The sequence below is a fragment of the Terrabacter sp. RAF57 genome, from assembly GCF_052113925.1.
In the GTDB taxonomy this organism is placed as follows: domain Bacteria; phylum Actinomycetota; class Actinomycetes; order Actinomycetales; family Dermatophilaceae; genus Terrabacter.
Window position 1 is genome coordinate 1 of record NZ_JBFRDT010000001.1, and the last position, 54,879, is coordinate 54,879.

Genomic DNA, 54,879 nt, shown 5'->3' on the forward strand with positions numbered 1-54,879 from the left:
TGCGACGCTCCTATGCTTCGTCAAGCACCTGTCGTGGTGTTTTCGAGTAGGCGATAGAGGTCGCGGGCGACGTAGCGGGCTAGGCAGCGTTTGATCTCTCGGCCGGTCTTGCCTTCGGCAGTACGGCGAGCGACGTAGTCGCGGGTGGCTGACTGGTACTGGATCCGGCTCTGGACCACGGTGTGCAGTGCGTTGTTGAGCTGGCGATCGCCGTACCGGTTGAGCCGATATCGGGTGGTGACTTGGCCACTGTTCGCCGGGATCGGTGCGACGCCGGCGAGCATCGCGAACGCCGCCTCGGAGTGAACACGGCCGGGGTGGGACCAGGCGCACAACACCGTGGCAGCCACAATCGGACCGACGCCGAACTGCTCGAGCAGGTCAGGACGCCAGCTGCGGATGATGGCCACGATCGCCTTCTGCAGCGCCCGTGCCTCCTTCAGCATCGCGTGCGCGCGACGAGCCAAGGTCCGCAGCGCCACCACGGTGCTGGCCGTCTCGGTGTCCCAGGAGGCGTGCACTCGCAGGTTGGCGGCGGTGTTGAGCATCGCGGCAAGCTTCTGGCCGCGGAACCTAACGCGGATGGGTTCGGGTGCTGCGATGACCAGGGCGAAGACCTGCTGCTGCGCCTCGGTGGACGCATTGATCGCGGAGCGGCGAGCAGCCAAAAGCACTGACAGTGCTTGGCGTTCGCCCCCGGTGCGAGGAGTTCCCAACCGCGGTCGAGCCATCGCTTCACGCGCAGCGCGGATCGCATCGAGCGGATCGGTCTTCGCGCCGTTGCGACGCGCAGCACGCTTCGGACGATCCAACTCGATGACGATCTCCGACATTTCCAGCAGGTGACGACTCAGACCGGCGCCATGACCGCCGGTCCCCTCGATCGCCCAAGCCCGCAACGTCGCGTGGTTGTTGGCGAACTCCACCAGCTCGGCATAGCCCTCCGCTGTCGCCTCGACGGTGATCTCGTCGAGGACACCACCAGTCGCAGCATCAACCACCGCCGCGGAGTGGGTGTGGACGTGGGTATCGACGCCGATGACGACATCGACCACCTCGCGCAGATCGGTCAGACTGTTCATGCGTTCTCTCCTTCGCCGGACGGGACGTGGTTCCGGTCCGGGACGGAGGCTCGGCAGGACTGTGATGAGACACATCCGGCGCCTCTAACGCCAGATGGTCAAGCTCCTGATCAGGCCAGCTCCTCCAACCGGGCCGGGACCGGTGACCACGAGCGGACAGGTCGCAACAAGGCACGAAGCCAGTCTTTCCGGGGGTCACACTCGCGGTCACCAACCACAGCCCAGCACCTTCAGGCTGCCTTGGCGATCCTCACAGTCTTACCGCCGAGGGCTCGCCGGTAGCGCACGCGACGGACTCATCAGAAGTCGCCAGAGCGGGTTGTCTGCAGCACGTAGTCGGCCACCGACCGAGGCTGTACGAGTGGCAGCAAGTGCCCACCCGGAAGGACGTCGACCTCGACGCCCAGACGGTCGCGAGCGATCCGGCGCTGCAAGCCAACCGGGAAGAAACGGTCGTCAGCGCCCACGAGGACACGGATCTTGACCGCTGGCCAGGCCGTGAAGTCACACACCGATTCAAACCCGACGTCGGCCTCGGCGCGCTGATACGGCTCACCTTCGGCGGCGACCTCGGGATCGACATCGTGCAGAAAGTACGTCGCTACGTCGAAGGGACCGTAGCCACCAGCGCGGGCTGCCTCCTCTTGGGCTTCGAACGCCCCGGTGTGCGCCCACCAGTCGAGCGCCGTATCGCCCGGATCAGGGATCATCGCGTTGACCAGCACCACCTCACGGACGGGCACCCGCTCGCAGACGAGCGGCACGGTGAAGCCTCCGAGCGACCCCGCGACGAGCACGACGTCCGAGCGTGAACCGACCGCGTCCACCACCAGCTCTGCGTAGCGGTGCAGGCCGGCGGCTTCGTCGTCGCCGGGCAGATCGACCGCGATCACTTCGTGCCCGGCCTCGAACAGGAACCTCGCGACTCGACTCCAGACCCACGCCGACCCGCCTGCTCCCGGAATGAGAACGAAGGTAGGCACACCTGACTGTAACTAGACCCATAGGTCTTCGCGTGACCGTCGCACGACTGCGTCCAACCGCCGCCTGTGGCGGGCATGCCGCAATGAGTGGCAGTTGAACGCTGGCGCTTGATCCCCGGGTGGTGCAACTGTTTCCTGGACGCTCCACCATGATTCGCGCGTCGGGAAGGAGCAGATGAGTGTTCGCACATGTGAAGCAGGTCGGATTCGTCGGCGTCAGCGACCTGGATGCCGCCGAGCGGTTCTACGGTGGCGTTCTCGGCCTCGATCTCGTCGACGCGCGACCGTTTGCGTTGGTCCACGACACGCCCACCGGCCAGCTTCGCATCACAGCGGTGGAGGAGGTCCGCACGGCGCCCTACACGGTTCTGGGGTGGATCGTCGCCGACCTGGACGGCGAGATAGACCGGCTCACCGCGGCCGGCGTCACCTTCAACCGCTACGACGGCATGGCCCAAGACGACCGCGCTATCTGGACCGCACCCGACGGCGCCCGGATCGCCTGGTTCCACGACCCCGACGGCAACAACCTCTCCCTGCAGTCCTGAGCATTCTGCGACCCGAGCGCCGCGCCGACGCCGGTGTGATCGGGGCGAGACCCTGACGCGCCTGGACACGGTCGGTCCACGACTTCCGGGTGCACCGGAAGCACCGGAAGCACCGGAACGTGGGCTCGTCACTGGCTCGGCGTCGGCACGAGCAGCGCTGCCACCGCAGGCGAAGCTCCGCGGCGCAGGGCCGCCAGGCAGCCGTCGTAGGGTCGGAGCGTGGAACCGGGACAACCGAGTCGGACGGCGGTCTTCGTCTGTCAGGGCCGTGCTGTGGCCGACGGGCGAGCCGGGGTCGAGCCGTTCGCCGACCCCGTCGCCGAGCGGCTGTTGTCTGATGCGGAGCTCAAGCCCGTCCGGCTGGCCCGGAGCGGTGAGCTCCCCGACGACGGTCGCGAACGGCTGGCGGTGCAGTCGGTCAGCGCCTGCGCCGCGGTGATGGCGCCGCGCACCGTGCTCATCGACGCCGCGGTGAGCAGGACGCTCGCGCAGAGCGGGAACTGGCAGGTCGTCCTTCTGGGGGCCGGGCTCGACGGCCGGCCGTGGCGCCTGGCCGCCTTGCGGGGGATCACGGTGTTCTCAGTGGACCACCCGGCATCCCAGGCCGACCTGCGCCGGCGTGCCGAGCCCCTTTCCTCGCCGCTCTGCGACCTGCGCTTCGCCGCCGTCGATCTGACCCACGAGCCGCTCGGTCCGCGGTTGGCCGCCGCCGGGCACGACCCGCTCCGGCCTACGGTGTGGATCTGGGAAGGCGTCATTCCCTACCTCTCGCGCGCGCAGGTCACGGCCACCGTCGACGCCCTCACCGAAGTCTCCGCCACGGGCAGCGTCCTTGTCGCGCAGTACCAGTCACGCTCGGTGTCGGCACAGGTCGGGCGGCGCGTGGCCGGACTGGCCTCCCGCCTGTCGGGTGCCTCGTCACCCTTGGCCGGCGAGCCCTGGCGGTCCCTGTGGTCCGAGCGACAGATCGCCCGGCTCCTGTCCGAGCGCGGCTGGGCCGTCAACAGCGATGTCAACCTCCTCGCGAGCACGGCTCGCTACGACACCCCGTACGGCAGTGCCGGGTCGCTCGCCAACGGTCGAGTCGCCGTTGCTCGTGCCAGAACGCGAGCCATCTGACAAAGCGGCGAGTCCGCCGGGAGGTCGCTGGGCGGACCCCCAAGGCCCGGTTTGTCGGCCCCTCCTGCCGTGGAGGCCACGCCGGTCCCGAGCCCTCGTCAGCTGACCTTGATCGTCAGGATCTTCGACGTGCCGGACGCGCTGGCGGTGGTCGCATCAGCGACGACGCGCACCTGCCACGTGCCGCGTGCATACTTCACGCCGGCCGAGACCTGACCGAGCGTGTTCGTGGCAGGTCTCGTGACGGTTCGCCACGTCGCTGTGCCCGAGGCCCTGACCTGTACCGAGACCCGTCGACCGGCACTCACCGGGTAGAGAGTCGCCTTGACAGGGTAGATCCGGCCGGCGACCCCCGTCGTGGGTACGCCTGCTGCGGTGACCTTCGCCGCGACCTTGCTGTAGAGCTGCGCAGACGTGGCCGAGCCGTTCCAGCCTGGCCGGGCCGCGACCACCGTGCGCCAGTAGGCGTTGTACTTCAGCACCACCGGGACTCGCACGCTGCCCGTGGACGTCGTCCGCGTCGACGTGACGGTCCGCCAGGTCGTGGACCCGGCCGTCCGCGTCTGCAGGGCGACGGGCACCCCCGGGAGCATCTCGTTGTTCAGCTGCTGCACGCTCATCGTCACGTATGCCGTCGCACCCGACGTTCCTGTCGTGGGCACACTCAGGGCTGTCCGGACAGCGGGGTCGACCCCGATGTTCACCGTCTTGGTGCGGGTCACCCCGTCGCTGTCGGTGAAGGTCAGCGTCACGGGGACGACGTGGAAGTCCGGGACCAGTCCCGGGTAGCTCCCGGGCAGGGACTTCAGCTGGATCGTCCCGGTCACGGCGAGGCACGAAGAGCTGCAGGTGCCCGATGCGAGAGTCGCGGCACCGGTGGGGGCAGCCTTCCACGACCGGATCTGCGGAGCCGGCGTGGCCGCTCCGGCGCGAGAGGTCAGCGTGAACGCGAGCGTCCCGGACGCGTTCTGCACGACCGGCCCGTTGACCGTCGTCGTCGCCGTCACACCGGCCGCCGCGACGGAGGTGGTCGACGTGGCAGTTGCGGTCCGCGAGTTTCCCTGCCAGTCCTGCGGTCCGGTCGTCTCCGTGTAGACGACCGACACCGCGTGAGCACCCGCCGCGAGCGGCTGTTCGTAGTCCCAGATGCCGCCGGTGACGGTCGGAGTAATGAGCGGCACCTTGACCTTGATCGTCGACGGGCAGACCGAGTAGCCCTCCGGGCTGACGGAGCAGTAGTCGGCCCAGGGGAAGGACTTGACGGTGCCGGCCGGCGACGCGGTGTTCCCGTCGAGGTACACGTCGACTCGCTTCGGTGCGAACGGCGACCAGTCCGGACCCACACTCACGGTGACCTCGGCCACCCCACCGGTCCAGCCGTTGGCCTGGGTGGGCGTTCGGGGGACGAGCCTGTCCGTGCGCGCCTCCGGCCCGGAGTAGTAGGTGACCTCGCGGGTGACGATGTCCGACGGCTTGCCCGCACTGTCGAACGCCACGAAGCGCAGCGTGTAGTGCCCGGTCGTGAGTCCGGTCGTCGGGATGCTCCCGGTGACGAGGGACTGGTGCTGGGCGTCCAGAAGCGTGCCCGGGAAGGAACCGCGCCAGCGCACGTCGGGGCCGAACAGGGTGGCCTCGAGCCGGTCGACGCCGGCCCCGTACGGGCTCACGTAGGCGGAGACCTGAATCGGGTCGGTGCCGACGACCGGCAGGCGCGTGTACTGGTCCTGCATGCCGGGCCACAGCTGCGGGCGCGCGTTGCCGACCTGCATCAGCTCGCTGGACGAGGAGGCACGCACGGTCGATCCGGACTCCGTGGTCCCGTCGACCGTGGCCTCCATCGTCGCGTAGCCGTCGGGCAGGCTCGTCTCGCCGGCGAGGGGGTCCGAGCCCGGGTCGATCCACGAGACCGTGTCGACCACGACGGTGACGTCACACTCGGGGGCGCAGGTCGTGGGGACGTCGCTGGTGCCCGTGCGTGACCGTGTCGCGTCGTTGAGGGCGGTGACAGCAACCGTCGCAGCGGTGGGAGTCACGCCCGATGCTGCGGTGACATGGACGACGACCGACTGCTGGCCGGACAGGACGTCGACGCCGGGGACCGGCGACGTGATCTGCGCCGACAGCTCCGCGGGCACCGGATCGGCGGTTGCCGGTGTGACGGCGAGCGTCGCGGACATCGTCAGAGTCGCCGCGACGGCGGTGGCGCGCGCAAGAAGGCGCATGGCGGTGGGTCCTGTTCGGCGAAGGGCGCCACCGGCACGACCGCCGCGGCGGGCTCATGCTAACCGCGCCGGCCGGCGCGGACGGACAAACCGCCACACGTTCCAGCGGCACCGTAGCCCCAACGGTCGAGGCGCCGTGGCTCGACTCGGAGCGCGATCGAGCTGACGTGCGGTGAGTCCGCTGGGAAGTCGCTGGGCAGAGCCCGCAGACGCCCCGGTTCGTCCACCGCACCTGCGTACCGTGGAGGCACCGCTCCTCCCTCCCGTGAAGGGGTCCGCACCATGACGGCACCGACCGCGGCTGCCACCGGCACCGCACGCACCGCCCGACCGGGCTGGCTGCCGCCCCGATGGCTCGTCGTCGCCGCCGTGCTCGTCCTCGCGGTCGTGCTGACCGACGCCGTGTCCCAGGCCGTCGTGCCCTTCATCCGCCGCGACGACTGGCCATTCCTTCTGCCGCCGCACACCCCCTTCGCGTCGAACGTCTACGCCAAGAACCTCTCCGAGGGCCGCTGGCTCAACTGGGCCTGGTGGGTCGGCATCGGCCAGCACAGCGCCCCGCTCACGGCGTCGCTGACGTACGTGACGGCATACGTCGTCTTCGTCGCGGGCCTGTGGCGCGTGCTGCGTCCGGTCGATCGCGAGCTGCACTGGGCGGTCGACGCGCTCCTCGGCCTCACGGTCTTCGCGTCGGCGCTCTGGGTGCAGCTGCTCTACTGGCCCGGGACCCTGACGCCGTCCGTCCTCATCGCGGCCACCGCGGTGTGGACGCTGCCGTGGGCCTCGCGCACGCGACCGAGGTTCGCGCTGTGGCTCCTGCTCGCCACCGTCCTGACGACTCTGACCTACCCGCCGGTGGGCGTCGTCCTCTTCCTCGCTGCCGTCGTCCAGATGCGCGCCCGCCCGTGGAAGGACGTGCTGCTGCTCGCCGGTGGCTACGTCGTGGCGTACGCCGTGGGCGTCGCCGTCATCTACGGCCTCAACGGCATCTTCTTCGGGCACCTCGGACTCAAGATCGCCGCGTGGCGACACCCCAACCCGCTCCACGACCTGCACACCCTGCGGGTCAACGCCGGCCGGTTCGCGCGCGAGGTGCTCCGCCTCGGGTCGGCGCTGTGGATCGCCGCCCTCGTCGGGATCGTCGCCGTCGTCGCCGCGTGGCTCGACCGCACGGTCCGGCCGTTGCTGCTGCGTCTGGTGGTCGGGCTCGCCGTCGTCGTCGCGCTGAGCGCAGCGCAGACCGTGGTCACCGGCGTCGTCACCGACCCGCGCGGCGAGCTCTGGGCGTGGATGGCCGTCCTCGTCCCGGCGGCCCTGCTGCTCGGTGGCGTCGGGTGGTCGCCCCGCATCGGGATCGCCTGCCTCGCCGCGCTCACGGTCTTCGGCGTCCTGACGTGGCGGGCCGACATCGGCGCCCACCAACAGACCCGGAGCGAGTATGCCGCCCTCGTCGACCGCGCGACCGCGCCGGGGCCGTCGGGCACCCGCCGCCCCGTCGTGCTCTACCAGGACCCGGCGCAGCGAGCCACGAGCAAGGGCTCGATCATGGCCGGCACGCTGCGGATGATGGTGCGCCAGGCCCAGGGCGGGGTCGTGCCGCGGTGGTGCGCGCCCGCGGAGTGCGTGCGCATCAAGGCAGCCGGGACCCAGGTCGCCGACCTCGGGACGGTCGTCGGCGTCGTCGTCCCGCCCCCACCGGCCTGGATCTGAGACCGGCCGGCGGGGACGCGTCGACTACTTGACGGACCCCGCCGTGAGGCCGCCGACGAGGTGCTTCTCGATGATCGCGAAGAGGATGACGACCGGCACGACGGCGATGACCGACGCCGCGAAGAGCTGGTCCCAGTGCTGCTCGTAGCCGGTGATGTAGGCCCGCATGCCGACGGTCAGCGGCTTCTTGTCGTCGTCGATCATGAGCGTCAGGGCCACGACGTACTCGTTCCACGCCGCGATGAACGTGAAGATCGTCGCGGTGACGAGGCCCGGCAGCGTCAGCGGCAGCATGACCCGGCGCAGGATCTGCCACCGGCTCGCGCCGTCGAGGGCCGCCGCCTCCTCGACCTCGAGCGGGATCGAGGAGAAGAAGCCGTGCAGGATCCAGATCGCGAAGGCGAGGTTGAACGCCGCGTTCGTGAGGATGAGGGCGCCGTAGGTGTTGATCATGTTGAGCTCGAAGAACTGCCGGTAGAGGCCGACGACGAGCGAGGTGGGCGCGAACATCTGGGTCACGAGCACGAGCAGCAGGAAGAGACCGCGCCCCGGGAAACGGTGCCGGGCCGTCATGAAGGCCGCGGGGATCGCGACGAGGATGACGATCACCGTCGAGCCGGTCGCGACGATGAGCGAGGTCTTGAGCCAGTTGAGGAACCGCTCGTCGCCGAGGATCTGGGCGTAGGTGTCCCACTGCCAGACCTTCGGCAGGATGCTCGGCGGCGTGCTCTTGACGTCGCTGCTCGTGCGCAGCGAGTCGAGCACCATGACGAGGTAGGGCGCGATGAAGACGAACGCGACCAGCGCGCCACCGATCGCCATGAGGATCCGCTTGCGCCGCTTGGGATCCCGGTTGTATGCCGTGGGCTCGCCTTGCGGCGCAGGCGTGCCCGCAGCGCTCGGCGCGGGGGCCGTCGTCGTGCTCATCGGCTCGTCTCCTCGCGCCAGTTGATGATCTTGAGGTAGATGCCGACGACGACGAGGATCAGCAGGACGTTGAAGATGCCCGCGGCTGCCGACATGCCCACGTCGTGCTCCTGGCTCTTGAAGGCCAGCTTGTACACGAACGTGATCGTCGTGTCGTGCAGGTAGCCGGGGTTGCGGTCGTTGAGGGTGTAGATGATCGGGAAGCTGTTGAAGACGTAGATGACGTTGAGCACCGTCGCGATCATGAGCGCCGGGCGCATCAGCGGGAGCGTGATGTTCCAGTAGCGCTGCCACGGGCTCGCGCCGTCGACGGTGGCCGCCTCCATGACGTCGTCCGGGATCGCACCGAGGCCGGCGATGAAGACGAAGATCGTGAAGGGCAGCGACACGAAGACGCCGACGACCACCATCGAGAACATCGTCCAGCTGTCGTCACCGAGGAAGTCGATGGGCGTGCCGATGACGTGCAGGCTCAGGAGGATGTGGTTGATGATCCCGTAGTTGTAGTCGTAGAGCAGGACGAAGAGCTGGCTCGTGATGACGAGCGAGGCGGCCCACGGGATGATGACGGCCCACCGGACGAAGCGTCGTCCCGGGAAGCTCTTCACGAGGAACTGCGCGAGCGCGAGGCTCAGGACGATCGTGATCGCCACGACCGCGACGACCCATACGACGGTGTTGCGCAGCACGGTGCCGAGGTCGGGGTGCTCGAGCACCTTGACGTAGTTGTCCCAGCCCGCGTCACCCTTGCGCAGCCCGGTGATGGAGTACTCGCCGCGCGAGGCGTCGAAGAGCTTGATCGCCGGGTAGAGCACGACGCCGAGGATGAGCGCGAGAGCCGGCGCGAGCCACAGCAGCGCGACGAGGGGGTGGACCTGGCCGATGCGTCCCGCACGGCGCCGACGACCGGCGCGGGACGGCATACGCGAACGACGGTCCCCCGACCCCGCCACGGGGGCGGGATCGGGGGACACCGTGGTGCTGTCGCTCATCGGGGCTGGTGCCTCAGCCGCCGCTCTCGGCGGTCCGCTGCAGACCGTCGAGGGTGGCCTTCGGGGAGCCGTTCATGGCGCCACCGAGGTTCTGCTGGACGGCGAGCTTGACCTTGTCCCACGTGGGGTCGTCGGTCGGCGTGAGCTTCGCGTTGGGCAGCGTGTTGAGGTAGACCTGCAGCGCCTTCTCGTTGGAGAAGTACGCGACGCCCGACTTCGTGACCGGGAGGAAGCCCTCGGCCTTGATGAAGGTGTTGACCTGGTCGGGGGTGTAGTAGAGGTTGTAGAAGGCCTTGACCGCCTTCTCGTTGCCCGGCTTCTTGAAGGCCATGAGGTAGTCGGTGACACCGAAGGTCTTGCTCTCGGTCCCGTCGTTGGACGGGAACGGCGCGACGGCGTAGTCGACCTTCTTGTCCTTGTCGAGGTCGGCCGCGAGCGGGCTGAAGCCGATGACCATGCCGGCGGTGCCGGACTTGAACAGGTCGAAGGCGTCGGCGCGGTTGGTGCGGGCCGGGTTGTTCTGCGTGACCTTCTCGTCGGCGAGCTTCTTGAGGAAGTCGAGGGTCGCGACGTTCTTGTCGGAGTTGATGACCCAGTTGCCGTCGGTCTTCCAGTCACCGCCGTTGTTGAACAGCCACATGGAGAACTCGCCCTGAGCCTCCTCGGGGCCGAGCGGGAGGGCGTAGCCGACCTTGCCGCCACCGAGGGCGGTGATCTTCTTGGCGTCGGCCTCGAGCTCGGTCCACGTCTTCGGCGGCGCGGCGATGCCGGCCTGCTGGAAGAGCGTCTTGTTGTAGAAGAAGGCGCGGGCCGAGGACAGGTCGGGGAAGCCGTAGAACTTGCCCTGGTAGGTGCCGTACTTGACGAACGTGTCGAGGATGTCGTCCTTGACGACGGCCGGGAGCACCGCGTCGGAGTCGTAGAGCAGGCCGTCCTTCGCGTAGCTGGCGTACGCGTTGAGGTTGAGGATGTCGGGGGCCTGGTTGTTCTGGATCATCGTCGATGACTGCTGGTCGATGTTGTCCCAGCTGACGACCTGCACCTCGAGGGTGTATCCGGTCTTCTCGTGGTACGTCTTGGCGAAGGCGTCCCAGAACGCCTTCGTGTGGTCCTTGGAGTACTCGGCCGCGACGAGCTTGATCGTCTTGGCCTCCTCGGCGGTGCCGCCGGCCGTGCCCCCCGGTGCCGTACCGGCACCTGTCCCTCCGCCGCATGCGCCGAGGGCGAGGCCTGCGATGGCCAGCCCCGCGACGACCACAGACTGCTTCGTCGACCTCATGTCTCTCCTTGGTTCGGTGCCGGACGTGGTGGCAACGTGATCACGCGCCGACCCGGTCACACAATTAGGCCAACCTAGAGGGGCGTCTTTGCCATCCGCAAGAGCAATTCTGACTGGATGTTCATCAATTCGATCACAATCACGCAAGGGGGCGTCGCTCGGTCAGACCTGGTGAATCTCGACACCGGCCTCGCGCAGCGCGTCCACCTCGTCGCGGTCAGCGCCCACCGTAGTGACGAGGTGGTCGATGCGCTCGGCGGGACAGATCGAGGCGAAGGTCCGCACTCCGAGTTTGTCACCCGTGGCGACGCAGATGACCTGTTTCGACCGTTCGATCATCGTGCGGATGATGGCGGCCTCCTCCTCGTGCCGGCACGTGGCGCCCTCGCGGGCCGACAGCCCGTTGACGCCGACGATGGCGACGTCGAGCCACAGCTGCTGGAGCACGAGGGTCGCGAGTGGGCCGGTCACCTCGTAGGACTCGGGCCGCGCGACCCCGCCGAGCGAGACGCACTGGACGTGCGGCCGGAGCACCGCCTCGGTCGCGATGTTGAGGGCGTTGGTGACGATCGTGATCTCGCCGTCGGCCGCGAGGTCCTCTCGCGCCGTGATGGCCCGTGACGTCGCGGTCGTCGTCGTGCCGCCGTTGAGGCCGATGACCTGGCCGGGCAGGACGAGCGCGGCCGCCGCCTCGGCGATCCGCGTCCGGTCGTCGTCGGCCATGCTGCTGCGGTAGCGGTAGGGCAGCTCGTAGGCGACCGACGTCGCGACGACGCCACCGTGGTTGCGGGCCACGAGCTGTCGCTTGGCGAGCTCGGAGAAGTCTCGCCGGATGGTGGCCTCGCTGACGCCGAGCAGCTCGGCAGCCTCGCCGACGCCGAGGCGGCCGGTCGTGGCGAGGCGGTCGAGCATGATCGACCAACGACTGGCGCGGTTGCGGGCGAGATCGCTCTCTTCGGTCACGCGCTGACGATACCGCGCAGTTCGAGCAATGGACATGTGCATCTCTGCGCGTTTACGCTGTGTTTCGCGCAAACACAATCACCATCGTCACGGCGAGAGCCGTGTGACCGTCGAACCGTCGGGAGCCACCATGCCGCAGACCACGCACCTCGCCCAGGAGATCGCCACGCAGCCGGACGACTGGGAGCGCGTCGTCACGCGCCTCGACGACGTCGCGCGGCACCTCCCGCGCCCCGGTGAGCGGGTCGCGACGATCGGGTGCGGCACCTCGTGGTTCATGGGACAGGCGTATGCCGCCCGCCGCGAGGCGCTCGGCCAGGGCCCCACCGACGCGTATGCCGCCTCCGAGCACCAGCTCGCGCGCGGCTACGACCGTGTCGTCCTCATCAGCCGCTCCGGCACGACGACCGAGGTCATGGCCGTCGTCGAGGAGCTGCGCGCCTCGGGCACGCCGCACGTGTCGATCGTCGCGACGGCCGGCACCCCGGTGGCCGAGCGCTCCGACGCGACGGTGCTGCTCGACGACGTCGACGAGCAGAGCGTCGTGCAGACCCGCTTCGCCACGACGACCCTCGCGCTGCTGCGCGCCTCGCTCGGCGACGACCTGGGTCCGGTGGCCGAGCAGGCCCGAGCCGTCCTCGCGGAGGACGCGTCGGCGGCATACGGCCACCTCGCGCTGGCGGAGCAGGTCACCTTCCTCGGGCGCGGCTGGTCCAACGGCATCGCCAACGAGGCCGCGCTCAAGCTGCGCGAGTCGGCACAGTTCTGGTCGGAGTCCTACCCGGCGATGGAGTACCGCCACGGACCGATCAGCATCGCGGCGCCGGGGCGGGCCGTGTGGGCCTTCGGTGAGGTGCCGGAGGGGCTGCCCGAGCAGGTGCGCGCGACCGGGGCCCACTTCGAGCACCGCGACATCGACCCGCTCGCCGACCTCGTGCGCCTGCACCGGCTGTGCCTCGGCAAGGCCGACGCCGCCGGCCTCGACCCCGACGCGCCCCGCAACCTCACGAGAAGCATCGTCCTCACCTGACACGTCGAGAGGCCAAAGTCTGCGGGTCTCGGCGACTCGAGAGGCCAAAGTTCGCGACGCACTTTGGCCTTTCGACGTGCGCCCACCCGCGAGCTTTGGCCTCTCGACGGTTTGACGAGCGGCCAGACGTGGCCTTTCGACGGTTAGTGGAGGGCTAGGAGCTGCATCAGGCGGGCGGCCTCGTCGGTGACGGCGTCGCGGGCGGCGCCGAGGTACTTCCTCGTGTCGACCGTCGGCGACGCCTCGAGCCGCTCGGTCATCGCCCGCGTGAAGACCTGGTTGAGGTGCGTCGCGATGTTGACCTTGGTCATCCCGGCCCGCACCGCGGCCACGAGCCCCTCGTCGGGCACCCCGGACGAGCCGTGCAGCACGAGCGGCACCGGCACCGAGCGGCGCAGTGCCGCAATGAGATCCGTGTCGAGCTGCGCCGTGCGGTCGGTCATCGCGTGGCTGCTGCCCACGGCCACCGCGAGCGCATTGACGCCCGTGTCGGCGACGAACCGGGCCGCGTCGTCCGGGTCGGTGCGCACGCCCGGCGCATGGACGCCGTCCTTGCCGCCGACCTCCCCGAGCTCGGCCTCGACGCTGACCCCGGCCGCGCGGCAGAGCTCGACGACACGACGGGTCACGGCGCGGTTCTCGTCGTCGGGCAGCGTCGAGCCGTCGAACATCACCGACGTCAGCCCGAGCCGGACCGCCTCCTCGACGAGCGAGACGTCCTCCGCGTGGTCGAGGTGGACGACGACGGGCTGCGCACACGCGTCCGCGATGGCGAGCGTCGCCGCCGCGATCGGTGCGAGCGCGCCGTGGTAGCGCACGCAGTTCTCGGAGATCTGCATGACGACGGGTAGCCCGACGCGCTCGGCCGCCGCGGCGTAGGCCTCGGCGTGCTCGAGCTGGATGACGTTGAAGGCCGCCACGGCACGGCCGGCGGCTGACGCCTCGGCGAGCAGGGGCGTCAGGGCTGAGCGGGTCACAGACGGATCTCCTCGATCTCGACGGTGGGGAGCAGACGGGTGACGTCGGCCGGGTCGACGGCGCCGGCGACGGGTTGGAGCACCGCCGCGGCCGACCAGGCGACGCCGCGACGCAGGACCGAGGCCCACGCCTCGGGACCCTCCGGCAGGTCGCCGTCGCCGTCGAGGTCGGCCGCGAGCGAGGCCGTCAGGGCGTCACCCGCGCCGGTCGGGTTGCCCGAGAGCGGGCGTGGCAGGTGGGCCCGGAGGGCGACGTCGTCGTGGACGAGGACGAGGCCGTTCGTGCCGTCGCTGATGATCGCGGCACGGGCGCCGGCCGCCACGAGCGCGCGGGCGGCCCCGGGCACGGACGGCACCTCGCCGCGGCCCAGCCCGGTGAGGGTCTGGGCTGCCTCGACCCGATTGGGCTTGACGAGGTCAGGCCGCATGGCGAGGGCGCGCGACAGGGGAGCGCCGCTGACGTCGAGGACGACGCGGAGACCGGCCTCGTGGGCCAGGCGGGTGACCCGGCGGACGAGGTCGGGGGCGGTGCCCGGCGGGAAGCTGCCCGACACCGTCAGTGTCGACGCCTCAGGGGCGAGCGCTTCGATCTCGTCGGCGACGCGGTCCCACACCCGCTGCGACTGCCCGATGCCGGGCTCGTTGAGCAGGGTCACCCGGCCGCTCGCCTCGACGACAGCGACCGACCGGCGCGTGGGGCAGGGTGACGGGACGAGCCGGTGCGGCACCCGGCGGGCCCCGAGGTCGGAGGCGAAGAGGTCGAGGTCCATCTCGCCGACGGGCGCCACCGCGACGGACCGGCAGCCCATCGACGTCAGCACCGCAGCGACGTTGAGCCCCTTGCCGCCGGCACGCTCGCTGACAGAGGCGACGCGGTGGGTCTCGCCGAGCGCGACGAAGGGGACGGCATACGTGATGTCGAGCGCCGGGTTGGGCGTGAAGGTGACGATCATCGACCGACGAGGTCCAGGGCGATGGTCGCGGCGCCGAGCGAGCCGGCGCGGTCGCCGAGGGCGGCGCCGCGGACGGCGACGTCGTCGCGACCACCGAGGCGGGCCGTGAGGGCTGTGCGCAAGGGCTGGAGCAGGGTGTCGCCGGCGTGGACGAGCCCGCCGCCGATGAGGACGAGCTCGGTGCCGGCGGCTGCCACGACAGGGGCGACCATGATGGCGAGCGCGTCGATGGCCTCCTGCCAGATGCGTCGGGCCTCGGGCTCCCCGGCCTCGGCGCGGCGGGCGACCTCCTCGGCGTCACCGACGAGCCCGGTCGCCTCGGACCAGCGGCGCCCGATGGCGCCGGCGCTCGAGAGCGCCTCGAGGCAGCCGCGCTGTCCGCACGCGCAGAGCGGGCCGTCGGGCACGACGACGATGTGGCCGATCTCGCCGGTCCACAGCGAGCCGGTGACGAGCTGGCCCCGGCAGAGGATGGCACTCGCGAGACCCGTGCCGAGCGGCACGAAGAGCACGTTGTCGGCCTCGCGCGCGGCTCCGAGGCGGTGCTCGGCGAGCAGCCCCGAGCGCACGTCGTGGCCGATGGCGACGGGCACGTCGACGTGGGCGGCGACGCTGCCGCGCAGGTCGAGGTCGCGCCAGCCGAGGTTGGCCGACCACACCCCGATGCCGGTCACGTCGTCGACGAGCCCGGGCACGGCCACCCCGACGGCGAGCAGGTCGACGGCCTCGTCGACGCGGGCCGTCAGCTCGACGACGGCCTCGGCGGCGACCTCGCCGAGCTGGTCGCCGACCTTGTCCGGCGTCGGGCGGACGGCCTCGGCGAGCACCTGGCCGTCGGGGGTCACGAGGGCCGACTTGATCCGGGTGCCGCCGACGTCGATCCCGACCACTGCTTCGCGCATCACGACGCGCATTCTATGAGCATTACTGCACGGTTGAACACCTGATCGAGCACATTTGGACACTTGAGTCGCAGCGCGGGCACGCCGCACAGCCTGCCACTCGCAGCCCTGCGCCGCTCGCGAAGTCGCTCACCGCAGGTAGAGGGCCCGGGCCGGGCACAGCTTCACCGCCGTGTCGGCCGCCGCCCTGCCGTCGTCGCCGACGACGCGGTCGCCCGCGACGACCGGGTAGCCCCACTCGTCGAGGGTCACCCCCGCGAGCAGCTGCGCGCAGACGCCGTGCCCCGAGCAGGCGACACGGTCGACGGCCAGGCGCCGCTCGCGGACGAGCCCGAGGCGTCGGCGCGTGTGGTCGGCTCCGTCCTGGGTCGCGCGCTCTGCGGGCACGTCAGTGAGCGTGGACATCGGTCCTCTTCGGGGGTCCGCGCGCGTCCGCGGCCTACCGGATCGGCTGACCGCGCGGGGCCTCAGGCGTCAGGGGCTGCGTCTGGTGCTGCGTCCGGTGCTGCGTCCGGTGCTGCTTCCGGGGCTGCTTCCGGGGCTGCGTCGGGCCCGGCGCCGTGGCGGGCGAGGAAGGCGGCGGCGGCGTCGGCGACCTCTCGCCAGCCGCTGTCGACGACGAGCGAGTGCCCACGCCCCGGGATCTCGATGATCTCGGTGGGGGCGGGGTTCTTCAGCTGACGCTTGTAGGAGGCGTGCGCGATGGCCCACGGCACGATGTGGTCCTTCTCGCCGCTGATGACGAGGAGCGGGCCGCGGTCGGGGTTGTCGGTGTCGACGCTGGCCTCGGTGCGCGGGTTGAGGTTCGCCGTGGCGGCCTGGAAGAGCGGGCGGCCCGGCGCCGCGACGGGATACGTGCGATAGAGGTCGGCGGCCTCCTCGGCGCTGACGGCGTTGGCGAAGGCGTAGCGGTACTGGTCGAAGGTCAACGAGACGTGCCGGTTGTAGTTGGCCGGGTTGGTGAGCACGGGAGAGCTCGCGCGCAGCGCCGAGACGGGGAGGGGCAGCACGCCGCGGAAGGGCGCGGGGTCGACGGCGACGGAGGCTCGGGCGAGACCCTGACCGGCGAGCTTCTGGGTGATGAGGCCACCGAAGGAGTGACCGATGACGACCGGCTCGCGGTCGAGCAGGCGGATGACGTCGGCGACGTGGTCAGTGACCTGGCCGACGGTCTTGCCGGCGAAGACCTCTGGGTGGGCGCGGGCCTCCTCGACGGTCTCGGGGTCGTCGGGCCAGCCGGGGGCGAGCGTGGCGTAGCCGAGGGACTCGAAGTGCTCGCGCCACGCGTCCCAGCTGCTCGGGAGCAGCCACAGGCCGTGGACGAAGACGACGGGCTGGCGGCCGCTCGCGTTGGCGGCCTCGACCTGGGCGCGCTCGGTGGCGGTGATGACGGAGGTGGCGGCGGGCGTGGCGGGTGGCGTGGTGCTCATGGTGTTCTCCCGTGCGGTGAGGGGGCGGATGGGTCCAGCAGGCAGAACGATCGTTCTACAGTAGCCATTCCCGTCGGTGTGCGCCAGAGGTCGGGCGCACCGGTTTCGCCCCGGCTCACGGACCGCACTAGCCGGTCGAGCACCTGCGTTAGCGTGGCGACGTGGACGAGCCGACGACGACGCGGACCCCCGGCCGCGAGCGCCTGCTCGCCGCCGCCTCCCGGCTCTTCTACCGCGAGGGCATCAAGGGCGTCGGCGTCGATCGCATCCTCGAGGAGGCCGGCGTCACCCGCGCCACGATGTACCGCCACTTCGCCGGCAAGGAGGCGCTCGTCGTGGCCTACCTCGAGTCCGAGGACGCCACGCTGCGCGGCTACTTCGCCGACGCCGAGGCCGACGGCGGCACCCCGACGGAGCTGCTCGGCCGGATCATCGACACCATCGCGCTCGACATCACGAGCTATCACACGCGCGGCTGCCCCTTCGTCAACGCGGCGGCGGAGTTCCCCGACGCCGACAGCGCGGTGCGGCGCATCGTCACCGCACACCGGACCTGGCTCCGACAGTCCCTGTCCGAGCTGGCCCGCGCCGCAGGGCTGCCCGACCCCGAGGCCTCGGCGGCGGCGCTCGTCCTGCTCCGCGACGCCGCGCTCGTCGGGGGTTATCTCGACGGGGTCGAGGTCACGGCCCCGGCGTTCGTCGCGACGGCGCGTCAGGTCGCCGGGCTCGACGCCTGAGGGTCCGGCTCAGTCGCCGGCGCGGGCGAGCGCCACGGTCTTGGGCACGACGAGACGCCAGGCGTCGATGACGATCTCGCGCATCCGGTCGACGTCGAGCGCGTCGAGGCGCACCTCGACCCAGTTGAAGCGGAGGTCGGACCGGCGCGGCATGAGGAAGACGTCGGGCTCGCTCGCGACGAGCACGTCGCGCTCCTCCTTGGGGAAGGCGAACCCCATCTGCGTCTCGTCGGCGGAGAACGCGAGCCACACGATCTTGCCGACACGGAACTTCACGCGGTCGCGGACGAGCACCTCGTACGAACGGGGGAGCCGCTCGGCCACGCGCCGCACGTCGTCGATGGTCACGGGCACCCCTCCACCCTGCCATGCACGCCGGAGCGACACGCCGTCCGAAGCCTCTGACTCCGAGGGACCGCTCGCTCCCCTACCCCCCTCGCCCGGCACCCGGCCCGGCACCCCGCCCGACCCCTTCCGCGGACGCACGCGACGGCATACCCTGCCCCTGTCGCGACCTCGACGGCCCCCGGGCCGGGCGGGCTGAAACGTCGACTCCCTGACACACCGACAAGGAGACGACGTATGCCGTCCAACCCCACCCCGCCCACCGTCCCGCAACGCCTGCTCGCCTTCCTCGACCGCCTCGGCGCCGAGCTCGACCGCCGCGGCGACGCCGTCGCCCTGCTCGGTCTGGGCTCGGTCGGTCGCGACCTGCACCGCCTCGACGAGCACTCCGACGCGGACTTCTTCGTCGTCGTCGACGACGCGGCCACCCGCGACCGCTACATCGCCGACATCGACTGGCTCGAGGCCGCGCACCCGGTCGTGTGGTCGTTCGAGAACAGCGACCTCGGCCGCAAGGCGCTCCTCGAGGGCGACCTCTTCGCCGAGTACGCCGTCTTCGCCCTCGCCGACATGGCGACCGCCGGCTACCCGCCGGGCCGCATCCACTGGAGCCGCGCCGACGCACCCGCCGGCCTCGAGGTCCCCACGGCCCCACTGCCGCAGCCGCCCTCGCTCGAGCACGAGGTCGGCGAGGCCATCACCAACCTCTACGTCGGGCTGCACCGCGACCTGCGCGGCGAGCGCCTGACCGCGACCCGCTTCATCCAGGGGTATGCCGTCGACCGCTGGGTCACGGTGCTCGGCCACCTGGGGCTCGGGCACGGCGCGCAGCAGGATGTCTTCGTCGTCGACCGCGGTGTCGAGCGTCGCTTCGGCCCGGACCTGCTGCCGCTGGCCGACCTCGTGCCCGGCTACGAGCGCAACGTCCACGCGGCGACCACGCTCCTGCGCCTGCTCGAGGCCCACGTCGAGCTGGACCCGACGATCGTCGCGGCCGTCCGCGACCTCATCACCCGGTCGGCGGCCGACGCTCAGTCCCGGGCGGGCTCGAGCTCGAGCTCGTAGACGAGCAGGGTCAGCGTGGCGATCGGTGACCAGTCGCGCTCGGGGGCGCGGGTGAAGCCGAAGCGCTCGTAGACGCGGTGGGCGGCGTGCATCATCGGCTGGGTCGAGAGCACGACGCGGCGCCGTCCGAGGGCCCGCGACCGGTCGATGCACTCGCGGACGAGGGCCGTCCCGATGCCACGGCCGCGGCCCTCGGGCGCGACGGCGAGCGTGCGGAACTCGGCCTCACCCTCGCGCGCGACGTCGGCGAACGGGCCGGGAGCTCCGACGAAGGCCACGCCGCCGAGGACCGTGCCCGCGTCGTCGACCGCCACGAGGACGTCGGCGTGCTCGGCCCGACGCCCGACATCGCGGAGCACGGCGAGGTAGGGGTCCGCGTCGCCGTAGTCGAGCAGCCCGTCGTCGAGGTAGGCCGCGGCCGTCAGCTCGCCGAGCCGTTCGTAGTCGTCCGGGCGCACTGCCCGGATCGTGAAGCCGTCCATGCGCGCCAGTGTCGCAGCCGCGGGCCGACCGTCGTCCGAGATGTCTCCCATGTGACCGGCAGGGGGCACCCAGCCGGTTCGCAGAAACCGCACCTACGTTCCGAGACGGCTCGAGCGAGCCACCTCGGGGGCTACAGGGAAGGGGCAGCATGCGCACACACACCACGCGCACCAGGACCGTCGTGGGGGTCGGGCTCGCCGCGAGCGCCCTCGCGCTCGGCACGACCTTCGCCGCCGGGTCGGCGGCGTCGGCCGCCGGCACGGACGGCAGCGACATCGTCTACACCGTCCACCCACTGACGAAGCAGTTCTCCACGGGCACGAAGCCGGGCGCGCTGCCGACACCGTCGCAGTGCGTGGCCAGGATCGGGCTCGCCTGTTACACGCCGGCCCTCATCCGGAAGGCGTACGACATCCCCGACGGGTGGACCGGCAAGGGACAGCGCATCGTCGTCGTCGACGCCTACGGCAGCCCGACGGTCCGTGCGGACCTCGACGTCTTCAGCCAGACGTTCGGCCTGCCCAAGGCCGACCTCAACGTCTACTACCCCGGAGGTGCTCCGCAGACGAGCACGGCCCACCGGGGCCAGCCACTCAGCTGGGCGGGGGAGACGAGCCTCGACGTCCAGTGGGCACACGCCATCGCACCCGACGCGACGATCAACCTCGTCGTCGCGCCGAACAACTACGGCAACGCGCTCAACGTCGCCGTGAAGTACGCCGTCGACCACGACCTCGGCGACGTCCTGTCGATGAGCTACGGCGCCGACGAGGCCGCGATCAAGGGCAAGGGCAACAACCTCCAGCTCCAGCAGTCGCACGCGAACTTCGCGGCGGCCGCCGCCAAGGGGATCTCGCTCTTCGCCTCCTCGGGGGACGACGGCGCCTCGAACGGCGGCCCGGCCCTCGCGGCCGGCTACCCGGCCTCCGACCCGCTCGTCACGGCGGTCGGCGGCACGAACCTCTTCGCGAGCGACACCGGCGCCTACCAGGGCGAGACGGTGTGGGGCGACGAGGCGTCGTGCGCCGTGCACCAGCCGTTCGGCTGCATGCTCGGCCCGATCGGCGCGACGGGCGGCGCCCCGAGCACGGTCTTCCCGGTGCCCGCCTACCAGGCCGGCGTCAACGGCAACGCGATGCGCACGACGTCGGACGTGTCCTACAACGCATCGGTCTACACGTCGGTCTTCGTCTACGAGGGCTTCAACGCCAACCCGGACGACAACGGTTTCTACTTCTACGGCGGCACGAGCTCCGGCTCGCCGCAGTGGGCCGCGATCGGCGCCCTCGCCGACCAGCAGGCCGGTCACCGTCTGGGCGCCCTCAACCCGGCGCTCTACGCGATCGGCACCGGGGCGACGCACGCGCTCGCCTTCCACGACGTGACGTCGGGCAACAACGCCTGGCACGGGCCAGGCCTCGACGCGAAGGTCGGCTACGACGACCCGACGGGCCTCGGCTCACCGGACGTCTCGAACCTCGTGGGGCAGCTCATCCACTGACCTGTCCCCTCCAATCCCGTCAGATCACGTATGCCGTGTCGTGGCCACCCAGCACCCCGCTGGGTGGCCACGGCCGTCAGGGCCTCGTGGCGGCCTGCTCCACGAGCTTGGTGAACCGGGCGGAGTAGTGCGTGAACCCGCCGGCGTGACTTGCATCGTCGAAGGTGACCGTGGTCGCGCCGGCCCGGGCAGCCATGTAGCGCTGCAGCGCCGGGTCGATGACCCGGTCGGCGCCGGAGACGGCATACCAGGACGGGATGGTGGGCCAGGCCACGTCTCCGGAGGGCGCGAACAGGATGCTGAGGTCCGTGGGCGTCTGGGCACGGTCCAGGGTGGCTGCGAGCCGGGGGCTCAGGTCCTGTGCGAAGTCGTCGCGGAAGCTCGTCGACGTGATCGTCGCGCGACCTGCGCTGTCGAAGGTGAGGTGACCGGGCGCGAGGAACGCGGCCGGCGCGTAGCCCGCACCCAGTCCGATGATGCTCTCCCCGGCCGCGGGGACGAACGCTGCCGTGTAGACCAGCGCGGTCACGTCGCCGCGCCCGGCAGTCGCGTCGGAGATGACGAACCCGCCGTAGGAGTGCCCGACCACGACCTTGGGACCGGCGACCGCGTCCAATGCCGCCCTGACGGTCGCGATGTCGGCGACCGTGCCGGAAAGTGGCAGTGACACTGCGACCGTGCGGTAGCCGTCCTTCCCCAGGGCGGACGAGACCTCGTCCCACGAGGACGCACCCGCGAAGGCGCCGTGCACCAGCACGATGGTCGGCCGCGTCGAGACGGATCGCGGCGACTCGGAAGAGGTCGGGGCGGCCAGGGCCGGGGAACCGGCGAGGAGGGCGACGAGCGCGGCGAGAACGGCCACCACGACACCGGTCAGCCAGGAGGACCGCTGGACGTTCCCGGCACTGCGTCTGCTCCTCGTCCGGGCGGTCTCTCGGAGGTGGTCGGGCGGCGCAGCTGTCGGTGGGGTGGTCTCGGTGCCGGACCGGTTGCCGTACATGTGGTTCTCCTCGGGCTCGGATGCTCAGGTCGTGGTGATGAGGCCGCCGTCGATGGCGACGTCGGCTCCGGTGATGTTTCCGGCGACGTCGCTGGCCAGGAAGGCGACCAGGTTGGCCACCTCGCCGGGCCGGGTGAAGCGACCGGTGGCGGACTCACGGGCCGCTGCGGCGGCGACGGCGGAGGGGTCCGTGCCCTGCCGTGCGGACACCGCGGCAGCGACACCTCCGGCGCCGAGCCACAGGTCGGTGGACACCGGCCCGGGGCTCACGGTGTTGACCCGGATCCCCTTCGGGCCCAGCTCCTTCGAGAGGGACTTGCAGAAGCTGCGCAAGGCCGCCTTGGCCGCGCTGTAGTCGATGACGCCCGGGTCGGCGAGGACGGCGTTGACCGAGCTCGTGCAGACGATGGCACCCCGGCCACGAGCCAGCATCATCGGCAGGGCGGCGCGGGTGGTGCGCACTGCGGCCATGAGGTTGAGCGTGTAGCTGGTGGCCCACTGGTCGTCCGTCACGGCGGCGAAGCCGTCCAGGCGCGGGGTCACCGCTCCGACGTTGTTGACGAGGACGTCGAGACGCCCGTGTCCGGCTGCGGCGTCGACGAGATGGGCCACCCCGTCCGGTTGACCGAGGTCGACGGCGACGTAGTCCACCGTTCCCGTGCGAGTCAGCGCCTCGAGCTCGGGCGAGCTCTCGCGCGCGCCGGCCACCACGGTGACTCCCTCGTCGGCCAGCACCTGCGTGATGGCGAGCCCGATCCCCTTGCTCGCGCCGGTGACGATGGCGACCTGCCCGGCCAGCCCCAGATCCATGGTCAGAGTCCCTGCTCGCGCAGCCACGCCAGCACGGCCTCGGCGATCTCGCTCCATCCGTTGTCGATCGTCAGCGAATGGCCCCGACCCTCGAACTGACGCAGCTCGGTGACAGCGGTGGAGTGACGGTACTGCTTCAGCGTCGATCGGGTGACGGCGTCGGGCACCGTGTGGTCCTCCAGCCCGGAGATGAGCAGGAGCGGTCCGCGCGTGGTGTTGCGAGTGTCGACCTCGGCCTCGGAGTGGAGCGAGAAGTTGGCGGCCGCCGCCTGGTACAGGGGCTTCGCGGGGGAGGGGATGCTCCACCGCTCGTAGAGGGCGTCCGACTCCTCCTCGCTCACGGCGTTGCCGAAGCCGTAGCGGAACTCCTTCCCCGTCAGCGAGACCGCCCGGTTGCGGTTGGCCGGGTTGCCCAGTGCGGGCAGTCCGGCGCGCAGCTGGGCGAGCGGCAGCGGCAGGACGCCCTTGATCTGCGCAGGGTCGATGGCGACTGCTGCGGCCGCCTTCCCCTGGCCGAGCAGCTTCTCGGCGATCAGGCCGCCGAACGAGTGGCCGATGACGACGGGCGGCTCCGAGGAGCCGTCGCAGAGGGACGCGTAGTGGTCCGTCACGTCGTCGATGCCCAGCCCGGCGACGGCCTCCGGCTGCTCTCGCGCCTCGGACACGGTCTCGGGCTCGTGGGGCCACCCGGGCGCGGAGGGCGAGTAGCCCGACCGCGCGAAGAGCTCGACCCACGGGGTCCAGCTGGTGCTGTGGAGCCACAGTCCGTGGATGAAGACGACGGGGCGCGGGGCTGGCTGCATGAGGGTGCCTCCGAAAGAGATGCGGGCTGGGCGACCTCCTGGCCGTCCACGGGGTGTCGCAGGGGACGGCGACGGTTCCGAGTCTTGTCGCAGCCGTCGCCACACGTCCAAGACCCGTTCCGAACGGATCGATAGCCGCGAGATCCCCTCCGGCAGCGGCCGGCTCGATAGCGTGGGCGACGGAGACCGACACCCCGCTACGCCCATCCAGTCCACGGCCTCCACGGAGGCGTCGGCATGGACCTGGAGCTTCGACTGGTGCGCTACTTCGTGGCGGTCGCCGACGAGCTGCACTTCGGTCGTGCAGCGGCACGGCTCTACGTGAGCCAGCCGGCCCTCTCCAAGCAGATCCGCAAGCTCGAGGACCAGCTCGGCGAGCCCCTCTTCGTGCGGGACAGCCGGCATGTGACCCTGACGACGCGAGGGGAGCGGTTCCTCGTGGACGCCCGTCGGCTCCTGGCGCTGGCGGACTCGATGTCCGCACGGACCCGACCCGAGGGGGTGAGCATCGCCCATGTGTTCGAGCTGTCCACGAGCCAGGTCGTCGCCGACGCCTTCAGGCTCGCCGAGCCGGGGATCCCCCTGCGAGAGCACGCCATGGACAGCGTCACCCAGCTCAACGCGCTCCTGCAGGGCCGGCTCGACGTCGCCATCCTGCGCGTCACGCCGCGGATGAAGGTCGCACACCCCACCGGCTGGCGCCACCGGCTCCTGCGCCTCGAACCCCTCGTGCTCGTGGGCCGACACGAGGATGGGCACCAGGGGCGGGTGTCGTTCGGCGAACGGCCGTTGCACGTCTTCGGGGACCCGCCCAGCTCCGGAACCTACAACGCGCACGGTCAGTACCTGACCGCCCTGGAGCAACGACTCGGTCTCACGATGCAGTGGCTCGGAACACCGGGCGCCTTCAGTCACTGCCTCTCGCACGTTCGATGGGCACCCGACAGCATCCACTACCTCGAGTTCCTCAGCTACGCGGAGAAGTACGTCGCCGAGGGGCTGCACATGTCCTGGCCCGACGAGATCCAGCCGTACTATCCGTGGTCGCTCGCCTGGCGCGCGGACGACGTGGACGCGACGACGACTCGTCTCATCGAGGTCTCGGTCGGCGCGGCCGAGGACCTCGGCTGGCTGGCCTCAGGGCGGGACGGCAGACACGCCCCTGCCTGGTTGCCGGAGGACGACCCTGCCTGGGCGGAGGTCCTCACAGCCGACCCGGGCGGGCACGGGACGGGTCCGGCGACGGGCGCGGCAGCGGAGATGGCGCCGGGCCCCTGACCCAGATCCCGGACCCAGGTCTCCTCCCAGACGCGGACCTCCGTCTGCCGTGCTGCGGCTTGCGCCGTTCTTGCGGAGTTCTTGCCGGTGTGTCCGACGGTGTCTTGCACCACGACGACGAGAGTTCGCGACATGAACTCGGTCATCGTCGACGGAGCAGCCTCCCTGGCTGCGGCTTGGCCCCTCGCTCTTCTCACCATCCTCGTCGGCTCCCTCTTCGCCACGGCCTACGTCCGCGTCGGGCGGCCGACGGGCGCCGGGCCGCGTTGGGACGACGCCGGCCCGGGCCGGGCCTGCCGCGCGGCCGGACACAGCTACCTCAAGCGCGAGACCGGATGGTGCTGCTCGCAGTGCGGTGACGAGATCGCCGAGCAGACGTACGTCCCGCAGGTCGCCGGGGCGGTCGGCGGCGCCTGAGCGCACGCGTCCAGCGGTGCGCGCCCTCGTCAGTGGTGCACGCTGCACGACGCACTCATCGTCCGAGCGCGCACCCCTGAGTGCAGCCCGCACCGGTGAGCGGGTGACCCGGTGCGTCAGGCGGCGAGACGCCAGGCGAGGACGCCGAAGAGCACACCGAGCGAGTTCGTCGCCCAGTGCATGCCGACGCTCGCGAAGAGGCTGCCGCTGCGCCGGCGCAGCTCGCCGGCGAGGACTCCACCGAGCGCCGTGAAGAGCACGGTGCCGCCGACGACGGCGGCCTTGGCGAAGGGGCCCAGCCCGGACACGGCGGAGCCGATCGCCTCGTTGCCGGTGGCCGAGGCCATGGCGGGGAAGATGTGCCAGAGGCCGAAGAGCAGGGACGACCCGGCGAGCACCTGCCACATCCGGGCGTGCCGGGAGAGGAAGCCCCAGAGCACGGAGCGGAAGGCGACCTCCTCGAGCAGGATCGTGCCGACGGGGATCATGACGAAGGCCGTGAGCAGCGCACCGGCCGGGGGCAGGTGGTAGCGCGCGTCGAGGAAGGCCGTGCGCGTCATCGGGAGCAGGATGCCGACGAGGTAGACGAGCCCGACGACCGCGATGACGCCGAGTCCCCAGCGGATGCCGCGGGCGTGGGTGTGCCGCGCGAGGCCCAGCTGGTGCCAGGACAGGCCCTGCCACCGGGCGAACGCCAGAAGGGCGACGGCACCGACCGGGCCGAGCCACATCGTGTCCCAGCCGAGCACGTGGTTGGCCACGTTGACGCCGGCGAGGGCGAAGACGACGGCCACCGTGGCGGCCAGCCGGGCGCGACGACCGCGGGCGATGAGCGCCAGTCGACGCCGCCGCACCGGGTCGTGACCACGGTCGTGCAGCGCCTCGGGAGAAGTCTTGACGACGCCGTCGGTCGGGGATGCGACGGCGGAAACGGGGCTCACGACTGGGCTTCTCATTGCCTCGATTTTCGCACGTCAACCTGTGCGAGACCTGTGCTGAAACGGGCCGGCGACACCGCCCGCCACCCGGTTCACAGGCGCCCCAGACGACCCCACGGCCACGTCCGGCGCCGGAGAGCGCGTCAGACATCCCGTCAGACATCCCGGGGCGTTTACCGACACGTCGGCGCCCCTGTCGCTCTATCGTCTCCGCATGACGACATCGCCGGTACAGGGGCCGGTGCTGGCGAGGGTGCGTCCGGACGCGTGGCGACGCGTCCGCTACGGACTCCTCGTGGCCTGCTTCGTGCTGCTCGGGTGCGGCCTCCTGCTCGGCTCGGCTCCCTCGTCCCTCGCTGACCTCCGTGAGGGTGTCGTGTCCGGCCGCATCGCGGAGGTGCACGTGTCAGGGGGACTGCCCCCGGGCGCGACCGGATACGCGACGGTGACGCTGGCGTGGCGCGAGGGCGGCCTGGGCCGGTACGCCGAGGTCGTCGAGGCGAGCGACCCCGCGGCCACGTCGCCGAGCGAGGTCGGCGGTCGAGAGGTCGTGACGGCGGACGTCGCACAGACGCTCCGCGCACTCGACCCGGGCGTGCGCATCGTGGCCGAGACGTGGTCCGACCCCGGGCAGAAGCTCGCCGGATGGCGGGTGCCCGGGTGGCTGCCCGGGGTCGGGTTCGTGCTCTGGCTCGCCACCGTCGCCCTGGTCGGGAACGGCGCGCAGCCGTGGTGGGCCACCCGCTGGGCCTGGTTCTGGGCGCTCTTCTCCCCGGCGGCGGTCGTGGCCGTCCCGCTCTTCCTGCTCGTCTCGGGCCCGCCGCCCGGGGTTGCCGAGACCCGTCCGACCGGACGGCGGCTCACCGGCGGGTGGGCCTTCATCCTCATCTTCCTCACGGCGCCCGCCGCCTGGACCGCGCTCGGCGGCCGCTGAGCGGAGGCCTCAGCGGCGCCGCTCGACGAGGCCGCGGACGTACTCGGCCTGACCGAGGTGCTTGACCGCGTCGTCGAGGACGGAGACCAGGCGCACCGCCACCGTGACCGGCGGGTCCCAGCGGTCGTCGACGACGCGGGCGTATGCCGTGTCGTCGAGCTCCTCGACGAGCGCGACGGTGCGCTCGTGCACCGCGGCGTGGTAGGCCGCGAAGAGGGCCGGGTCGGCGACGGTGAAGCGGCCCACGTCGGCCGAGGACATGCTCCAGCCGTGGGTGTCCGCCCGGTAGGGCAGCCCGAAGCGCTCGACCCAGCCGTCGCCCGTCCACACCGACTCACTCGCGTCGGTCAGCTGCGCCACCTGGTCGTCCTGCTGGCGCGCGAGGTGCCAGACGAGCCACGCGATGTGGTTCGCGTCGGCGTCGGGGCGCCAGAGCAGCTCGTCGATGGAGAGGCCGTCGACGACCTCTGGCAGGCCGTCTCGGATGCGGCCGAAGCCGTCGAGCATCAGGTCGCGTGCGATGTCAGTCGTCATGTCGTCCACCTAACCAGCATGCATCCGACGCCGACACAGCATCCGGCCGTGCCGGCACCACGCGGATCCGGATCCCTTGCACCAGAGACGCGCCCGACGAAACGGACCTTTGCCACCCGATGTATCTGGACGGCCTGTCCGGTCTCTGAACCCCCGCGCCCACCACACGCAACGACGCCGGGCGCCCCGACCCAGGAGACCAGCAATGACGACCACCCTCACCCCCACCGCCCGACGGGCCACGAGCCTCGCCGGACTCTGCGACGGTGCGGTCCACCTCCCCGGCGACCCCGGCTACGACGCGGCACGGATGCCGTGGAACGTCGCGCTCGACCAGCGTCCGGCCGGCGTCGCGCTGCCCCGCACCGTCTCGGACGTCCAGGCCGTCGTCCGCGCGGCCGCGGCCGCCGGCCTTCGGGTCGCCCCCCAGAGCACCGGCCACAATGCCGGCCCGCTCGTCGGGCGCGGTCTCGAGGACGTCGTCCTCGTCCGCACCGAACGGATGCGCGGGGTCAGCATCGACGCGACCCGCCGCATCGCCCGCGTCGAGGGCGGTGCCCTGTGGATCGACGCGACCGAGCCCGCGGCCGACCAGCGGCTCGCGGCCCTGCACGGCAGCTCACCGGACGTCGGCATCGCCGGCTACAGCCTCGGTGGCGGCATCGGCTGGTACGCCCGCAAGCTCGGCCTCGCCTCCAACAGCCTCACGGCCGTCGAGCTCGTCACCGCCGACGGCGAGCACGTGCGCGCCGACGCGACGCAGAACGTCGAGCTCTTCTGGGCCCTGCGCGGCGGCGGCGGCAACTTCGGTGTCGTCACGGCGCTCGAGTTCCGCCTCTACCCGATCGAGACGGCGTATGCCGGCATGCTCGTCTGGGACCGCGACCAGGCCGAGCGCGTGCTGCGTCGCTGGGCCGACTGGGCGCCCGAGGCCCCCGACGCCGTGACGACGTCGTTTCGCTTCCTCGACCTCCCGCCGCTGCCGGCGATCCCCGAGCCGTTGCGCGGCCGGTCCCTCGTCGTCATCGACGGGGCGGTGCTCGGCTGCGACGCGGAGGCCCGCGGGGTCCTCGGGATGCTGCGCGGCCTCGGTCCCGAGATCGACACCTTCGACCGCGTCCCGGCCCGGTCGCTGACCCGGCTGCACATGGACCCCGAGGGCCCGACGCCCGCCGTCTCGGACGGGACGCTCATCGGCGAGCTCGGCGACGCGACGATCGACACCCTCCTCGAGCACGTCGGCCCCGGCTCGACGTCGTCGCTGCTCTCGACCGAGCTGCGCCAGCTCGGCGGCGCCCTGGGCCGTGCGCCCGAGGGCCTCGGCGCCCTCGCGACGATCGACGCGGCATACGCCGTCTTCGCCGTCGCGATCGCGGCGACGCCGGAGCTCGCGATGCAGGGACAGCTCGACGCCCACGCGCTCACCGGCTCCCTCGAGCCGTGGTCGACGGGCCGCAGCTACCTCAACTTCGCCGAGAACGAGGTCGATGCCCGCACGGGCTACACGGAGTCGGCGTGGCTGCAGCTCAAGGGGATCCGGTCTGCCTACGACCCCGACGACCGATTCCTCGCCAACCACCGCGTCGCCCGCCTCTTCGAGGACGGTGCGGTCACCGAGTGACGACGCGAGTGACGACGCGTTCGAGGTGATCGCGTGAGCCACGGGCCTCACGCGATCACCTCGACGGGAGTCAGAGAGTCACGAGGACGAAGGCCTCCACCGGCTCGCCCTTGCCCTTGAGGGCGAGGGCGCCGAGCGGCTCGGTCGTGGCACCGGGGAGCATCGCGAGGGTGTCGGCGGTGACGGCGACGCGCCCGACGGGGGCCTGGCCCTCGATCCTCGAGGCCACGTTGACGGCGTCGCCGATGACGGTGTGGGTGCGTCCACCCTCGCTGCCGAGCACGCTGACGAGCACCTCGCCGCTGTTGATCCCGACCCGGAAACGCGGCCAGTCCGGGTGCTCGTCGGCGATCCGCGCCGTCTCGGCCTGGAGATCCAGGCCGGCCTGCGCGGCTCGGCGGGCGTGGTCCGGCTGGTCGCCGAGGCGGTTGAAGGTCGCCATGATCGCGTCGCCGATGAGGCGGTCGATGGTGCCGCCGTGCCGCTTGACGACGGCCGGGATCGCGACGGTGAAGTACGCGTTGAGCATGTCGGTGACCTCACTCGGGTCGTGGCCCTCCGAGAAGGTCGTGAAGCCCTTGAGGTCGGCGAAGAGGATCGACATCTCGCGACGCCCGGCGAGGGTGTCGGCGGTGTAGAGCGCGGCGTAGCGCTCCTCGTGCCACGACTGCTGCGCGCCCCAGGCGACGAGGACGAACGCGGCGAGCATGAGGACGTGCCAGCCCCACCACGAGTAGTGCCAGTTCGGGGCCAGCACGATCGCGACCATCGCCTCGGCGAGGAGCACCATCGCCGAGGCCATCGCCGCGGGCAGCAACCCACCGCGCTGCCACCAGAGGCGCACGTACGTCACGGCTGCCACCCCGAAGAGCACGACGGACACGACACCCGCGACGACCATCGGCGGGGAGTCGCGGGCGAGCCCCGGCCCGGCGCCGAACGGCCCGAGCCGCAACAGCGAGGCGACGCCCCACACGACCATCGTGACGAGCAGGGCGACGCGCAACATCCGCGCCCGCCGCATCTCGGCGGCCGCCCGGTCGGCGTCCACCTCGCGCACCGACGCGACGGCAAAGAGCGAGCCGATGGCGATGCCGACGGGGGTGGAGATGTTGAACCCGGCCGAGGCGGTCTCGAGCAGCATGTGCGGGGTTGCGAGGGCGTGCAGCCCGAGGAAGCCCGAGGCGGACAGGAACGCGAGCGAGACGTACATGACACGCACGTCGCCGCGTCGCACCGCCGCCGCCCCCGTGCCGTATGCCGTGAGCGCGCTGAGCACGGCCGCGCCGAGGACCATCCAGAAATGGGTCGGGTCGTGCTGCCACTGCATGTCGAGCTGCTCGGAGAGCCGCAGGACGGCGAGACCGAGCAGCGGCAGCGTCAGCGCGACGGCACCGACGACCGCGCGCCGCCGGGCGCCGGGACGTCCCTCGCCGGGTCCGTCAGCCATGGGGGTCGGCCTGCGCTTCCGGGCTCCTCGACCGCGACGCCGCCTCGACGAGCGAGAGGTACTGGTGCACCTCCGACACGACGACCGACCCCTCGCCGACCGCCGACGCGACCCGCTTGACCGACCCCGCGCGCACGTCCCCGACCGCGAAGAGGCCCGGCACCGAGGTCTCGTGGGCGCACGGGGGCCGCTCGAGGGTCCAGGCGCCGGCCTCGCGCACGTCGGCGCCGGTCGGCAGGAAGCCCCACGGGTCGCGGGCGACCGCGTCGGGCAGCCACGCCGTGTGGGGCTGCGCGCCGATCATGACGAAGAGCCCGTCCGCCGGGATCGAGCGTCGGTCGCCGGTCGTGCGGTCGGCGACGACGACCTCGGACAGCCAGCCGTCGCCGGTCCCGTCGACGACGTCGGCGTTCGGGACGACGGTGATCGTGGGCGACGCCTCGATCTCGTCGATGAGGTAGCGCGACATCGTCGCCGAGAGGTCCGGGGTGCGGATGACGACGGTCACGTCCGCGGCATACCGCTGCAGGTGGAGGGCCGCCTGGCCGGCCGAGTTGCCGCCGCCCACGATGACCGTGTGCGCTCCGGCGAGCCCGTGCGCCTCGGAGACGTTCGCGCCGTAGTAGACGCCGGACCCGCTCAGGGCCTCGAGCGACGGCACCCCGAGGCGCCGGTAGGCGACCCCGGTGGCGAGCAGCACCGCCCGTGCCCGCACGTCACCCACGTCGGAGACCGTGACGACGAACCACGAGGTCCCGTCGGCGTCGGTGGTCCGGTCGATCGCCGTGACGCGCCGCGTCAGGACGAACCGCGCGCCGAAGACCCACGCCTGCTGGAAGCCGCGCTGGGCCAGCTCCGCGCCGGAGACCCCCCGCGAGAAGCCGAGGTAGTTGCGGATGAGCGAGCTCGTCCCGGCCTGGCCGCCGAGCGCGTGCTCCTCGACGCAGAGCACGGACAGCCCCTCGGACGAGCCGTAGACCGCGGCCGCGAGACCGGCCGGCCCGGCGCCGACGACGAGCAGGTCGACCTCGCGCACCTCGTCGCGCGCCCCGTCGCCCCCGTCGCCCCGGGGCACCGAGAGGTCGGTCCCGATGCCCCAGGCCTGGCAGATCTCGACGTCGGTCGGGTCGAGCAGGACGCGACCGCCCAGCGCCGCGAGCCAGATGACGAGCGGACCGTCCGCGTCGTCCGGGCGCGGGGCCTCGATCGCCCGGAGCAGGTCCACCGCCTCGGCCGAGCCGCGGTCGAGGTACGCATGCGGGATCCCGTTGCGGGTCAGGAGGGTCCGGACCGCATGACCGCGCGGGTCGCGGGCCGCACCGACGACGACCACCTCGCGGCGGCGGTTCGCGACGGTGCGCGACCAGACCTGGACGAATTCCGAGACGGTGCGGCAGAAGAGCTCGTCCGGCGAGGTCCACGGCTGGAGCACGTAGTAGTCGATGTCGCCGAGCGACATGCCGCGCAGGATCGCCTCGGCCGTGCGCCCGTCGGCCCAGGCGCCCCACGGCACGAGCAGGGCACGGGCGGCGTCAGGGTGCAGGGTGCGCACCGACCGAAGGAGCTCGGCGCCCCCGAGGCCGGGCAGCCACGGGTCGGCGAGGACGAGCGCGACGGGGTCGCGACGCTCTGACGCGAGCTCGAGGTGGTGCAGGGCGACGGCGCTGTCGGACTCGCCGCGCACCCGGAAGTCCGCGCCGAAGCGCCGGGCCAGCTCGGCCTCGGTGCGGGCGAGTGCATCGAGGTCGTGGTCGACGACGAGCAGGAGAGGACGGGTCACGGAAACCCCCCGTGCAGTGGGCGGGCAGGACGACGTGCGACCACCCCTCTGTCGACGGTAGGACGGTCCGCCCGCCTGCGGGTCCGAACGAACGATCTGCTCGCCCCTCGGCCAAGATGGGGCCATGGCACCACTGGGACCACCCACCGCGTACGACGTCGACCGGATCCGTTGGCACTTCCCCGCGCTGCACGAGGGTGCCGCGCACTTCGACGGCCCCGGCGGGTCCCAGGTGCCCGACACCGTCGCGACGGCGGTCGTCGAGACGCTCACCTCGGCCATCTCGAACCGTGGCACCGTCACCGCTGCCGAGCGACGGGCCGACCGCGTCGTCGTCGAGGCACGCGCCGCGATGGGCGACCTGCTGGCGGTCGACCCGGGTGGCGTCGTCTTCGGCCGCTCGGCCACCGAGCTGACCTTCCAGCTCGCCCGCACGCTCTCGTCGGACTGGGGTCCCGGCGACGAGGTCGTCGTCAGCCGCCTCGACCACGACGCCAACATCCGGCCCTGGGTGCTCGCTGCCGAGGCTCGTGGCGCGAGCGTGCGCTGGGCCGAGTTCGACCCGGGCACAGGGGAGCTCAGCCCCGACGCGGTCGCCGCAGTCATCGGCGAGCGCACCCGTCTCGTCGCGGTGACGGCTGCATCCAACCTCATCGGCACGCGCCCCGACCTCCCCGCCATCGCCGAGATCGCCCACGCCGCGGGCGCCCTGCTCTGGGTCGACGGCGTCCACGCGACCGCGCACGTGCTCACCGACGTGCCGGCCAGCGGTGCGGACTTCTGGGTCTGCTCCCCCTACAAGTTCCTCGGCCCGCACCACGGCGTCCTCGCCGCCGCGCCTGCGCTGCTCGAGACGCTTCACCCCGCCAAGCTGCTGCCCTCGTCCGACGCCGTGCCCGAGCGGTTCGAGCTCGGCACGCTGCCCTACGAGCTGCTCGCCGGCACGACGGCCGCCGTCGACTTCCTCGCCGACCTCGCCCTCACCGACCCCTCGCAGCCCCGCCGTCAACGACTCGTCTCCTCCTTCGCCGCGCTCGAGGCCCACGAGGACGGCCTCCTCGCCACGCTGGAGGCGCGGCTGCGCGCCGTCCCGGGGCTCACGGCACACAGCAACGCGCAGCGCCGGACCCCGACGCTGCTCGTCACCGTGGAGGGCCACGATCCGCAGGACCTGCGCGTCGCCCTCGCCGAACGCGGCGTCAACGCGCCGGCCGGGCACTTCTACGCGTGGGAGGCCAGCCACGCGCTCGGGCTCGGCGCCACCGGGGGGCTGCGGATGGGCCTCGCTCCCTACACGAGCGCCGACGACGTCGACCGGCTCGCGTCCGGCCTCGAGCAGATCTGCGGGGAGGCCCGATGAGCCGCCCGGTGCCGCTCCCGGCCGGACCGGGCCAGGAGTCGGTCTGGGACTATCCGCGCCCACCGGCCGTCGACCCGAGCGGTGAGCTCGTCGAGGTGCACCTCGGCGGGGAGGTCGTGGCGCGCACCCGGGCCTCGCTCCGGGTGCTCGAGACGAGCCACCCGCCGACCTACTACCTCCCGCTCGACGCCTTCGTCGACGGTGCGCTCGTCGCCGCCCCGGGCAGCTCGGTGTGCGAGTGGAAGGGCCAGGCGGCGTACTTCGACGTCGTCGGTGGCGGGCGGCGGGCGGCCCGGGCCGCGTGGACCTACCCGGACCCCGTGCCGACGTATGCCGTCCTCGCCGGTCACCTCGCCGTCATGCCGGGGCTCGTCGACGCGTGCTTCGTCGACGGCGAGCAGGTGCGGCCGCAGGAGGGCGGCTTCTACGGTGGGTGGGTCACCGATCGCGTCGTCGGTCCCTTCAAGGGCGGCCCCGGCTCGTGGGGCTGGTGACGGCAGACCTCACCCTGTGAGGGGGAGGATCGCGGGGGCGCCGCGCGGCAGGGTGGATCTCGTGGGGGCTGCTCGTCCGCAGACGCATGCACGCTCCGACGACACATCCTCGACCACCGTCGGTTGGCCATCCGGCCAGCGGCGTCACGCAAAGGAGCAGGACATGGCTGCCTTCACGGTTTGGAAGTTCGACAACCTCGACGGCGCCGCGCACGCCGAGTCCGTCCTCGAGGACTGTCAGGCGGAGGGGTTCCTCAAGGTCGTCGACCACGCCCTCGTCACCTGGCCCGAAGGCGACGAGCATCCCAGCATGAGCCACGGGAACGACGAGAAGTGGCGTGGCACCGGCTGGGGCGCGCTCTGGGGAGTCCTGGTCGGAGCGCTCTTCTTCGTCCCGGTCGTCGGGGGCGTCGTCGGCGCGGCCATCGGGGCGATCAGCAAGATGACGGAGGACGCCGGCATCACCAAGGAGCAGCTGGAGACGATCCGCACCGAGCTGACCCCGGGCACGTCGGCGCTCTTCGTCGTCACCGAGCAGGGCGACCTCGACCGCGTCGGCGAGCGCCTCCGCGGGATCCACAGCAAGCTCGTCGCCACCAACCTCACGGAAGGCGAGCGCCAGATCCTGTTGGAGACCTTCGGGGGTCGCTGAACCCAGCCGCGGGCGCACCGGTCGGGCCGGTCGCGCGATCAGCGCGGCAGCTGCTCGATCCGGGCATCCACGAGCGCTCCGTCGCGCACGTCCAGCCACGCGAAGGTCCCGGCCGGCTGACGCCGTCGGTCGGTCGGGGACCCGGGGTTGAGGATGCGGACCCCGTCGCCGGTCTCGTCGAGCGGGATGTGCGAGTGCCCGAAGACGACGAGGTCGGCCGTCGGGAAGCGTCGGCGCATCCGGGCGGTGCGCCCCTGGCGCTGCCCGCTGTCGTGGATCATCCCGACCCGCAGCCCCTCCAGCTCGACCTCCAGCGTCTCGGGGGCACCCCAGTCGGCGACCTCGGCGACGTCGTTGTTGCCCATGACGACGTGCACCGGCGCGAACGACGCCAGCAGGTCGAGGACGTCGGGCGTGCAGACGTCGCCGGCGTGCAGGATGGCGTCGGCCGACCCGAGGTGCGGGAGCAGCGCCGGCGGGCAGGCCTTCCAGTGGCGCGGCGCGTGCGTGTCGCTGACGACGAGGACCCTCACGACCGCACGCGCTCGAGCACCTCGAGGACCGTGGCCTCGACGAGCTGCACCTTGTAGCCCGTCTCGGGGAGCGGGCTCGCGCCCTCGGTGGCCAGGTGCGCGGCCTCGGCGAGCACGTCGTCGTCGAGGGTCGAGCCGGTGATCAGCTCCTCGACGGCGCCGAGCCGCAAGGGAACCGGCGCCACGCCACCGATCGCGACACCGCACGACGCGACCGTTCCGGTGTCGTCGCGCACGACGCGGACGACCGCCTCGACGAGCGGCCACTCGGCCTCGAACCGGCTGATCGACCGGAAGTAGGCGGCCTGCTCGCCCGGAGCAGGAGGCGGCAGCGTGACTCGGGTCAGCACCTCGTCGTCGGCGAGCAGGTGGTCACGGCTGGGGTCGGACCCGTCGCCGAGCACGTCGCCCACCCCGAGACCGTCACGCTGCGTCGTGTCGATGGTGGCGGCATACGTCAGCAGGGCCATCGCGAGGGACGACGGGTGCGGGTGGACGCACGGGGCGGTGTCGAAGGCGACGCCGTAGAGGTGGCGCCCGTCGCGCGCGGGGCAGCCGTCGCCGCCCGACTTGAAGCACGACGTGTGCGGGTGCCGGAAGTACCAGCAGCGCGTGCGCTGGAGCAGGTTGCCACCGATCGTCGCGGTGGCACGGACCTGGGGCGTGGCCAGGCCCGCCGCCGTGAGCGCGAGCGCCGGGTAGTCGGCGGCGAGGTCGCGGGCCACCGTGGCCACGGTGACGCCGGCGCCGAGGGTCGTGCCGGCGTCGGAGCGCTCGACCGCGGCGAAGCCGGGCACCCCCGTCAGGTCGAGGACGTGCGGCGTGGCGCCCGTCGTGCGCAGCCGCTCCTGCAGGTCGGTGCCACCGGCGCGGTAGACGAGATCGCCTGTGCCGTCGGGCCGCTCGTCGTATGCCGTGAGGATCGTGAGGCTCATCGCGTGACCTCCGTGCGGAGTCCCTCGAGCAGCCGGTCGGGCCGCACCGGGAGCGTCAACGGTCGCCAGCCCGTCGCGTTGAAGATCGCGTTCCCCACGGACGCGGCGGGACTGACGGTGGCGACCTCGCCGAGGCCGACCCCACCGCCGGGTACGCGCTCCCAGCCCTCCTCGTGGAAGTGGATGTCGATCTCCGGGGTGTCGCCGAGCTGGGGGATGTGGTAGTCCTCGAGGTTGGCGGTCAGGGTGAGGCCGGTGTGCGGGTCGAGGACCTGGTTCTCGTAGAGCGCGAGCCCGATGCCCTGGATGATCGATCCCTCGCACTGGCTCCGGGCCAGGACGGGTGCGTGGATGCGGCCGACGGCGATGCCGCCGTGCACCCGGAGCACGCGGGTCTTCCCGGTGCGGGTGTCGACCTCGACCTCGGTGACGTGCAGGGCCGCCGAGAAGCCGCGGCCGATCTGGATGCCGTTCATCGTCATCGGGACGGCTCGCAGGCCTCGGTCGCCCCCGCGCTTCGCCGTCGCCGACGCGCCGTCGGGGGCACGGCCGAGGTCGGTGCCGACCCGGTCCCGGAGGCTGGTGGCCGCCTCGACGGCGGTGGACCACAGGGACACCGTCGTGCGGCTGCCCCCGGACGCCGGGCCGTGGGACGTGCCGCCGTGGGACCGGCCGAGCCGGACCTCGACGTGGGACGGGTCGACGTCGAAGACACCGGCCACCGCCCGGGCGACGACCGTGCGGCTCCCGGTCCCCATGTCCTGCGCCGCCGTCGACGCGACCAGGTGACCGGCCTGGACCGACACGACGACCTCGCAGTCGGGGTCGACGAGGTAGATCCAGTTGCCGGCAGCCACGCCGACGCCGCGCCGGAATCGCCCGGACTGGCTGCCCGTGGCGGGTCGCCGCTCCCACGTCGGGAGCGCACTGGCCCAGCGGTAGAGCGCCTGACGCTTCTGGTTGCCGTCCCACTGGGCGCGCAGCCCGATCGGGTCGCGGCCGAAGCGGTGCGCGACCTCGTCGACGGTCTGCTCGAGCGACCAGGCGCTCGTCGGACCGCCGGGTCCCCGGAACGGCGCTCCGGGAGGCGCGTTCGTCACGACGTCGACGTCGCGGGCCAAGCGCGGAGTGCGCTCGTAGAGGAGCATCGAGAGGGCGGCCACGCTGTTGCCGATCGCGACCCCCGCGTGGCTGTCGGTGTCGACGACGAGCGCCTTGACGGCCTGGGTGTCGTCGTCGACGAGCATCGAGACGCGCGACCGGCTCCCCGGGCGGTTGCCGGTGCCGGTCAGCTCCTCGTGCCGGTCGAGCACGAGCCGTACCGGTCGGCCCGCGAGGCGGCTCAGGGCGATCGCGCTCGTGGCCTCCGTCGTGAGCGAGAGCTTGGCCCCGAACCCACCGCCGACGTGCTCGGCGACGACCTCCACCCGCGCGGGGTCGAGGTCGAAGCGGTCGGCGATGGCGTGCCGCATGAGGTCGACGCCCTGGGTGCTGAGCCAGACCCGCAGATGCTGTGGGTCGGTCCAGTCGGCGACGCAGGCGTGCGGCTCGAACGCCGTGTGCAGCTGGGCCGCGGTGTGGAACTCCAGCTCGACGAGGCCGCGTCTCCGGGCGGCGCGCGCGGCGCCGACGCGGCGTTTGGCGAGGGTGCCGAGGAAGGGGCTGCGCGAGGGTCCGTGGCGGTTGCCGTCCCAGGGTGCCGGCAACGACCCGCCCTCACCGGCGGACGGGGCGGCCTTGCGCTCGCCCCGGGTCGGGTAGACGAGCGGGGCACCCGGGCGCACGGCCACCTCGGGGTCGAGCACGAAGTCGTGGGCCGTCAGGGGCACGACGAGCTCGCGCGCGACCCGGCGCGCCTCGGCGAGGGACTCCGCCGCGACGACGGCGATCGGCTGCCCGGCCCAGCGCACGCGTCGGTCGTCGCCGAGGACGTCGAGGCCGACGACGCCGTCGGGGAAGCGGATCGGGCCGACGGTCCCGGCCGCCACGTCGGAGCGACGGATCGCGGCGTGCAGCATGCCGGGCAGGACGACGTCGGTCGTGTAGACCGCCGCGCCGGTGACCTTCGCCGGGGCGTCGACGCGCTCCACGTCACCGACCCCGCCGTCGTGCTCGCCGCGGCACGCGGCCGCGACGGCGCGGTAGATGCCCTCGTAGGAGCCGCACCGGCACAGGTGTCCGGCGAGCGCCTCGGCGATGACCTCGCGGCTCGGGCCGTCCGGCTCGCCGGCCCCGTGCTCGGCCCGCCACCGGTCGTGGAAGGCGACGGCGTCGACGACGAACCCCGGTGTGCAGTAGCCGCACTGGAGCCCGTCGTGGTGGGCGAAGGCGCGTTGCACGGGGTGGAGGTCGTCGCCGTCGGCGAGGCCCTCGACGGTCGTGACGCTCGCGTCGCGCAGCCGGGTGGCCGGGGTGAGGCAGCCGAGCACCGGTTCGCCGTCGACGAGCAGCGTGCACGCACCACACACCCCGCTCCCGCAGACGAGCTTCGTGCCGGTCAGCCCCAGGCCGTCGCGCACGACGTCCACGGCCGACTCCGTGCCGTCGACGTCGAGCACCCGCGCCTCGTCGTTGACCGTGGTGGTGAGCTCCATGAGGGCCTCCTGCGGCTGCGTCTCGACGAGACGGTGCGCCACGACGCTACCTCCGGGACCGGCCCGGGCGCGATGATGGTGTCGAGGGCTCGTGCTCGGGGCCGATGCACGGCCCCGACGAGCCGATCCGGGCGACGAGGAGGGTGCGGTCATGCGCATCGCGGTGCTGGGCACGGGCGGGATCGGCGGCTACTTCGGCGGGCGGCTCGCGGCGTCCGGGCACGACGTCACGTTCGTCGCGCGCGGTGCCCATCTCGAGGCCATCCGCGACCACGGCCTCGTCGTGACGAGCGTCGCCGGCGACGTCACCGTCGAGCCGGCACAGGTCACCGACGACGTGGCCTCGATCGGGGTGGTCGACGTGGTCCTGCTCGCCGTCAAGACGTGGCAGCTCCCAGCGGTCCTCGCGTCGCTGCCCTCCCTCGTGGGCCCCGACACCGCCGTCGTCACGACCCAGAACGGCGTCGAGGCGCCCGACCAGGTCGCCCGCGTCGTCGGACGCGCCGCCGTGCTGCCCGGCATCGCCAAGATCTTCGCGTTCATCGACGGCCCCGGCCGCATCACGCACGCCGGCGGTCCGGCCTCGCTGGCCTTCGACGAGTGGTCGGCCGCTCCCGGCGTCACCTCCGACCGGGTCACGCGGCTGCGCGAGGCCGTCGCGGCGTCCGGCGCCGTCTCGCCCGTGCCCGACGACATCTGGGCCGAGCTGTGGTCCAAGATGCTCTTCGTCGTGCCCTTCGGTGGCCTCGGTGCCGCCCTCGACGCGACCATCGGCGAGCTCCGCTCGCAGCCGCCCCGTCGCGCGCTCCTGCAGGACGCGATGCGGGAGGTGGAGACGCTGGCCCGGGCCCGCGGCATACGCCTGCCCGAGCGTGTCGTCGCGGGCACGATGGCGTTCGTCGACGACCAGCCCGCCGACGCGACGACCTCGCTCCAGCGCGACCTGCTCGAGGGCAGGCCGTCGGAGCTCGACGCGTGGACGGGCGCCGTCGTGCGCCTCGCCGGGGAGTCGGATGTCGACGTCCCGCTGCACCGGCTGCTCCTCGAGGTGCTCACGTCACGCCACCCGGGAGCGCTGCTCGGCTGACCACGCGACCGGGCCGATGGCGTACGCCCTCCGTCGGCGTGGGCACCCGCGTGACAGTCAGAGGTCGGGGCGACACACCCCGCGGCCGAGGATCGCGAGCCCGCGCCGGTCCCCGTCGGCCGGTCCGGCACCGGTGCCGCCCGTGAGCGACATCAGCTGTGACCCGTCGGAGACGTGGTTGAGCCCGAGGACGTGACCGATCTCGTGCTCGACGACGGCCCGCGCGGAGTCCCGGCGACCCGCCGCGAGCAGGTCGTCCATGGCCTTGGCATCGAGCCAGACGGAGCCGGTGACGTAGACGAGGGCTCCGTCCCCGGCCGCGCGCGGCGTGCTCCCGCCGAGCCCGACGGTGCCGCCCGCGAGCCGCGGGATCTGGTCGGGCGTCGCGAACGCGATGTAGACGGGCGCCCAGCGGTCGCCGTAGCGGTCCGGCTGGTACGGGTCACGCTCGGGCGCCGGCGCCTCGTCGGTCAGGCCGTCGTCGACGAAGCGCAGCCCGCTCGCCTCCGACATCGTCGCCACGGCCTCGCGCACGAGGGCGTCGCCCCCGGGCGGCAGGCCGACGGTGCTCGTCGTGAAGTGGATCGGCCGGCAGGGGTCGTAGGCCACCGGGTCCGTGCCGTTGGCCTGCATCCGCATGAACGTGTAGCCGCCCGTGCCGCCGGGCATCGTCGGCGGGGCGCCGAGCGGGGCCTGGGCGGCGCCGATGCCCGCGGGCGGCGAGTCGACGCCGAAGCCGTGCCGCGAGTCGAACGGTCGGGCCTGCCACAGCCACAGCGGGACCACGACGGCCAGGACGGTGAGGACCACGGCGCCGAGCCACACGGGCCGACGGCCGCGGGACGCGCTCGCGCCGGTGGCTCGGTGCCGACCGGGTGCGCGGACGAAGGACCCCTGACGCATGTCTTGCATGGTGCCGTGAACCGTCCGTCCTGTCGCCTCGAGAGCGTTCGAGAGCCGGCGCCTCACGCGCGACTCCTCATCCCGTACCCAACGGGACGCTGCCTCGGGCGCCAACGAGGGCGTCGGCTAGGTTCTGCGTCCGTGGAGTGGTTCGAGGCGGTGCGCGAGCGGGTCGTCCCGGCGACCGGCGACGTCGCCCTGGCGGCGCCTCGCCTGCTCGTCGTCCTCGGCGTCGCGCTCGTGCTCGTCGCCGTCGAGCCCCTCTGGCGGGTCGTCCGCCTCGCCGTCACCCTCGTGCACGAGCTCGGTCACGCCGTCGTCGGGGTGCTCGTCGGCCGCCAGTTCACCGGATTCGTGCTCCGGGGCGACATGTCCGGCCACGCCGTGACCCGGGGCCCCGTGCGCGGCGCCGGTCGCGTCGCGTCGACGTGGGCCGGATACCCGATGCCGGCGCTGCTCGGCGCCGCGATGGTGTGGGCGGCCGAGCGCGGCCGGGCGGCCCCGGTCATCACGGCCGGCTTGGCCGTCCTGCTCTTCGCGCTCGTCCGGGTCCGCTCGGCGCTCACCGTCGTCGTCATGGCCGTCGCCATCGCCGGCTCGGCGGCGCTGTGGTGGTGGCGCGACGACGCGCTCCAGACCCAGGTCCTCGTCGGACTCGGCGTCGTCCTCGTCATCGGCGCCTGGCGCCACCTCGTGGCCGTGCTCCAGGACCGGAGCAGCGGCAGCGACCCCGGGGTCCTCGCCTCACTGACCCACCTGCCCCGTTCCGTCTGGAACCTCTCGTTCGTCGTCATGTGCGCTCTCGCGACGTGGGTCGTCACCGCCGAGGTCGTCGCCACCCTGCGCTGAGCGGTGGACGACCACGGCGGCACCGACGATCGACGCGCCGAGAAATGGGTAAGCGGTGCTCGGGTGGGGCCAGGGGGAGCCACCCGAACCACCTCGGGGGACGCCGCATCCGGTGCACGGATGACCGCGGCAGCGGCCCGGCGGCATATACAGGGGGACCCAGGTATGCCGTCGGGCTGGGCCTCTCCAACGCGTCGTCGCGCTGCGGCGCGTCGCGTCGCGTCAGTTCAGGCTGAAGGGCGGGATCGGCGCCCGGCCCACCGCGCCCAGCGCGGACGCGAACTCCCGCTCGCGCCGGACGAGCCGAATGCCGAGGCGCAGGCGGGACTCCGTGTCGCTGCTCGCAAGGAGGCGCTGGCGGTCGGCCACGTCGAGGCTCACGGTGTCCGGGACGGCATACGCCAAGGACCGGTCCTCCGTGGGGAGCTCCGGCTCTGCTCCGGTGGCCGCAGCGAAGGCGGTGAGCTCGGCGCGCAGCCGCGCCGCGAGGACGGTGATGGCCGGGACGTCGCCGTCGGGCTCGGGCAGCCACGTGACGCGGGCGGTGGTGTACGGGGTGCCGGCGGACTCGTCGATCGCGTCGAGGCGGAAGCGGTCCGTGCCCTCCGAGACGGCGAGGAAGCGCTCGCCCTCGAGGGCTGCCGCCTGGATGAGCAGGGCGCCGCAGCCGACGGGGTGCAGGGCGCGCACACCGTCGTCACCGACCTCGAAGCCCTCGCGGATCGCGATGACCCCGAAGACGGGGAGACGCTCGTCCTGGCCGTCGAGCAGGTCCTTGAGCAGCTGGACGTAGCGCGGTTCGAAGATCTGCAGCGGCAACCGCGCACCGGGCATGAGCACGGTGCCGAGCGGGAAGAGCGGCAGGGTCGCCATGGAAGCCAGACTAGGTCGGAACGGCGACCGTGGCAGGTGGGCTGTCGAGCCCTGGGTGCCCGACGGCGCGCTCGGCCCCGACGCTCAGTCGCGGACCCCGGACGGCATGGCCTGGGTGGCGCCGAGCTGGTCGGCGGTCACGGCCGGGCCCGAGCCGGTGCGCTGTCCCGGGTCGCGGACCTCGCCGTGGAGCTCCTCGACCTCGTCGAGCATCTCGGCGGGCGAACCGTTGATGGCCGTCGCGAGACCGAGGGCCAGACCGCGCAGCTCCTGGTCGCCGAGGCCGAGGCGGACCGCGACGGCGGCGGCGTTGGCCGGACGCTTCTCGGGGTCCTTCTCGAGACACTCGGCGATGAGGTCGCGCAGGTCCTCGGGGACGTCGTCGGGCAGCGGCGGGGGCGGCTCGTTGACGTGGCTCAGGGCCGTGGCGATGGGGGTGCCGCGGTCGAAGGGGCGCTTGCCCACGAGCATCTCGTGGCCGACGACGCCGAGGGCGTAGAGGTCGCTCGCGCCCGTGGCCGCGTGGCCGAGGGCCTGCTCGGGGCTGATGTAGTTGGGCGTGCCGAGCATCTCGCCGTGCTGGGTGTGCCCGGACGCGTCGAGGGCGCGCGCGATGCCGAAGTCGGTGAGCTTCACGAGGCCGTCCTCGCGGACCATGATGTTGGCCGGCTTGATGTCGCGGTGCACGACACGGGCCTCGTGGGCGACGCCGAGCGCGAGCGCGGCCTGACCCATGATCGAGCGGACCTCGGCGGGTGCCAAGGGGCCGCGCTGGTTGAGCACGGCCGAGAGCGGCTCACCGGAGACGAGCTCCATGACGAGGAAGGCGAGGCCCTGGTCCTCGCCGTAGTCGAAGACCGTCGCGATGTTCGTGTGCATCAGAGCGGCCGAGTGCACGGCCTCGTCGCGGAAGCGGAGCGCGAAGAGCCGCTCGTGGTCGGCGTCGGGACGCATGACCTTGACCGCGACCTCACGCCGGAGCACGGAGTCGGTGCCCGCCCAGACGTCGGCCATCCCGCCGGAGGCGATGCGGCTCTCTAGGTGGTAGCGCTCGCCGAGCACGAACCCTTCATGCAGGCGGTTCATGTCRGGCACACCTCGGTCTCCAAGGACTGAAGGTGCACGTCAGATGACATCTCAGGGGCCTTCGTCAGCGGTCATGGTACGGGACCCGCGGATGATTGAACATTTACGGGTTTGGGTCTCTGCTGAACCGTGCCCCCGGGCACGGCTCCCGCCTACATACCCCTGAGGTCCGGGCCTCGAACACCCGTTTTGGGGCGCGTGCGCGGGGGCCCGGCGACACACGATGGCGTATGCCGCCGGGCCGGGTCGGTCGTCGACGTGGCCTGGGAAGGTCCATGGGACGACGGGTCGCGAGGCGATCAGGCGAGGCGACCAGACAGGGTCACGCGGGGTCAGGCGGGACGGCGCCGGTTCGTCGAGGCGATGAGGAGGCCACCCGCGACGACGACCGCTGCGGCGACGCCGAGACCGACCACGGGCAGGTCGGACGGCTGGGGCGCGGGCAGGACGATCCGGCGCGACACGGGTGCGACGACGGCGGAGGTGCCCTGCTCGGCGGAGTTCGCCGATCCCGCGCCGGAAGCGGAGGACGCAGAGGACTTGTCGGCGCAGGACACGACGGACCCGCCGCCGACATAGCCGCAGCTCGTCGACGCGGACGAGGGCTGCGAACCGGAGACCGGGTCGGGTCGCTCGACAGCGAGGACCGGCCCGGCGACGGCCAGGCAGACGAGAGCGGAGGTGCCGAGCGCAGCGGCTGAGCGACGACCGAGTCGAGTGCTGGTGGAGGACTGACTGGACATGTGGCGCTCCTTTCACGTGGAGAGTCGACCCCGCACGGCCGCGCCATGGACCGCGATCGCTCCCGGGGGCGCCGGGCCTTCGGGGATTCCGTCGGGCCGCGACCGGAGCTGATCGAGCTGGGTAGCGGACAGACGCGCGATGTGGCGGTCAGATACCGAATTCGTCTGGTGGTATGGCAGATCTGGGTGCGAGGGGGGAACCGTTCTCCCTCGCCGGCGCTCGGTCGTCCTCCCAAATCCCGCCTGCTTCATGGACGCGCGAAGTCGAGGGCCCCAGACAGCACGAAGGGCCCCGACCACATAGGTCGGGGCCCTCGTCTTCACGCGTGCGCGAGGGGGGATTTGAACCCCCACGCCCTTTCGGACACTGGCACCTGAAGCCAGCGCGTCTGCCATTCCGCCACTCGCGCGTGACAAGCAGACAGTGTGCTGTATCAGGCCGCCTATCGCCAAACCGGGTCCGGGAGGGGGCCCTACGGAACCGCCGGGGCGTCCGCGTCGGGCACGTCTGCGGCCTCCGCCTCACGCCGCGGGGCCGCGGGTCCGCGCGCACCGGCATACCCGTCGCGGTGGCGGCCACTGCCGGAGTCACCGAGTGAGAGGGTCGCCAAGAGGCCGAGGACGAGGAAGCCGGCCGCGGTGAACGCGGCATACCTCGTCGCGTCGGAGAAGGCCTGCTCCGCGACCGGGGCGGCAGCCGCCGTGCGCGGGTCGGCGGCCAGGGCCGGAATGGCGCCGCCCGCGCTCTCGACGACCGCGTTGACGACGGCCGTGCGCCCCGCCTCGGGCACCCCGAGCTCGGCGAGGCCTGAGTCCAGCCGCGCTCCAGCGGTCGTGAAGAGCACCGTGCCGAGGATCGCGATACCGAGCGCCGAGCCGACCTGGCGCGCCGTCGACTGCAGGCCGGACCCCTCACCACTGCGGTCGACGGGGACGTCGACGAGCACGACACCGGTCAGCTGCGCCGTGGCGAGGCCGACGCCGAAGCCGTAGACGAAGAGGCACGGCGCCACGGCCGTCCACGATGTCGAGGGGCTGATGACGAGACCGAGCCCGGCGATGCCGACGATCTCGGCGACGATGCCGATCCGCACGATCGCGGCCGCCGTGAGCCGGGCACTGAGCACCGTGACGAGGCCGCTCGCGGTGAACGACCCGATGGCGAGCGCCAGCAGGACGAGTCCCGTCTGGAAGGCGGTGTAGCCGAGCACGTTCTGGAGCCAGAGCGGCAACGACAGGACGATGCCGAACTCGCCGAGGCTGACGATCATCGCGGCGATGTTGCCGTTGCGGAACGAGCGGATGCCGAAGAGATCGAAGCGGAAGAGCGTCGGCTGTCCGGCCGCCGTGCGCCGCAGGGTCCGCACGACGAAGACCGTCCCCGCCACGAGGGTCACCGCGAAGGCGACCGGTACGGGCGACAGACCGCTCGTCCACGTCCACGGCCCGACCTCGAAGGGCTTCGTCAGGCTCCACCAGCCGTAGCTGCGGCCCTCGATGAGCCCGAAGGCGAGCGTCGCGAAGGTGATCGCCGACAGAAGGGCCCCGACGACGTCGATGCGCTCGCGCCGCCCCGAGCGCGACTCGTCGACGAAGAGCAGGACGCCGACGACGATGAGCAGGCCGATGGGCAGGTTGATCCCGAACGCCCAGCGCCACGAGAACGACGTCGTCAGCCAGCCGCCGAGGAGCGGTCCGACCGCGACCATGCCACCGATGGTCGAGCCCCACACCGCGAAGGCGATGCCCCGCTCGCGACCGGTGAAGCCCGCGTTGATGAGCGAGAGCGTCGTCGGCAGGATCATCGCGCCGCCGAAGCCCTGGATGATGCGGGCGCCGATGAGCGCCTCGCCCGAACCGACGGCGGCGGCGAGCACCGAGGCCGCGACGAAGACGACGACGCCGATGAGGAGCATGCGCCGTCGCCCGATGCGGTCGGCGACCGTGCCCCAGATGAGCAGGGTCGCGGCGAAGACGAGCGTGTAGGACTCCTGCACCCACTGCACCTGCGACGACGAGAGGCCCAGGTCGTCGACGATGTAGGGCACGGCGACGTTGACGATCGTCGAGTCGACGATGATGAGCGCCACGGCGACGCTGATCGCGACGAGGCCGAACCACCGGCGCCGCTCCCCACCGCGTGCCGCAGTCAGCTCTTGCGTCATGTCTCCTCCAAGGTCTTTAGATCTCCTAAACATATGGAAGCAGTAGGATCGACCCATGGCAATCCCACCCCCGGAGAGCACCCCACGGCGGGTCCACGAGCCCGAGACCTGGGCGCTGCGCGCCCTCGGGGCCGCCGAGGCCGAGGCGTCCGGCGCCCTGGCCCGCCGGATGCGGATGCACCCCACCGACCTGTCGGCGATGAGCCACGTCGCCGCCTCCGACGGACGGCTCGGACCACGGGAGCTGAGCACCCGGCTCGGCATCACTCCCGCCGCCATGACCGACGTCGTCGACCGGCTCGAGGCCGCCGGGCACCTGCTGCGCGAGCGCGACACCGCCGACCGGCGGCGGGTGCGGCTCGTGCCCACCGCCTCCGCCGCCACGGAGGTGCGCGGCCAGCTGCGCACGCTCCTCGACGGGCTCGACGCCCTGACCGCGCAGTTCACGCCCGAGGAGCGAGACGCCATCCACCGCTACCTGCAGGCCGCGACCGAGGCCTACCACCGCTTCGCCACCGACGACGGCTGATGGAACGCCCGATGGTGCTGCAGTGGGTGGGGTGATCACCGCACCGGAGGCAGCACCATCACTCACACCATCACGCACACCATGACGCACACCATTGCCGACTCGGGGGCGGCGGTCCGGCAGCAGTCCTCAGGACCGGTCGGTCGCGCCGCCGTGCGGCACCCCGAGGAGGTATGCCGTGTCGGCGAACCCTCCGCCGAGCACCCCGGGCGGCCGGCTCGGGTCGCGCTGCTCGACACCCGCGGCATACGCCTCCGCGTCGTCCTGCGGGTCGAAGCCGATCGCGAGTCCGGGCGCCAGGTCGACCCGGCGCCGCGTGTTGCGCGAGACGCCCCACACGACGTGGTGACCACCGGCCGACGTCGTCAGCGTCGCGAGCACGAGCCGCGCCGTGTCGTCGGGGGAGAGCCACGACTGGAGCGAGCGCGGGCCGCCCGGCGCGTCGTCGAAGGTCATGATCCGGGCGCTGACGACCGTCATCCCGAAGCGGCCGGCATACAACCCACCGAGCGCCTCGAGCGCCGCCTTGCTGACGCCGTAGTACGTGTCGGGCGCCGGCAGCGGCATGCCCTCGGCGGCACCCGGCGAGTCCACCGGCACGTAGCCGGCCGCGTGCACCGAGCTCGCGAGGAGCATCCTCGTCACCCCCGCCCGCTGCGCCGCCTCGCACACGGCGTGCGTGCCGTCGATGTTGACGGCGAGGATCTCGGCCCAGGACCGCTCGTCGGAGTGCGCGCCGAGGTGCACGACGAGGTCGGCACCGGCGAACGCAACCGCGTGGCCGTCGACGTCACGCAGGTCGCACTCCACGGCTCGCTCCGTCGCGGCGTCGACGTCGCGGACGACGACCCCGAGGGCGTCGCAGAGGACGAGCCGGTGGCCGGCCGCGCGCAGTCGCGGGCGCAGCGCGTTCGCGATGCGCCCGGCGCCTCCGGTCAGCGCGATGAGGGCCACGTCAGCAGCCTCCCCGACCGGGCGACCAGCGTCAGAGGCCGTCGACGACGACGGCCGCCATCTCCATGCACGACTGGTGCGTCTTGGGGCTGATCTTCAGCGGGTCGAGGTGCAGGCCCGGTGCGAGCATCGGGTCGTAGGGGATGTCGACGACCGCGCGCACCCACTGCTCGAAGTGCTCGCGGGTGTGGACGCCGGCGCCGACGTCATTGCCCTTGGCCGACGTGTGCGAAATGACGCAGACGGCGTTGCGCACGAGGTCGCCCCGGCCCATCGCGACGAGCGCGTCGAGGTTCTTCGCCGCGACGACCGACGTGTCGTCCTTGAGCGAGGTCGCGAAGACGAGCATGTCGGCGCGGGCGGCGGCCGCGAGCCAGTTCGGCGACAGACGGTTGTTGCCGGTGTCGACGACGATCATCCGGTAGAAGCGCGAGAGCTGCGTGTGAAGGCTCTCGAACTCCGACTCACCGATGATGCGCATCGCCTCGTCGTCGTCGGCCGAGGCCAGCACGTCGAAGCTCAGGCCCCGCTGCTCGCGCACCCAGTGCTCGAGCTCGGACGTGCCGGCGTTGGGGTCGTTGGCGATCGTCGGCAGGGCACCGAGCAGGTCCACGACCGTGCGGTGGTGGCTCTGCGAGGGCGCACGCATGCCGAGGGTGCCCTCGGTCTCGTTGTTGTCCCACGCGAGCACCGAGCCCGAGCGGTAGCGGCCGAGGTAGCTCGCGAGCATCAGCGTGACGAGGGTCTTGCCGCCGCCGCCCTTGGTGTTGATGACCATGATCGTCTTGCGGCCGTTGAGCGGGCGGGCGATCCGGTCGATGCGGTCGCGCTCGAGCATCTCCTTGACGCTCGGGCCGAGGCCGAACGCCTTGCGCAGGCCGGAGTTGGCCTTGACCTTCTGGCGCTCACCCTTCGACCGGGCCGTGATGAGGTCCTCGGCGCTCGGGCGGTCGGAGTTGCCGGTGCGCGCCGCGGGGGTCAGGTCGTAGGACGGCTCCGCAGGGGACTCGACGTCGTGGCCGAGCTCGGCAGCCGCGGCGGCCACGTCGGGGTCGACGGCCGGCCGGGCGGCATACGCCTGCTGCGCTGCGGAGTGGTCGGTCGGCGCCGCGGCCGCGGGACCGGGCACGGTGCCCGCCGCGTAGTCCGCGAGGCTCGCCCCGGCGGGGGTCCACCCGGTGTACGTCTCCTCGGGCTCGTCGCTGCTCGCGGCCGGCCACTCGGCGGTACCGGGGTCGGAGGGCTGCCAGTCGGTCCACGAGTTCGTCGCGCCGGAGGCGCCGGACGTGTCCGAGGCGCCCTGGGTCGAGCCGTTCTGGGCGTGGCCGTTGAGCTCGCGGGCGTCGCCGGCGGCGCTCTCGCCGCCGTACTCATAGGAGGCGGTCCAGTCGTCGGACGCCGATCCGGCGTCACCGGCGGCGACGGTCGGGATGGCACCGGTGTGACCGGACTGCCAGGAGGTGTCCTCCCACGTCGAGCTCCACGGGTCGGCCGGCGCCTCGTCGGGCTGGGCCGCGCCGGCGGACGCCGTCGGGATGGGAAGGGCGAAACCACCCGGGATGGAGTTGTTCGCCGAGAAGCCGGGGATGCCCTGGCTCTCGGTGTTTCCGGTCTCGTCCTTGCTCATCGAGCGCTCCTTGCTGGCCTAACCACGTGCGGGAACCCGCCGCGGGACCCCGGGTGATCGTCCCATGCTTCCGTCGCACATCAAACCCGCCGACCGGGGCTCACGGGGGCGAAACGGACGTTTCGCGGCACCCCGCGCCGACTGTCGGTTGGAGGCTCGGGGTGCTGACCCGGTTACGATGAAGCGCCCGACAGGAGCGCTCACCAAGGAGGAGGAGACGGCGTGGGAATCATCAACCGTGTCGAGCACGGTCTCGCCAAGGCTGTCCACGGTGCCTTCGCCAAGGCGTTCAAGTCCGAGGTGCAGCCCGTCGAGATCGCCTCGGCGATCCGCCGCGCCATGGACGACCGGGCGGCGCTGCTCGGCCACGGCCGGGCCATGGTGCCCAACCTCTACACGATCGAGCTGAGCCAGACCGACTACGAGCGGCTCGGCGACTACGAGGACGACCTGTCCGACGACCTCGTCGCCGCGGCGCAGGAGCACGCCGACTCGCAGGGCTACCAGCCCGGCGGCCCGCTCGAGGTCGCGCTCGTCGAGGGCGAGGGGCTCGAGACCGGTGTCTTCCGCGTGCGCCCTGCCACCGCCAAGCAGGCCGGGCGCGAGTTCGCGGCCCGCGAGCCGGCCCCCGCCGCACCGCGGCCGCAGACCACCAACGGCACGTCCATCGACGAGGCCCCGGTCCACCGCCCGGCACCCCGCTCCAACCCGTCCGCCCGTCCGTGGCTCGACATCGGCGGGGACCGCTACCCCCTCCTCGGCAGCCTCACGACGCTCGGCCGCGACGAGACCGCCGACATCGTCATCGACGACCCCGGGGTGTCCCGCCGCCACAGCGAGATCCGCGTGACGACCGACGGCCCGCACCTCGTGACCTCGATCCGCGACCTGAACTCCACCAACGGCACCTTCGTCAACGGCGAGCGCGTCTCGAGCCAGCGGCTCCAGGACGGCGACCGCCTGACGATCGGCCGCACGTCCGCGACCTTCCGCGCCGGACGCCGGTGAGCGCGATGACCCCCTTGGACGGCCCTCCGCTGATGACATCTGGTGACGCATGAGTGAACTCACCCTGACCCTGCTGCGGCTGGGTCTGCTCGCGCTGCTGTGGCTCTTCATCTTCAGCGTCGTCGGCGTGCTGCGCACCGACATCTACGGCACGGCGGTGAGCCGCCGCGGGCAGCGCAAGGCGCTCAAGCAGGCAGCGAAGCAGGACCGCAAGGCCGCCCCGAGGCGTACGCCTTCCCCGGCGGCCGTCGGTGCCGGCGCGGCGGGTGCCGCAGCCGTCGCCCCCGAGCCGCCCGCTCGCAAGGGTCGCCGCGGCAAGGGCAACCCGACGACGCTCGTCGTCACCGAGGGCCCCCTGACCGGCACGTCGCTGCCCCTGCGCAGCGGCGGCATCCTCATCGGGCGCAACCCCGAGTGCGCCCTGGTCCTCGACGACGACTACGCCTCGGGCCGCCACTGCCGCATCCATCCCGACCCGTCGGGCCGCGACGGCTGGGTCGTCGAGGACCTCGGCTCGACGAACGGCACCTTCATCGGACGCGACCGGCTGACCGGGGCGCGACCCGTCGAGATCGGCACCACCCTGCGGATCGGCAAGACCGTCCTCGAACTGCGAGGCTGACCGGATGGCCATCGCTCTGCGCTATGCCGCGCGCTCCGACCTCGGCCTGGGACCCAAGTCCCGCAACGAGGACTCGGGATATGCCGGGCCCAACCTGCTCGTGCTCGCCGACGGCATGGGCGGCCACGCCGCAGGCGACGTCGCCAGCTCGATGATCGTCGGCGAGCTCGCCCCGCTCGACGAGGAGGACGTGACCGCCGACCAGGCGATCCCGCTCCTCGAGGAGGCGCTCCACGCGGCGAACGCCAAGCTCACCAAGGCGATGCGGGAGAACGCCGACCTCGCCGGCATGGGCAGCACGACCATCGTCATGCTGCGCACCGGCAACAAGCTCGCCATGGCGCACATCGGCGACTCGCGGGCGTTCATGCTCCGCGGCGACACGTTCTCGCAGATCACGAAGGACCACTCCTTCGTCCAGCAGCTCATCGACGAGGGCCGCATCTCCAAGGAGGACGCCGGCCACCACCCGCAGCGCTCGGTCGTGACCCGGGTCATGACCGGCCAGCCCGACGACGAGCCCGACACCTCGCTGCGCGAGGCCAAGATCGGCGACCGCTTCCTGCTCTGCTCCGACGGCCTGTCCGACTTCGTCGGCGCCGACGTCATCGAGGAGATCCTCCGTGAGGCGCGCACGCCCGACGAGGCCGCCGACCGGTGCATCGAGGTCGCCCTCAAGGCCAGCACCCGCGACAACGTCACGGTCATCGTCGCCGAGGTCGTCGACGCCGACGGCGATGACCTCCCCACCACCGTCCCCCAGGTCGTCGGCGCGGCCGGCAAGCGCATGCGCAACCGGACGCGCGCGATCCCGACGAGCCCTGCCGAGAAGGCCGCGGCGCTCTCGCGCGAGGCCACGGGCCGGGCCGAGCCCGACGACGACTCGCTCGAGCTCGCCGAGGACCACACGCGCTCGCGCCGCTCCAAGATCGTGCTGCGCACCATCGGCGTCATCGTCGTCGCCGCGATCCTCGTCGGCGGCGGGTATGCCGCCTGGGCCTGGTCGCAGAAGCAGTACTACGTCGCGACCGACGGAGCGCACGTCGCGATCTTCCGCGGCGTCTCCCAGGACCTCGGACCGATCAGCCTCTCCCACGTCGAGTCGCCGTCCGACGTCCTCGTCTCCGACCTGCCGAGCGACGTCCAGGCCTCGGTCGGCAACACGATCCCCGCCCGCGACCTCGCCGACGCACTCATCAAGGTCGCGGCGTTGCGCGGCGAGGCGGAGCGCTGCCAGCGCCTCGCCGCCGCCGGTACGCCGTGCGGCACGTCGCCGACACCGACGCCGGTGCCCACGACACCCCCGACGACGCCGAGCCCGAGCACGACGCTGCCGATCCCGCGGCCGTCGACGTCGCGCCCGAACCCGTCGATCACGACGCCGCCGGCCGTGGCCGCGTCCGCCGTCCGCCTCGTGGCTCCCCTGGGGAGCCTCGCGTGACGACGACCGTCGAGCCCCTCACCCCGCGGACGCGCCGCGGCGCGGAGCTGATGCTCCTCATCCTCGCGATCGGCATCGTGCTGCTCGCCTGGGTCACGACCGACCTCAACCGCAACGGCACGGTGCCGGCCAACATCATCCCGATCGCCGGCGGCTTCACCGCGCTCGTGCTCGCGGTCCACCTCGTGCTGCGCTGGAAGGCGGCCTACGCCGACCCGGTGCTCCTGCCGATCACGACGGTGCTCAACGGGCTCGGGCTCGTCATGATCCACCGCCTCGACCTCGCCCGCGGCAAGCTCGGCACCGACGGCGACGCCTACCGCCAGATCATCTGGACGACGCTCGCCGTCGCCCTCGCCGTGGCCGTCCTCTTCGTGTTGCGCGACCACCGACTGCTCCGCCGCTACACCTACGTGACGATGGCGGTCGGCTTCGTGCTGCTCCTGCTGCCGCTCGTCCCCGGCATCGGCCGCACGATCAACGGCTCCCAGATCTGGATCTCGATCGGCCCGCTCAACTTCCAGCCGGGGGAGTTCGCCAAGATCGCCCTCGCGATCTTCTTCGCCGGCTACCTCGTGCAGACCCGTGACGTGCTCTCCCTCGCCGGCAAGAAGGTCCTCGGCTTCACCTTTCCGCGCGGGCGCGACCTCGGCCCGATCCTCGTCGCGTGGGTGCTCGCGCTGCTCGTCCTCGTCTTCCAGAAGGACCTCGGTTCGGCGCTCCTCTTCTTCGGTCTCTTCGTCGCGATGCTCTACGTCGCCACCGAGCGCGTCTCGTGGATCGCCATCGGCCTGCTGCTCTTCGCCGCGGCCGTCGCCTTCGCCCTGTCGGCCTTCACGCACTTCCAGAAGCGCGTCGACCTGTGGCTCGACCCGTTCTCGCCGGACAACCTCGAGCGGTCCAACCAGCTGGCCAACGGCCTCTGGGGCATGGCCTCCGGCGGTCTCACCGGCACCGGGCTCGGCGCGGGCCGGCCCTACCTGACGTCCTTCGCCGAGAGCGACTTCATCTTCCCGAGCCTCGGGGAGGAACTCGGCCTCTTCGGGTCCGTCGCGATCATCGTGCTCTACCTCATCTTCTGCGAGCGCGGCATCCGCACCGCCCTCGGCGTGCGTGACGGCTTCGGCAAGCTGCTCGCCATCGGCCTGTCCTTCTCCGTCGCCTTCCAGCTCTTCATCGTCATCGGCGGCGTCACGCGGGTCATCCCGCTGACCGGCCTCACGACGCCCTTCATGTCGCTCGGTGGCTCGTCCCTGCTCGCGAACTGGGTGATCATGGCGCTGCTGCTGCGCATCTCCGACCAGGCCCGAAGGCCGATGCCCGAGATCCCCGTGGGTGTCGCCGCCGACGAGCCGGCCCCGGCCGAGGTGACCCAGGTGGTGAGGCTGACGTGAACACCCCCATCCGCCGCCTGTCCGTGGTCATCGCCGCGCTCTTCACCGCCCTCCTCGTCGCGGCGACGATGGTGCAGTTCACGCAGGCGAAGACGCTCAACGGCATGGCGTCCAACAAGCGCACCCTGCTCGACAGCTACTCCCGCGAGCGCGGGTCGATCATCGTCGGCGGCCAGGCCGTCGCGAAGTCGGTGCCCGTCCAGGACCAGTACCGCTT

General features: G+C 72.1%; 53 protein-coding genes and 1 tRNA gene (1 of these 54 only partly in view). 22 read left to right on the top strand and 32 right to left on the bottom strand.

The genetic code is table 11. The annotated features are described in order from the left end of the window. Positions 1–20: 20 nt before the first annotated feature. Together AB4Y83_RS00005 and AB4Y83_RS00010 are read right to left on the bottom strand one after the other, a co-directional pair. Positions 21–1,082 carry an IS110 family transposase gene (locus tag AB4Y83_RS00005; protein WP_442295634.1) on the bottom strand — a complete coding sequence of 354 codons (1,062 nt, stop codon included), beginning with the start codon at positions 1,080–1,082 and terminating at the stop codon, positions 21–23. A gap of 299 nt (positions 1,083–1,381) precedes the next feature. Further along, positions 1,382–2,065, bottom strand: a complete 684-nt coding sequence (locus tag AB4Y83_RS00010; RefSeq protein WP_442295635.1) for an alpha/beta fold hydrolase — start codon at positions 2,063–2,065, stop codon at positions 1,382–1,384. Positions 2,066–2,244: 179 nt separating this feature from the next. Here AB4Y83_RS00010 and AB4Y83_RS00015 point away from each other — a divergent pair, with 179 nt between their 5' ends. Both AB4Y83_RS00015 and AB4Y83_RS00020 read left to right on the top strand, forming a co-directional pair. Next, the gene (locus AB4Y83_RS00015; protein WP_442295636.1) at positions 2,245–2,613 is read left to right on the top strand and encodes a VOC family protein; all 369 of its coding nucleotides are present in this window, start codon (positions 2,245–2,247) and stop codon (positions 2,611–2,613) included. A gap of 219 nt (positions 2,614–2,832) precedes the next feature. Next, on the top strand, positions 2,833–3,732 hold the full coding sequence (locus AB4Y83_RS00020) for a class I SAM-dependent methyltransferase (RefSeq protein ID WP_442295637.1): 900 nt from the start codon (positions 2,833–2,835) through the stop codon (positions 3,730–3,732). Positions 3,733–3,830: 98 nt separating this feature from the next. Here AB4Y83_RS00020 and AB4Y83_RS00025 read toward each other — a convergent pair whose 3' ends face one another. Next, complete coding sequence (locus AB4Y83_RS00025; protein ID WP_442295638.1) at positions 3,831–5,954, bottom strand: hypothetical protein; 2,124 nt, start codon at positions 5,952–5,954, stop codon at positions 3,831–3,833. A 282-nt stretch (positions 5,955–6,236) separates the two neighbouring features. On the opposite strand from AB4Y83_RS00025, the gene AB4Y83_RS00030 reads away from it, so the two are divergent. Next, the gene (locus AB4Y83_RS00030; RefSeq protein ID WP_442295639.1) at positions 6,237–7,664 is read left to right on the top strand and encodes a hypothetical protein; all 1,428 of its coding nucleotides are present in this window, start codon (positions 6,237–6,239) and stop codon (positions 7,662–7,664) included. Between the two features lie 24 nt (positions 7,665–7,688). Here the strand turns inward: AB4Y83_RS00030 and AB4Y83_RS00035 are convergent, their stop codons facing one another. From AB4Y83_RS00035 to AB4Y83_RS00050, 4 genes are all read right to left on the bottom strand, one after another. Continuing rightward, positions 7,689–8,591 carry a carbohydrate ABC transporter permease gene (locus AB4Y83_RS00035; RefSeq protein WP_442295640.1) on the bottom strand — a complete coding sequence of 301 codons (903 nt, stop codon included), beginning with the start codon at positions 8,589–8,591 and terminating at the stop codon, positions 7,689–7,691. Continuing rightward, a complete protein-coding gene (locus tag AB4Y83_RS00040; protein ID WP_442295641.1) occupies positions 8,588–9,583 on the bottom strand; it encodes a carbohydrate ABC transporter permease in 996 nt (331 codons plus the stop codon). Before AB4Y83_RS00040 ends, AB4Y83_RS00035 begins: the two co-directional genes overlap by 4 nt. Positions 9,584–9,596: 13 nt before the next feature. Beyond that, positions 9,597–10,862 (bottom strand): extracellular solute-binding protein, encoded by a 1,266-nt coding sequence (locus tag AB4Y83_RS00045; protein WP_235508550.1) that lies wholly within the window; start codon positions 10,860–10,862, stop codon positions 9,597–9,599. Positions 10,863–11,024: 162 nt separating this feature from the next. After that, positions 11,025–11,825 (bottom strand): DeoR/GlpR family DNA-binding transcription regulator, encoded by an 801-nt coding sequence (locus tag AB4Y83_RS00050; protein ID WP_442274410.1) that lies wholly within the window; start codon positions 11,823–11,825, stop codon positions 11,025–11,027. 130 nt (positions 11,826–11,955) lie between these two features. On the opposite strand from AB4Y83_RS00050, the gene AB4Y83_RS00055 reads away from it, so the two are divergent. After that, positions 11,956–12,855 carry an SIS domain-containing protein gene (locus AB4Y83_RS00055; protein ID WP_056780888.1) on the top strand — a complete coding sequence of 300 codons (900 nt, stop codon included), beginning with the start codon at positions 11,956–11,958 and terminating at the stop codon, positions 12,853–12,855. 143 nt (positions 12,856–12,998) lie between these two features. Here AB4Y83_RS00055 and AB4Y83_RS00060 read toward each other — a convergent pair whose 3' ends face one another. The 5 genes from AB4Y83_RS00060 to AB4Y83_RS00080 form a co-directional block, all read right to left on the bottom strand. Continuing rightward, entirely contained in the window at positions 12,999–13,832 is an 834-nt protein-coding gene (locus AB4Y83_RS00060; protein ID WP_442295642.1) for a class II fructose-bisphosphate aldolase, read from the bottom strand. Continuing rightward, positions 13,829–14,785 carry a 1-phosphofructokinase family hexose kinase gene (locus AB4Y83_RS00065; protein ID WP_442295643.1) on the bottom strand — a complete coding sequence of 319 codons (957 nt, stop codon included), beginning with the start codon at positions 14,783–14,785 and terminating at the stop codon, positions 13,829–13,831. The genes AB4Y83_RS00060 and AB4Y83_RS00065 overlap by 4 nt, the downstream gene beginning before the upstream one ends. Next, positions 14,782–15,687 (bottom strand): ROK family protein, encoded by a 906-nt coding sequence (locus AB4Y83_RS00070; protein WP_442274619.1) that lies wholly within the window; start codon positions 15,685–15,687, stop codon positions 14,782–14,784. Before AB4Y83_RS00070 ends, AB4Y83_RS00065 begins: the two co-directional genes overlap by 4 nt. 129 nt (positions 15,688–15,816) lie before the next feature. Beyond that, positions 15,817–16,092, bottom strand: a complete 276-nt coding sequence (locus AB4Y83_RS00075) for a ferredoxin (protein WP_442295644.1) — start codon at positions 16,090–16,092, stop codon at positions 15,817–15,819. Positions 16,093–16,154: 62 nt separating this feature from the next. Further along, the gene (locus AB4Y83_RS00080) at positions 16,155–17,117 is read right to left on the bottom strand and encodes an alpha/beta hydrolase (protein ID WP_442295645.1); all 963 of its coding nucleotides are present in this window, start codon (positions 17,115–17,117) and stop codon (positions 16,155–16,157) included. Between the two features lie 161 nt (positions 17,118–17,278). Here AB4Y83_RS00080 and AB4Y83_RS00085 point away from each other — a divergent pair, with 161 nt between their 5' ends. Beyond that, the gene (locus tag AB4Y83_RS00085) at positions 17,279–17,854 is read left to right on the top strand and encodes a TetR/AcrR family transcriptional regulator (RefSeq protein ID WP_442295646.1); all 576 of its coding nucleotides are present in this window, start codon (positions 17,279–17,281) and stop codon (positions 17,852–17,854) included. A gap of 9 nt (positions 17,855–17,863) precedes the next feature. Here the strand turns inward: AB4Y83_RS00085 and AB4Y83_RS00090 are convergent, their stop codons facing one another. Beyond that, on the bottom strand, positions 17,864–18,208 hold the full coding sequence (locus tag AB4Y83_RS00090; RefSeq protein WP_442295647.1) for an MmcQ/YjbR family DNA-binding protein: 345 nt from the start codon (positions 18,206–18,208) through the stop codon (positions 17,864–17,866). A 228-nt stretch (positions 18,209–18,436) separates the two neighbouring features. Between AB4Y83_RS00090 and AB4Y83_RS00095 the strand changes: the two genes are divergently transcribed. Beyond that, the gene (locus AB4Y83_RS00095) at positions 18,437–19,264 is read left to right on the top strand and encodes a hypothetical protein (protein ID WP_442295648.1); all 828 of its coding nucleotides are present in this window, start codon (positions 18,437–18,439) and stop codon (positions 19,262–19,264) included. Here the strand turns inward: AB4Y83_RS00095 and AB4Y83_RS00100 are convergent. Then, entirely contained in the window at positions 19,231–19,746 is a 516-nt protein-coding gene (locus tag AB4Y83_RS00100; protein ID WP_442295649.1) for a GNAT family N-acetyltransferase, read from the bottom strand. The two genes, AB4Y83_RS00095 and AB4Y83_RS00100, sit on opposite strands and share 34 nt — an antisense overlap. A 149-nt stretch (positions 19,747–19,895) precedes the next feature. Here AB4Y83_RS00100 and AB4Y83_RS00105 point away from each other — a divergent pair, with 149 nt between their 5' ends. Continuing rightward, positions 19,896–21,248: a S53 family peptidase gene (locus AB4Y83_RS00105; RefSeq protein WP_442295650.1), complete on the top strand. Its 1,353-nt coding sequence runs from the start codon at positions 19,896–19,898 to the stop codon at positions 21,246–21,248. 76 nt (positions 21,249–21,324) lie between these two features. On the opposite strand, the gene AB4Y83_RS00110 is transcribed toward AB4Y83_RS00105, so the two are convergent. The 3 genes from AB4Y83_RS00110 to AB4Y83_RS00120 are packed head-to-tail and all read right to left on the bottom strand — an operon-like array spanning position 21,325 to position 23,861. Continuing rightward, positions 21,325–22,248, bottom strand: a complete 924-nt coding sequence (locus AB4Y83_RS00110) for an alpha/beta hydrolase (RefSeq protein WP_442295651.1) — start codon at positions 22,246–22,248, stop codon at positions 21,325–21,327. Positions 22,249–22,272: 24 nt separating this feature from the next. Further along, a complete protein-coding gene (locus AB4Y83_RS00115) occupies positions 22,273–23,058 on the bottom strand; it encodes an SDR family NAD(P)-dependent oxidoreductase (RefSeq protein WP_442274420.1) in 786 nt (261 codons plus the stop codon). A gap of 2 nt (positions 23,059–23,060) precedes the next feature. Further along, complete coding sequence (locus tag AB4Y83_RS00120) at positions 23,061–23,861, bottom strand: alpha/beta hydrolase (RefSeq protein ID WP_442295652.1); 801 nt, start codon at positions 23,859–23,861, stop codon at positions 23,061–23,063. Between the two features lie 237 nt (positions 23,862–24,098). On the opposite strand from AB4Y83_RS00120, the gene AB4Y83_RS00125 reads away from it, so the two are divergent. Together AB4Y83_RS00125 and AB4Y83_RS00130 are read left to right on the top strand one after the other, a co-directional pair. Then, positions 24,099–25,139, top strand: coding sequence for a LysR family transcriptional regulator (locus tag AB4Y83_RS00125; protein ID WP_442295653.1), 1,041 nt, complete (start codon positions 24,099–24,101; stop codon positions 25,137–25,139). 132 nt (positions 25,140–25,271) lie between these two features. After that, positions 25,272–25,556: a hypothetical protein gene (locus AB4Y83_RS00130; protein ID WP_442295654.1), complete on the top strand. Its 285-nt coding sequence runs from the start codon at positions 25,272–25,274 to the stop codon at positions 25,554–25,556. 116 nt (positions 25,557–25,672) lie between these two features. Here the strand turns inward: AB4Y83_RS00130 and AB4Y83_RS00135 are convergent, their stop codons facing one another. After that, positions 25,673–26,497, bottom strand: a complete 825-nt coding sequence (locus AB4Y83_RS00135) for a CPBP family intramembrane glutamic endopeptidase (RefSeq protein ID WP_442295655.1) — start codon at positions 26,495–26,497, stop codon at positions 25,673–25,675. A 211-nt stretch (positions 26,498–26,708) separates the two neighbouring features. Here AB4Y83_RS00135 and AB4Y83_RS00140 point away from each other — a divergent pair, with 211 nt between their 5' ends. Next, a complete protein-coding gene (locus AB4Y83_RS00140) occupies positions 26,709–27,428 on the top strand; it encodes a hypothetical protein (RefSeq protein WP_442295656.1) in 720 nt (239 codons plus the stop codon). Positions 27,429–27,437: 9 nt separating this feature from the next. Here the strand turns inward: AB4Y83_RS00140 and AB4Y83_RS00145 are convergent, their stop codons facing one another. Further along, positions 27,438–27,962, bottom strand: a complete 525-nt coding sequence (locus tag AB4Y83_RS00145) for a mycothiol transferase (protein ID WP_442295657.1) — start codon at positions 27,960–27,962, stop codon at positions 27,438–27,440. Positions 27,963–28,167: 205 nt separating this feature from the next. Here AB4Y83_RS00145 and AB4Y83_RS00150 point away from each other — a divergent pair, with 205 nt between their 5' ends. Further along, the gene (locus AB4Y83_RS00150; protein ID WP_442295658.1) at positions 28,168–29,583 is read left to right on the top strand and encodes an FAD-binding oxidoreductase; all 1,416 of its coding nucleotides are present in this window, start codon (positions 28,168–28,170) and stop codon (positions 29,581–29,583) included. 70 nt (positions 29,584–29,653) lie between these two features. Here AB4Y83_RS00150 and AB4Y83_RS00155 read toward each other — a convergent pair whose 3' ends face one another. Together AB4Y83_RS00155 and AB4Y83_RS00160 are read right to left on the bottom strand one after the other, a co-directional pair. Further along, positions 29,654–31,033 (bottom strand): adenylate/guanylate cyclase domain-containing protein, encoded by a 1,380-nt coding sequence (locus tag AB4Y83_RS00155; RefSeq protein WP_442295659.1) that lies wholly within the window; start codon positions 31,031–31,033, stop codon positions 29,654–29,656. Continuing rightward, positions 31,026–32,813 carry an FAD-dependent oxidoreductase gene (locus tag AB4Y83_RS00160; protein WP_442295660.1) on the bottom strand — a complete coding sequence of 596 codons (1,788 nt, stop codon included), beginning with the start codon at positions 32,811–32,813 and terminating at the stop codon, positions 31,026–31,028. The genes AB4Y83_RS00155 and AB4Y83_RS00160 overlap by 8 nt, the downstream gene beginning before the upstream one ends. A 124-nt stretch (positions 32,814–32,937) precedes the next feature. Between AB4Y83_RS00160 and AB4Y83_RS00165 the strand changes: the two genes are divergently transcribed. The 3 genes from AB4Y83_RS00165 to AB4Y83_RS00175 all read left to right on the top strand — a co-directional run bounded on the left by AB4Y83_RS00165 (position 32,938) and on the right by AB4Y83_RS00175 (position 35,319). Further along, a complete protein-coding gene (locus AB4Y83_RS00165) occupies positions 32,938–34,173 on the top strand; it encodes a cysteine desulfurase-like protein (RefSeq protein ID WP_442295661.1) in 1,236 nt (411 codons plus the stop codon). Continuing rightward, positions 34,170–34,667, top strand: coding sequence for a DUF427 domain-containing protein (locus AB4Y83_RS00170; protein ID WP_442295662.1), 498 nt, complete (start codon positions 34,170–34,172; stop codon positions 34,665–34,667). Before AB4Y83_RS00165 ends, AB4Y83_RS00170 begins: the two co-directional genes overlap by 4 nt. Before the next feature lie 163 nt (positions 34,668–34,830). Then, positions 34,831–35,319 (top strand): DUF1269 domain-containing protein, encoded by a 489-nt coding sequence (locus tag AB4Y83_RS00175; RefSeq protein WP_442274432.1) that lies wholly within the window; start codon positions 34,831–34,833, stop codon positions 35,317–35,319. A gap of 38 nt (positions 35,320–35,357) precedes the next feature. Here AB4Y83_RS00175 and AB4Y83_RS00180 read toward each other — a convergent pair whose 3' ends face one another. The 3 genes from AB4Y83_RS00180 to AB4Y83_RS00190 are packed head-to-tail and all read right to left on the bottom strand — an operon-like array spanning position 35,358 to position 39,423. After that, a complete protein-coding gene (locus AB4Y83_RS00180) occupies positions 35,358–35,852 on the bottom strand; it encodes a metallophosphoesterase family protein (RefSeq protein ID WP_442274433.1) in 495 nt (164 codons plus the stop codon). Continuing rightward, the gene (locus AB4Y83_RS00185) at positions 35,849–36,787 is read right to left on the bottom strand and encodes an FAD binding domain-containing protein (protein WP_442295663.1); all 939 of its coding nucleotides are present in this window, start codon (positions 36,785–36,787) and stop codon (positions 35,849–35,851) included. Before AB4Y83_RS00185 ends, AB4Y83_RS00180 begins: the two co-directional genes overlap by 4 nt. After that, a complete protein-coding gene (locus AB4Y83_RS00190; protein WP_442295664.1) occupies positions 36,784–39,423 on the bottom strand; it encodes a molybdopterin-dependent oxidoreductase in 2,640 nt (879 codons plus the stop codon). Before AB4Y83_RS00190 ends, AB4Y83_RS00185 begins: the two co-directional genes overlap by 4 nt. A gap of 109 nt (positions 39,424–39,532) precedes the next feature. Between AB4Y83_RS00190 and AB4Y83_RS00195 the strand changes: the two genes are divergently transcribed. Then, positions 39,533–40,468: a 2-dehydropantoate 2-reductase gene (locus tag AB4Y83_RS00195; protein ID WP_442274436.1), complete on the top strand. Its 936-nt coding sequence runs from the start codon at positions 39,533–39,535 to the stop codon at positions 40,466–40,468. Positions 40,469–40,525: 57 nt separating this feature from the next. Here the strand turns inward: AB4Y83_RS00195 and AB4Y83_RS00200 are convergent, their stop codons facing one another. Further along, positions 40,526–41,371 carry a matrixin family metalloprotease gene (locus AB4Y83_RS00200; RefSeq protein WP_442295665.1) on the bottom strand — a complete coding sequence of 282 codons (846 nt, stop codon included), beginning with the start codon at positions 41,369–41,371 and terminating at the stop codon, positions 40,526–40,528. A 141-nt stretch (positions 41,372–41,512) separates the two neighbouring features. Here AB4Y83_RS00200 and AB4Y83_RS00205 point away from each other — a divergent pair, with 141 nt between their 5' ends. Continuing rightward, positions 41,513–42,220 carry a M50 family metallopeptidase gene (locus tag AB4Y83_RS00205; protein WP_442295666.1) on the top strand — a complete coding sequence of 236 codons (708 nt, stop codon included), beginning with the start codon at positions 41,513–41,515 and terminating at the stop codon, positions 42,218–42,220. A 222-nt stretch (positions 42,221–42,442) separates the two neighbouring features. Here AB4Y83_RS00205 and AB4Y83_RS00210 read toward each other — a convergent pair whose 3' ends face one another. The 5 genes from AB4Y83_RS00210 to AB4Y83_RS00230 form a co-directional block, all read right to left on the bottom strand. Next, positions 42,443–43,093 (bottom strand): LON peptidase substrate-binding domain-containing protein, encoded by a 651-nt coding sequence (locus AB4Y83_RS00210; protein ID WP_442295667.1) that lies wholly within the window; start codon positions 43,091–43,093, stop codon positions 42,443–42,445. 84 nt (positions 43,094–43,177) lie between these two features. Beyond that, on the bottom strand, positions 43,178–44,179 hold the full coding sequence (locus AB4Y83_RS00215) for a serine/threonine-protein kinase (RefSeq protein ID WP_442295668.1): 1,002 nt from the start codon (positions 44,177–44,179) through the stop codon (positions 43,178–43,180). Between the two features lie 332 nt (positions 44,180–44,511). Then, positions 44,512–44,922: a hypothetical protein gene (locus AB4Y83_RS00220; protein ID WP_442274442.1), complete on the bottom strand. Its 411-nt coding sequence runs from the start codon at positions 44,920–44,922 to the stop codon at positions 44,512–44,514. A 327-nt stretch (positions 44,923–45,249) separates the two neighbouring features. Next, positions 45,250–45,332: transfer RNA gene (locus AB4Y83_RS00225), tRNA-Leu, on the bottom strand. 63 nt (positions 45,333–45,395) lie between these two features. After that, on the bottom strand, positions 45,396–47,087 hold the full coding sequence (locus tag AB4Y83_RS00230; RefSeq protein ID WP_442295669.1) for a DHA2 family efflux MFS transporter permease subunit: 1,692 nt from the start codon (positions 47,085–47,087) through the stop codon (positions 45,396–45,398). A 55-nt stretch (positions 47,088–47,142) separates the two neighbouring features. Here AB4Y83_RS00230 and AB4Y83_RS00235 point away from each other — a divergent pair, with 55 nt between their 5' ends. Beyond that, the gene (locus AB4Y83_RS00235) at positions 47,143–47,616 is read left to right on the top strand and encodes a MarR family winged helix-turn-helix transcriptional regulator (RefSeq protein ID WP_442274444.1); all 474 of its coding nucleotides are present in this window, start codon (positions 47,143–47,145) and stop codon (positions 47,614–47,616) included. 129 nt (positions 47,617–47,745) lie between these two features. On the opposite strand, the gene AB4Y83_RS00240 is transcribed toward AB4Y83_RS00235, so the two are convergent. Both AB4Y83_RS00240 and AB4Y83_RS00245 read right to left on the bottom strand, forming a co-directional pair. Beyond that, complete coding sequence (locus tag AB4Y83_RS00240; RefSeq protein WP_442295670.1) at positions 47,746–48,570, bottom strand: NAD-dependent epimerase/dehydratase family protein; 825 nt, start codon at positions 48,568–48,570, stop codon at positions 47,746–47,748. 31 nt (positions 48,571–48,601) lie between these two features. Next, on the bottom strand, positions 48,602–50,197 hold the full coding sequence (locus AB4Y83_RS00245) for a hypothetical protein (protein WP_442295671.1): 1,596 nt from the start codon (positions 50,195–50,197) through the stop codon (positions 48,602–48,604). A 222-nt stretch (positions 50,198–50,419) separates the two neighbouring features. Here AB4Y83_RS00245 and AB4Y83_RS00250 point away from each other — a divergent pair, with 222 nt between their 5' ends. The 5 genes in view from AB4Y83_RS00250 to AB4Y83_RS00270 are tightly spaced (at most 49 nt apart) and all read left to right on the top strand, a layout consistent with a single transcriptional unit that may run on beyond the window. After that, complete coding sequence (locus AB4Y83_RS00250) at positions 50,420–51,205, top strand: FhaA domain-containing protein (RefSeq protein ID WP_442295672.1); 786 nt, start codon at positions 50,420–50,422, stop codon at positions 51,203–51,205. A 49-nt stretch (positions 51,206–51,254) separates the two neighbouring features. Beyond that, the gene (locus AB4Y83_RS00255; protein ID WP_442274448.1) at positions 51,255–51,827 is read left to right on the top strand and encodes an FHA domain-containing protein FhaB/FipA; all 573 of its coding nucleotides are present in this window, start codon (positions 51,255–51,257) and stop codon (positions 51,825–51,827) included. A 4-nt stretch (positions 51,828–51,831) separates the two neighbouring features. Then, positions 51,832–53,268 carry a protein phosphatase 2C domain-containing protein gene (locus tag AB4Y83_RS00260; protein WP_442274449.1) on the top strand — a complete coding sequence of 479 codons (1,437 nt, stop codon included), beginning with the start codon at positions 51,832–51,834 and terminating at the stop codon, positions 53,266–53,268. After that, positions 53,265–54,662: an FtsW/RodA/SpoVE family cell cycle protein gene (locus AB4Y83_RS00265; RefSeq protein ID WP_082622729.1), complete on the top strand. Its 1,398-nt coding sequence runs from the start codon at positions 53,265–53,267 to the stop codon at positions 54,660–54,662. The genes AB4Y83_RS00260 and AB4Y83_RS00265 overlap by 4 nt, the downstream gene beginning before the upstream one ends. Next, positions 54,659–54,879: the 5' end (the start) of a peptidoglycan D,D-transpeptidase FtsI family protein gene (locus tag AB4Y83_RS00270; RefSeq protein ID WP_442274450.1), read on the top strand. It continues 1,240 nt past the right edge of the window; the window shows 221 of its 1,461 coding nt (coding positions 1–221); its start codon is at positions 54,659–54,661; its stop codon lies beyond the right edge, outside the window. The genes AB4Y83_RS00265 and AB4Y83_RS00270 overlap by 4 nt, the downstream gene beginning before the upstream one ends.

What these genes read in the sequence shown, in the direction of transcription:
- AB4Y83_RS00005 (WP_442295634.1), bottom strand. Translation starts at nt 1,082, where the DNA reads ATGAACAGTCTGACCGATCTGCGCGAGGTGGTCGATGTCGTCATCGGC.
- AB4Y83_RS00025 (WP_442295638.1), bottom strand. Translation starts at nt 5,954, where the DNA reads ATGCGCCTTCTTGCGCGCGCCACCGCCGTCGCGGCGACTCTGACGATG.
- AB4Y83_RS00030 (WP_442295639.1), top strand. Translation starts at nt 6,237, where the DNA reads ATGACGGCACCGACCGCGGCTGCCACCGGCACCGCACGCACCGCCCGA.
- AB4Y83_RS00035 (WP_442295640.1), bottom strand. Translation starts at nt 8,591, where the DNA reads ATGAGCACGACGACGGCCCCCGCGCCGAGCGCTGCGGGCACGCCTGCG.
- AB4Y83_RS00040 (WP_442295641.1), bottom strand. Translation starts at nt 9,583, where the DNA reads ATGAGCGACAGCACCACGGTGTCCCCCGATCCCGCCCCCGTGGCGGGG.
- AB4Y83_RS00045 (WP_235508550.1), bottom strand. Translation starts at nt 10,862, where the DNA reads ATGAGGTCGACGAAGCAGTCTGTGGTCGTCGCGGGGCTGGCCATCGCA.
- AB4Y83_RS00055 (WP_056780888.1), top strand. Translation starts at nt 11,956, where the DNA reads ATGCCGCAGACCACGCACCTCGCCCAGGAGATCGCCACGCAGCCGGAC.
- AB4Y83_RS00065 (WP_442295643.1), bottom strand. Translation starts at nt 14,785, where the DNA reads ATGATCGTCACCTTCACGCCCAACCCGGCGCTCGACATCACGTATGCC.
- AB4Y83_RS00070 (WP_442274619.1), bottom strand. Translation starts at nt 15,687, where the DNA reads ATGCGCGAAGCAGTGGTCGGGATCGACGTCGGCGGCACCCGGATCAAG.
- AB4Y83_RS00075 (WP_442295644.1), bottom strand. Translation starts at nt 16,092, where the DNA reads ATGTCCACGCTCACTGACGTGCCCGCAGAGCGCGCGACCCAGGACGGA.
- AB4Y83_RS00080 (WP_442295645.1), bottom strand. Translation starts at nt 17,117, where the DNA reads ATGAGCACCACGCCACCCGCCACGCCCGCCGCCACCTCCGTCATCACC.
- AB4Y83_RS00095 (WP_442295648.1), top strand. Translation starts at nt 18,437, where the DNA reads ATGCCGTCCAACCCCACCCCGCCCACCGTCCCGCAACGCCTGCTCGCC.
- AB4Y83_RS00100 (WP_442295649.1), bottom strand. Translation starts at nt 19,746, where the DNA reads ATGGACGGCTTCACGATCCGGGCAGTGCGCCCGGACGACTACGAACGG.
- AB4Y83_RS00105 (WP_442295650.1), top strand. Translation starts at nt 19,896, where the DNA reads ATGCGCACACACACCACGCGCACCAGGACCGTCGTGGGGGTCGGGCTC.
- AB4Y83_RS00110 (WP_442295651.1), bottom strand. Translation starts at nt 22,248, where the DNA reads ATGTACGGCAACCGGTCCGGCACCGAGACCACCCCACCGACAGCTGCG.
- AB4Y83_RS00115 (WP_442274420.1), bottom strand. Translation starts at nt 23,058, where the DNA reads ATGGATCTGGGGCTGGCCGGGCAGGTCGCCATCGTCACCGGCGCGAGC.
- AB4Y83_RS00120 (WP_442295652.1), bottom strand. Translation starts at nt 23,861, where the DNA reads ATGCAGCCAGCCCCGCGCCCCGTCGTCTTCATCCACGGACTGTGGCTC.
- AB4Y83_RS00125 (WP_442295653.1), top strand. Translation starts at nt 24,099, where the DNA reads ATGGACCTGGAGCTTCGACTGGTGCGCTACTTCGTGGCGGTCGCCGAC.
- AB4Y83_RS00130 (WP_442295654.1), top strand. Translation starts at nt 25,272, where the DNA reads ATGAACTCGGTCATCGTCGACGGAGCAGCCTCCCTGGCTGCGGCTTGG.
- AB4Y83_RS00140 (WP_442295656.1), top strand. Translation starts at nt 26,709, where the DNA reads ATGACGACATCGCCGGTACAGGGGCCGGTGCTGGCGAGGGTGCGTCCG.
- AB4Y83_RS00145 (WP_442295657.1), bottom strand. Translation starts at nt 27,962, where the DNA reads ATGACGACTGACATCGCACGCGACCTGATGCTCGACGGCTTCGGCCGC.
- AB4Y83_RS00150 (WP_442295658.1), top strand. Translation starts at nt 28,168, where the DNA reads ATGACGACCACCCTCACCCCCACCGCCCGACGGGCCACGAGCCTCGCC.
- AB4Y83_RS00155 (WP_442295659.1), bottom strand. Translation starts at nt 31,033, where the DNA reads ATGGCTGACGGACCCGGCGAGGGACGTCCCGGCGCCCGGCGGCGCGCG.
- AB4Y83_RS00165 (WP_442295661.1), top strand. Translation starts at nt 32,938, where the DNA reads ATGGCACCACTGGGACCACCCACCGCGTACGACGTCGACCGGATCCGT.
- AB4Y83_RS00170 (WP_442295662.1), top strand. Translation starts at nt 34,170, where the DNA reads ATGAGCCGCCCGGTGCCGCTCCCGGCCGGACCGGGCCAGGAGTCGGTC.
- AB4Y83_RS00175 (WP_442274432.1), top strand. Translation starts at nt 34,831, where the DNA reads ATGGCTGCCTTCACGGTTTGGAAGTTCGACAACCTCGACGGCGCCGCG.
- AB4Y83_RS00185 (WP_442295663.1), bottom strand. Translation starts at nt 36,787, where the DNA reads ATGAGCCTCACGATCCTCACGGCATACGACGAGCGGCCCGACGGCACA.
- AB4Y83_RS00195 (WP_442274436.1), top strand. Translation starts at nt 39,533, where the DNA reads ATGCGCATCGCGGTGCTGGGCACGGGCGGGATCGGCGGCTACTTCGGC.
- AB4Y83_RS00200 (WP_442295665.1), bottom strand. Translation starts at nt 41,371, where the DNA reads ATGCGTCAGGGGTCCTTCGTCCGCGCACCCGGTCGGCACCGAGCCACC.
- AB4Y83_RS00210 (WP_442295667.1), bottom strand. Translation starts at nt 43,093, where the DNA reads ATGGCGACCCTGCCGCTCTTCCCGCTCGGCACCGTGCTCATGCCCGGT.
- AB4Y83_RS00215 (WP_442295668.1), bottom strand. Translation starts at nt 44,179, where the DNA reads ATGAACCGCCTGCATGAAGGGTTCGTGCTCGGCGAGCGCTACCACCTA.
- AB4Y83_RS00220 (WP_442274442.1), bottom strand. Translation starts at nt 44,922, where the DNA reads ATGTCCAGTCAGTCCTCCACCAGCACTCGACTCGGTCGTCGCTCAGCC.
- AB4Y83_RS00230 (WP_442295669.1), bottom strand. Translation starts at nt 47,087, where the DNA reads ATGACGCAAGAGCTGACTGCGGCACGCGGTGGGGAGCGGCGCCGGTGG.
- AB4Y83_RS00235 (WP_442274444.1), top strand. Translation starts at nt 47,143, where the DNA reads ATGGCAATCCCACCCCCGGAGAGCACCCCACGGCGGGTCCACGAGCCC.
- AB4Y83_RS00245 (WP_442295671.1), bottom strand. Translation starts at nt 50,197, where the DNA reads ATGAGCAAGGACGAGACCGGAAACACCGAGAGCCAGGGCATCCCCGGC.
- AB4Y83_RS00255 (WP_442274448.1), top strand. Translation starts at nt 51,255, where the DNA reads ATGAGTGAACTCACCCTGACCCTGCTGCGGCTGGGTCTGCTCGCGCTG.
- AB4Y83_RS00260 (WP_442274449.1), top strand. Translation starts at nt 51,832, where the DNA reads ATGGCCATCGCTCTGCGCTATGCCGCGCGCTCCGACCTCGGCCTGGGA.